Below are 57,671 nucleotides of genomic sequence, written 5' to 3' on the forward strand. Positions count from 1 at the left end.
ATAGAAGAGGTTCAAAAAGATCATCGTCCAATGGATCAAGGATTTATGTTCAAACAAACAGTTTATTAAGTTATATTAAAGGAATGATATATATGAAAGTTCTAGAACCTATTGGCGCAAGTCGTCAAACAAAGATAAAAAAACCAGAACTTCTAGCGCCTGCAGGAAATTTAGAAAAACTCAAAATTGCTGTTCATTATGGTGCGGATGCTGTGTTCCTAGGTGGACAAGAATATGGTTTAAGGTCAAATGCTGATAACTTTACGATGGAAGAAATTAAAGAAGGCGTTCAGTTTGCAGCAAAATATGGCGCAAAAATTTATGTTACAACAAATATTTTTGCTCATGATGAAAATATTCCAGGACTAGAAGAATATTTAAAAAATCTAAATGAAACGGGTGCACATGGTATTATAGTTGCTGATCCACTTATTATAGAAACGTGTAAACGTGTGGCACCTAATTTAGAAATCCATTTAAGTACACAACAATCTTTATCAAATTATCGTGCAGTTCAATATTGGAAAGAAGAAGGACTTGAGAGAGTCGTTCTAGCTCGTGAAACGAGTGCTGAAGAAATGCGCGAAATGAAAGAAAAAGTTGATATTGAAATAGAAACATTTATACATGGAGCAATGTGTATTGCATATTCTGGTAGATGTACATTAAGTAATCATATGACAGCAAGAGACTCAAATAGAGGTGGTTGTTGTCAAAGTTGTAGATGGGATTACGATTTAATATCAGTAGAAGAAGATGGAGAATTAGAGCCATATTTCGATGGTAATGAGATCACGCCTTTTGCAATGAGTCCAAAAGACTTGAAATTAATCGAATCAATACCTAAAATGATGGACATCGGTATAGATTCTCTAAAAATTGAAGGTCGTATGAAATCTATTCATTATATTGCTACTGTTGTATCTGTATATCGTAAAGTAATTGATCGCTATGCTGAGGATCCAGAAAACTTTAAAATCGATCCTAGATGGTTGATTGAATTAGATAAATGTGCGAATAGAGATACAGCACCAGCTTTCTTCGAAGGTGTACCACATTACGAAGAACAAATGTTTGGACACGAATCAAATAAAAAAACACCTTTTGATTTTTGTGGATTAGTGTTAGACTATGACGAAGTATCACAAATAGCTACCATCCAACAAAGAAATTATTTCAAGCCAGGACAAGAAATTGAATTTTTTGGACCTGAAATTGAAAACTTCACTCAAGTCATAGATAAGATATATGATGAAAATGGTGAAGAACTCGACGCAGCCAGACATCCACTTCAAGTCATTCAAATAAAAGTGGATCGTCAGATTTATCCAAATAACATGATGAGAAAGGGAATCGTTTGATGGGAAAGACTACAATTATAGGTATTGCAGGGGGTTCTGGTTCAGGTAAGACTTCTGTAACATCCGAAATTATGAAAAATTTAGATGGATATAGTGTTGCATTAATAGAACAAGATTACTATTATAAAGATCAATCGCATATGTCTTTTGAAGATAGATTGAAGACTAACTATGATCATCCATTCGCTTTCGATAATGAAAGATTAAAACAAGATTTAACTAGAATTAAAGATGGACATGCAATTGAAGTGCCTACGTATGATTATTCAAATCACACGAGAAGCGATAAGACGATTAGATTCGAACCTAAAGATGTTATTATACTTGAAGGTATATTCGCGCTTGAAAATGAAGATTTACGTAATTTAATGGATGTTAAGATTTATGTTGATACTGATGCTGACTTAAGAATTTTACGTCGTTTAACGAGAGACATTAAAGAAAGAGGACGTACGATGGAGTCAGTAATTGATCAATACTTATCAGTTGTAAGACCGATGCATATCCAATTTATTGAACCAACGAAGAAATATGCGGATATCATCATCCCTGAAGGTGGTAGTAATAAGGTAGCTATTGATATTATGACTACGAAAATTCAATCGTTAGTTAAAAATATTTAAATAATTATAAAGTAAAGGAAGATGGAAGAATGGAAACACAAAAAGAATTTCCTATGACACAGGAAGGTTTTAACAAATTAGAAAAAGAACTTGAAGAATTAAAAACAGTTAAGCGACCAGAAGTCGTTGAAAAAATAAAAGTAGCACGTAGTTTTGGTGACTTATCTGAGAACTCTGAATACGATGCAGCTAAAGATGAGCAAGGTTTCATTGAACAAGAAATTCAAAAAATTGAAAACATGATTCGTCATGCACAAATTATTGAAGATAATGGTTCAAAAAATGTTGTCCAAATCGGAAGAACTGTAACATTTACTGAAGTTCCAGGTAACGAAGAAGAAAGCTACAAAATTGTTGGTTCAGCAGAAGCAGACCCATTTGAAGGTAAAATTTCTAATGAGTCTCCAATTGCTAAAGCTTTAATTGGTAAAAAATTAAACGAAGAAGTAAATGTTCCATTACCAAATGGTAACGAAATGAAAGTTAAAATCGTAAAAATCGATTAATCGTATTATAATTTAGAAGGAAAGCTGTAGAAACGTATGAAACAAACGTTTTTACAGCTTTTTTTTATATAAATCATGGTATTATGATAAAGTATAATTGATTTAATTATCTGATTATTAAAAGCGTTAACAAAGGGGTGGTAAAATTGGATATTAAGCAAGTGAGTGAGACGCATTTTATGATTTATGAACAAAATGAAATCAGTCCAGAAATAAGGAATAAAATTTCGACGATTGCATTACATATTGAATCATTGCAACATCCAGCTGTTATAAGTGTGACATCATCATATCGATCAATCATGGTTGCATTTGATGCGAAACAATATACATACGAAACAGTCCTTCATGAACTAGACTTACATCATTTAAATCTTAATCAAGAAAATGCATCACATTCAAAAAAGTTGATAACATTACCAGTTGTATATGGTGGTGAATTTGGTCCAGATTTAAATATTGTTGCTGAACATGCACAATTATCAGAAGAAGAAGTGATTCAAATACATACTGAAGAAAATTATTTAATTTATGCAATTGGATTTTTACCTGGCTTTCCATTTTTAGGAGGACTAAATGAGAAAATACATACACCTAGAAAGGAAACGCCAAGAAGTAAAATCGTCCAAGGATCTGTTGGAATTGCAAATAATCAAACTGGACTTTATCCGAAATCATCACCAGGCGGATGGCAAATTATTGGTCGCACACCAATAGATGTTTTTAACTTAGATCGAGAGCCTATGATTTTATACGAAGCTGGAGACTATATTGCTTTTAAAGCTATTCATCAAGAAGAATTTACGCGAATTGAAGACGAGATTGTAAATGGCATATTTGATTATAGTCAGTTAGTAGGTGATTTGTAATGAAATGTATAAAACCAGGTTTGTTTACGACTGTTCAAGATATAGGTCGATCAAAATTTGAAAAAGATGGATTTTCTGAAGCGGGTGTTATGAATCAATATTTATACAGTATCGCGAATGCTTTAGTGGATAATGAAAATGCACCTGTATTAGAAGTGACATTAAATGGACCTACATTAAAATTTGAAGAACCGAATATCGTCGTATTTGTTGCATATGCTGCAGATATACAGCTTGATGATCAACCAATACCAGTAAATACAGCAATTTATGTAGAAAAAGGACAAGTGCTCAATATAAAGACTATTACATCTGGGGCAAGAGGCTATTTAGCTTTTCATAAATCTTTAAATATCGAACCGATATTAGACAGTGTATCAACACATAGTAGAAGTGGCATAGGTGGCATGAATGGAAGAACATTAAACAGAAATGATGTTTTGAAATTCAAAGATAAAACTATAAACCATGACATTATAGGTAATACGTTTAATATCAATCAATTAGAAGATGCAAACATCATTCCAATTATGGAAGGGCTACAATTTGATGAATTTACATTAGAAGCACATGACCAACTTGTTAATCAATCATATACAATATCAGAAATGTCAGATCGTATGGGTTATCGATTAAATGGGGATGAACCGCTTAAACATAAACATAACGCAGATATTATTTCTGAACCGATTGCACCAGGTAGTGTACAAGTTCCTATTAATGGTCAACCGATTATATTGCTTAATGATCGTCAGACGATAGGTGGTTATACAAAGATTGCTACAGTTAGTTTTATAGGTAGAGAAAAGCTTTCTCAATTAAAAGCAAATGATAGCATTACTTTTAAATGGATTTCGTTTGAAGATGCCACGCTTGAATATCAAACATATATTAAACAATTAGAAGCAGATATAGATGATATTAAACTGAAAAAATATAAAGATTTAAGCAATATTCGTCCTAAATCTAAAAATATAGCAAAACTTATAAAGGGGAATCAGTCATGAATATAGAAAAGATAGAAGAACTTATTAAACTCATGAAACAAAATCAAGTAAATTATATGAAATATAAAGATGAAACGGTCGAAGTCGAGTTAGATTTAAAATCAACATCAAATAACGTGACTACAACACCAGTCAATAATGTTGAAGAAAACACGCCAACTTCAAAACAAGAAGAACAGCTTAATACAATAGAAGCGGAAATCCTTGGAACATTTTATTTACAAGATGAAGAAACATTACAAAATCCACTTGTCAAAGTTGGAGATGAAGTGAAAAAAGGTCAAGTTGTCGGTTATATCGAATCAATGAAAGTACTCAATGAAGTTATAAGTGAGTATGACGGTATCGTTAATGATATACAAATTAATCATGGGGATCCTGTTGAATACGGACAAACGATTATCACATTGAAATAAGGGGGATTTATATGATTAAGCGTTTACTGATTGCAAACAGAGGCGAGATTGCGGTAAGAATCATTAGAACATGTAGAATGATGAATATCACAACAATCGCAATATATTCCAAAGCAGATAAAGATAGTTTACATGTGCAATTAGCAGATGAAGCCATTTGTATTGGACCAAGTCAATCAAGTGATAGTTATTTAGATATTGAACGCATTTTAGAAGCTTGTAAGATGAGTAAAGCAGATGCGATTCATCCTGGTTATGGATTTTTATCAGAATCCACGACTTTTAGAAAAAGAGTAGATGAAGAAAATATTATCTTTGTTGGTCCTAGTTATAACACGATGGATTTAATGGGAGATAAAATAAAAGCAAGAGAAACGATGTACAACGCGAACGTACCTATTATTCCTGGGTCTATTGGAGAAGTAAAGACAGTTAAAGAAGCAGAAGAAGTTGCTCAAAAAATAGGATATCCATTTGTGTTAAAGGCTGCTAGTGGCGGTGGTGGTAAAGGTATTCGAATCGTACAAGAACCTGACCAACTTGAACAATTCTTTAAAGAGGCTCAATCTGAAGGCGAAAAATACTTTGGAGATAAACGTGTGTATATTGAAACATTTATTGATGAAGCTAGACATGTGGAAGTTCAAATACTCGCGAGCAAACATGGTGAAGCAATTCATCTCGGTGAACGAGATTGTTCAATTCAAAGAAAGAACCAAAAGTTAATCGAAGAAGCACCTTGTGCAGCATTAGATCAAAGTACAAGAAATTCGTTACACACAGATGCTGTAAAAGCCGCTAAAGCTTGTAATTATGAAAGTGCTGGAACAATTGAATTTTTACTAACTGATGACGGCTATTATTTCTTAGAAATGAATACACGCATTCAAGTTGAACATACAGTCACAGAATTATTAACAGGTGTTGATTTAATTAAGCAACAAATATTAGTAGCTAATGGTGAGAAGTTATCTATTAATCAAGAGGATATCCATTTTGATGGGCATGTGATTGAATGTCGTATAAATGCAGAAAATCCAGAAAAACAATTCCGCCCAGCAGCAGGTGTTGTTCAAGCTTTACATTTACCTAATGGATTTAATACGAGAGTAGACAGTATGTTATATGATGGTTATCAAATTCCACCATACTATGATTCATTAGTCGCTAAAATACTTGTTAAAGGTGAAGATAGACTTGAAGCAATTGAAAAAATGAAAGGTACGTTAGAAGAAACGGTCATTGATGGTTTTCCGACAACGTTAGACTTTTTATATCGCGTGTTGAGTTATGAACCATATATTAAAAATGATATAACCATTAAGTTTCTACATGAACATAAAATCGTTTAAGGAGAGGGTATTGTGGTACAAGTTGATTTGAATTGTGATTTAGGAGAAAGCTTTGGTAACTATAAACTTGGTAATGATGAAAGTATATTACCTTTAATCACTTCTGCAAATGTCGCTTGTGGTTTTCATGCAGGAGATCAACACGTTATGAATGAAACAGTTAAATTGGCGGTTCAACATGATGTACATATAGGTGCTCATCCAGGTTTTCAAGATTTAATTGGATTTGGGCGTAGAAACATAGATGTTACACCAGAAGAAGTTTATGATTTAGTGATTTATCAATTAGGTGCATTAGCTGGATTTTGTAAAATACACGAAACAAAAATACACCATGTTAAGCCACATGGTGCGTTATATCAAATGGGTGCTAAAGATCCAGAAATTGCCGATGCAATTGTTAAAGCGGTGAAAGATTTTGATGATCAGTTATTATTCGTTGGTTTATCTAATAGTGAACTAATCGAATCATGTAAACGTCATAATTTAACATATAAGAGTGAAGTATTTGCTGATCGTGCATACGAGGATAATGGCCAATTAGTTTCTAGGAAAAAAGAAGGTGCGCTTATTAAAGATACAAACCAAGCTGTCGCACAAGTTATTAAAATGGTTAAAGAATCTAAAGTTATCACGATAAATGGAAATGAAATTCCGATTGAAGCAGATACAATATGTGTACATGGAGACGGACAACATGCTTTAGATTTTGTTCAAGAAATTATTCGACAGTTTAAAGCTGAAGGCATAGAAATTAGTGCAATGAAATAGGAGGAAAGCGTATGAAGCAAAATAAAGGGTATGAGGAGTTAAATCAACCGTTTGAAATAACAAATAAACATAGAAGAATTCTATGGGGTGCAGTATTCTTAATGGCTACTTCATCTATTGGACCAGCATTTTTAACTCAAACGGCAGTTTTTACTGAGCAATTTCTTGCAAGCTTTGCATTTGCAATACTTGCATCTATTCTGATTGATATCGGTGCACAAATTAATATTTGGCGTGTTATCACAGTTGTAGGTAAAGGTGGACAAGATATCGCGAATGATGTGTTTAAGGGGTTAGGTACATTTATCGCAATATTAATCGCTATTGGTGGGCTAGCATTTAACATCGGTAACGTTGCAGGTGCTGGGCTAGGACTTAATGCGATATTCGGTTTAGATGTAAGAATTGGTGCAGGTATTACAGGCGTATTAGCAATTTTAATATTTGTTGTTAAAAACGCACAAAAAGTCGTAGATATTATTACACAAATATTAGGTGTACTCATGATTGCCATTGTTGCTTATGTAATGGTATTAACGAAACCACCAGTTGTCGAAGCGGCACAAAAAATGATTGTACCTGATGATATTAGTAAACTCATTGTACCAATCATCACATTGGTTGGTGGAACTGTTGGTGGTTATATTACATTTGCAGGTGCTCATAGATTGTTAGAAGCAGGTATCACTGGAAAAGGTTATATACCATTTGTAAATAGAGCGGCCATTTCAGGTATTTTAACAACGGGTATAATGAGAACATTTTTATTCTTAGCAGTACTTGGTGTTGTTGTTACAGGATTCACTTTAAATCCAGACAATCCACCAGCTTCTGTATTTGAACATGTATTAGGACCTGTCGGTAAACAAGTATTCGGTGTTGTATTATTTGCAGCAGCATTATCATCAGTAATTGGCTGTGCATACACAAGTACAACATTTATTCAATCATTGCATCCATCTATTAAAAATCATAGAAACTTAGTTATTATTATTTTCATAGTTGTTTCATCTATTGTATTCTTAACAATTGGTAAGCCGGTTAAATTATTAATTATTGCTGGTGCATTGAACGGTTTAATTTTACCAGTAACTTTAGGAACAATTTTAATTGCTTCTAAGAAGAAAAGTATCGTTGGTGACTATAAACACCCAACTTGGATGATTGTAATTGGTGTTGTTGCTGTTGTTACAACATTAATAGCAGGGGTATTATCATTACAAGGCTTACAAAGTTTATGGAATAGTTAAAAACGTATTTCAAAGTATACTAATTATGTTAATATAAATATTGAATGAATATGATGGAGTGATAAAGCATGATTGGTATTATTGGAGCAATGGAAGAAGAAGTAGAAATATTAAAGTCATCTATTGAAAATAGAGAAACAATCCAAATTGCACATGTTATTTTTTATAAAGGTAATATAGAAGATAAACAAGTTGTATTAGCACAAAGTGGTATTGGTAAAGTAAATGCTGCAATTACAGCAACATTACTAATCAATGAATTTAAACCAGATTTAATCATTAATACAGGGTCAGCAGGTTCTGTTGATAGCGAATTAAATATTGGTGATATCATTATTAGTAATAAAGTTTATTATCATGATGTCAATGCAACGGCATTTGGCTATAAATTGGGACAAGTACCAAGTATGCCAGAATTTTATGAAACTGATAGTAAATTAATCGACTTAGCGAAATCATCAATAGAACAGCTTGATTTAAATGGTATTGTTGGTGAGGTTGCTACAGGTGATAGTTTCATTGGCTCAATTGATCAGCGTAAAGTGATTAAATCTAACTTTCCTACTGCAAGTGTCGTAGAGATGGAAGCTGGTGCAATTGCGCAAACTTGTTACCAATATAATGTGCCTATTATTGTTACGAGAGCTGTTTCAGATTTAGCAGATAAAGAATCTGATGTTACTTTTGAAGAATTTTTAAAAGTAGCTTGCGTCAATTCTAGTAAAATTGTAAAATTATTATTAAATAGAGTGGCATAAGGAGGCAGTTTCATGTTAATATTAATGGCTATCGCTGTCATTGCTACAGCACTTGTTGGTTATGTGATTTATGCGAATACAGAAGTTGAAAAATCTTCTGACCGTGAAATTACAGAATAATATTTAGTGTTGCGAATCATAAGTGATTTGCAACACTTTTATTTTGTATTCAACTAAAGGAATGTATATATGATTTATGTTAAAATAAAAGATAATATTGAGGTGTAATAATGGGATTATTTACAAAATATTTTTTACCAAATGAATATGTTCAATCAGTATTTAATATCGAACCTGAACATTTAAAATCTAAAAATATAAAAGCAATTATCACAGACTTAGATAATACATTAGTAGGTTGGGATGTTAAAGATCCAACTGATGAAGTGAGAAATTGGTTTGAAAATATGAAAGATAATGGTATAACAGTTACGATTGTTTCTAATAATAATCAAGAACGTGTTGCGTCATTTTCATCAACATTAAATATTGATTATATTTTTAAAGCACGTAAACCACGTGGTAAAGCTTTTAGACAAGCAGCTAAATTAATGAACGTCAATAAGTCTGAAGTAGTTGTTATTGGTGATCAAATGTTAACAGATGTGTTTGGTGGAAATAGAAACGGATTATATACAATTATGGTCGTACCTGTGAAAAAGACAGATGGTTTCGTTACGAAATTCAATCGATTAATAGAAAGAAGATTTTTAAATTACTTTAAGAGAAAAGGTTTAATTAACTGGGAGGAATAAATTTGACAGAGTTTGCTAAATGTATTGGTTGTGGTGCAACACTTCAATCTGAAAATCCAAATGAAGCTGGATACGTTCCACAATCAAGTTTGAATAAAGAAGATGTCATTTGTAAAAGATGTTTTAGACTTAAAAATTATAACGAAGTCCAAGATGTTGATTTAACAAGTGAAGATTTTCTAAACATGTTGAAATCTCTTCACAATGAAGATGGTCTTATTGTCAATGTTGTGGATGTATTTGATTTAGAAGGATCTATGATACATCGCTTAAAAGATATAGTAGGTAAGAAAAAAGTCGTACTTGTCGCGAATAAAATGGATATCTTACCTAAAGCTATTAATAAAAGAAGAGTTGAAATTTGGTTAAGAAATCGTGCGAAAGATTTTGGACTTAATCCTGACGAAGTTGTATTGATTTCTGCATATAAAAATCAAGGAATTGATGATTTACTATCAACTATCGAGAAAGTAAGAGATGGTAAAGATGTTTATGTAGTGGGTACAACAAACGTTGGTAAATCTACATTAATCAATAGATTGATTGAAAAGAGTGTCGGTGAAAAAGAAGTGATTACAACAAGTCATTTTCCTGGTACAACATTAGATATGATTGATATTCCATTAGATGATGATTCATATATGTTTGATACACCTGGTATTATTCAAAGTCATCAAATGACGCATTACGTTACAGATAAAGAATTGAAAGTTGTTATGCCTAAAAAAGAAATTAAGCCAAAAGTTTATCAATTAAACGAAGAACAAAGCTTATTCTTAGGTGGCTTAGTTAGAGTAGATTATGTAAGTGGCGGTAGACGTTCTTTAACATGTTTTGTATCAAACGACTTAAACATTCATAGAACAAAGTTATCAAACGCTGAAGATTTATGGAAACGTCAAATTGGTGAGCTTCTTAAACCACCATATGATCCATCAAACTTTAACTTCGACAACTTAAAAACAACTGAGATTACAACCGAATCTGAAAGAAAAGATGTTATGATTTCAGGATTAGGATTTGTAACTGTAGATGCAGGTGCAGAAATACATGTTACGGCGCCTAAAGAAGTCGAAGTTACATTAAGAACATCTATTTTATAAGAGGTGAATTAAATGAAGTTTGGAGTTATCGGACATCCTATTAACCATTCGCTTTCACCGATTATGCACGCAGCAAGTTTTGAAGCATTAGGTAGGGAAGATGAATATGGTGCTTTAGATATTCCACCAGAACAATTTAAACATATTAAAGAAATAATAAATGAAAAAGCTTTAGACGGCTTTAATATTACAATACCTCATAAAGAATCCATCTTGCCTTATTTAGATGAAGTATCTTCAAATGCTAAGCATATTGGTGCTGTTAACACAGTTCTAATACAAGATAATAAATGGATTGGGTATAATACAGATGGTATTGGTTTTGTTAAAGGTTTAATTGAACATTACGGTAGCATTCAAGATCGTAAAATTTTAGTACTTGGTGCTGGTGGTGCGAGTAAAGGTATTGTTTCGGAAATGCAGAAGTTTACGAATCATAAAATAACAGTGGCAAATAGAACGATGTCTAGATTTGATAATTGGCAAATTGATATTGAAACTATAAGTCTGACAGATGTTCAATCTGTTCTTCATACATTTGATATTATTATTAATACGACACCGGTTGGCATGAATACACAGCATAGTGAATTCATTATTCCTGTGGAGAAGATAAGTAAAAATAGTTTAGTTTGTGATATTATCTATATTCCTGACAAGACACCGCTACTGCAAGCATGTGAACAAGCAGGTATTGCAATATATAACGGATTGGATATGTTCGTTTATCAAGGCGCAGAAAGTTTTAAAATATGGACGGGACAAGAAGCCCATATAGAATCAATGAGAAATAAAGTACAAGAGGAACTTAAAAGGAGATCATTATGTTAACAGGTAAACAAAAGAGATATTTAAGAAAAGAAGCGCATCATTTAGATCCAATTTTCCAAATTGGAAAAGGCGGATTAAATGACAATATGATAGAACAAGTGCAAGACGTACTTGAAAAAAGAGAATTGATCAAAATTCATATCTTACAAAATAATATGGATGATCATAAAGAAGTAGCTGAATCAATTGCTGAACAAGCAGGTGCTGAACTCGTACAACTTATCGGTAATATTATTGTCTTATATAAAGAATCTAAAGAAAATAAGAGATTAGAACTACCATAATATTATGAAAAAGCTCATGATCTATGGAGGTCAATTTAATCCAATTCATATTGGACATATGTTAGTTGCGAGTGAAGCATATCAATTTGTTCAACCTGATAAATTCATTTTCTTACCAAGTTATCAATCACCACTTAAAGAACATAACGAATCTTATTTAATAGAATCAGAACGTGTAAAAATGTTAGAATTAGCTATTGAAGATTTGCAATTCGGTGAAGTTGATGAGAGAGAACTTAATAGAAAAGGTACGAGTTACACATTTGATACAATTAAAGAATTTAAACAAGAATTTCCTGATTATCAAATATATTTTGTAATCGGTTCAGATCAATACGAGAATTTGCATAAATGGAGAAACATTGCAGAATTAAAAGAATTGTTAACATTTGTAGTTGTTAATAGAGAAGTTGATAAACAAGATGTTAAAGAAGGGATGTTAGCATTACACATTCCTAGAATTGATGTAAGCTCAACAGACATTCGCAATAGATGTAAAAATCGTCAATCTATAAAGATGCTCGTTACGCCACGAATTGAAAGATATATCAAAAGGGGACGATTGTATGAAAATTAAAAAAGCAGTCAAATTGGTTGAAGAAACGTTACCATCAAAAAGATATAATCACTCTATGAGAGTAGCCGAAACAGGTAAGAAAATGGCAGAAATCTTTGATGGTGACATGAAAAAAGTTGAATTAGCAGGTATACTGCATGATTTATGTAAATATGAAGAACTTTCAGCGTTATATCAAAGTGTAACGCAATATGATCTAGGGCAAGATTTATTGAGTTATGGCTCAGAAATACTACATGGACCAGTTGCTGCTGCAAGGCTTAAAGATCAATATGATATAAATGATGAAGATATTTATTACGCAATTTATAGTCATACGACTGGTAGAGCGCAAATGAATAAGACTGAAAAAATAATTTTTATTGCTGACTATATTGAACCTAAAAGAACAACTCCAGGTGTAGACGAAATTAGAGATATTGTCTTTAAAGAACGCAACTTGGATAAAGCAGTATATGAAATATCAAAACGTACAGTGTTACACTTAATTAATAAGGATAAAACAGTACATTTAAAAACTATAGAATGCTTAAATTATTATAATATGCATTCAGAACAATAAAGGAATGGTTAAATGAATTCAAATGATTTAATGAAACAAACGTTACTCGCATGTGATGATAAACGTGCTGAAGACATTATTGCAATTGATATGAAAGGTATTAGCGATATAGCTGATTATTTTGTTGTATGTCATGGTAACAGTGACAAGCAAGTTCAAGCTATTGCAAGAAATGTTAAAGATGAAGCGGAAATAAATGAAGTATTAGTGAAAAGACTAGAAGGCTTTAATGAAGCAAGATGGGTATTAATTGATTTAGGTGACGTTGTTGTACACGTATTCCATAGAGAAGAGCGTGATTACTACGACTTAGAAAGATTATATAAAGACGCACCAATTATCACTCTAAATGAGGTAGCACAATAATGGCATACAATCGTATGAGCCATTACTATGACCTTCTAACTGAAGATCAACCATATGATAAATGGAAACACATCGTCGGTCATTATGTTACAGGTAATGATAACGATATTTTGGATATTGGTTGTGGTACAGGACGCTTAACAGAACAATTATTAGAATATGGTCGCGTAAGTGGACTTGATTTAAGTGAAGAGATGTTAGAAGTGGCAGAAAGTCGTAATCCTAATATTAATTGGTATTGCCAAGATATGAGAGATTTAGACTTACCACAAAGTTACAATGTAATTACTATCTTTTGTGACAGCTTGAATTATATAACAGACCCTGAAGAAGTTCTTCAAGTATTTAACTATGTTAATCAATTTTTAAATGATGGTGGATTGCTAATATTTGATGTGCATTCGCTATATAAGATGAATCACCAATTTAATAACCGTAACTATATTGATGAAACAGAACAATTAACTTTAGCATGGCAAGCAATTGCTGGTGAAGAACCTAATAGTGTATATCATCAAATGTCATTTTTCATTGAAAGAGAAGATGGACTTTACGAACGATTCGATGAAGAACATTATCAAGTCACATATGAAATCGACCTTTATAAACAACTTTTAGACTTTGCTGGATTTAAAGTTGAAAGTGTATTTACTGATTTCAATATCGATCAATTTGATGAAAATGGCGATAGACATTTTATAGTTGCAAGAAAGTAATTTAGAACACTTCCTACGTTTAATAATGTAGGAGGTGTTTTTTTGAAATATATTTATGAAATGAAGGAATGGCTAATAGAGAATTACCAACTTGCAATCATCATGATTGTTGTATTATTTTTCATTTGTAATAGCCTTTTCACTGGTAATGATGATAATGAAGCTATCATTCATCAACAAGATACAACAAATGAAGTTAAACAACAGTCTTCAGATGATAACGCTGTTGATAAGACAGATGAATCTAAATCTACTAAAGAAGTTAATAGAAACGTAGTAGTAGATGTAAAAGGAGCTGTTAATTATCCCAATACATATACTATGTCTTCAAAGGATCGCGTACATGATGTATTAAAGAAAGCTCAAACAAAGCATAATGCAGATTTGTCTAAAATCAATTTATCAGAACGACTTAAAGATCAAATGTATATATATGTTCCAATAAACGGCGAACATGTGCCTAGTGTTAATACAAACCAATCTACAAATGATAAAGTAGAAGTCAATATTAATACAGGTGATAAATCAGAAATCGAAAAGTTACCTGGTATCGGTCCAAGTAAAGCAGATGCCATTTTACATTATAGAGAAACAAATGGAGAATTTAAAACTGTTGATGATTTGAAGAAGGTTAAAGGATTTGGAGATAAAACAGTCGAAAGTTTAAAAGATTTTATCGTTTTAAATTAAATTGCATTTATACTTGTTAAATTTTACAATAAGAATATATGAAAGGTAGGTCGATGTGTAATGGATAGAATTGAATGGAAAGAATACTTTATGGCTCAAAGTCATCTATTATCATTAAGGTCAACGTGTGAACGGTTATCTGTCGGTGCAACAATCGTTAAAGATAATAGAGTGATTGCTGGTGGATATAATGGGTCTGTTTCAGGAGAAGAACATTGTATAGATAATGGCTGCCTTGTAGTGGACGGTCATTGTATAAGAACTATTCATGCTGAAATGAATGCGATTATACAATGTGCTAAGTTAGGTGTTTCCTCAGAAGGTGCGACTATTTATGTTACACATTTTCCTTGTCTAAATTGCACGAAATCAATTATACAAGCTGGTATTAAACAAATTTATTATGCTGACGATTATCATAATCATACATATGCAATACAACTGTTAGAACAGTCCGGTGTACACTACGAAAAAATCAATTTCCATCCAGAAGACATTATTAAATATTTAAAGTAAGGACTAATATTTAAGATGTGGTTTTATTTTGCACTTTATTTATTGTCCGGTTTAATTTTCTTTGTACATCCTTATGTAAGTATATTCATGCTCATTATCTTAGTTATAAGTTGCTATATTAAATGGCAATCATTAAAAATTTTGGTAATGAGCTTTATATTTTTTATGATAGGTTACTTAATTTATCCAAATGATCCATTACAATATTACGAATCATTTAACGTCTCAAAAAATCATAAAAATTATACTGAAGTGATTCAGTTTGGAGATAAGTTAACGATTGATGGAGACGGCTTTCAAGCTGAAGGACAAATCCATAATCAAACGTTTAAAGCATTTTATACGATTAAAAATGAAAAAGAAAAGCTTAAACTTTTAAATCAAATGCCGTATTTAAAAAATTGTCGTATTACTTACTCTTTAAATCAAACTATACCTAATACTAACGCATTAAAATTTCAATACTTTGAGTTTTTGCAAAATCATGATATTAAAGGTGTTATTAAAATAGAACAATTATTTTTTAATACTTGTACAAGTCGGTCATTAAATATGATCGAACGTATTCAACTATATCGAACGAATTTAATCCATGAGATGAAACAACTTGATATAGATGGTGTTGATGATATTATTGCGCTCACTTTAGGGGATACAACTTATTTAAGTGAAGAAAGAATAGAGCAGCTTAAAAAATTAGGTATATATCATTTATATGCTGTAAGTGGATCGCATGTCGCATTGTTAAATATATTTTTATTCAAATTATTACTTAGGATGAACATCAAATATCATCATGCCGAGAATATGATATTTATTTTATTACCTATATATGCTGTTTTAACTAGTTTAAGTCCGAGTGTTCTTAGAGCAGTAGGTGTGGTAATGGTTTATATGATTTTGAATAAAGTCATGAAAATAGACGCTTTACAAATACTATCTATCACTTTCATTGTTTATACAATTTATAATCCTCATATTATTTTCGATATTGGTTTCCAATTATCCTATATCGTCTCCACGTTTATCATTTTATGTATACCACTTATAAAATCTTTCAATACAATCCACAAAATCATTACGATCAATGTCGTATCTCAATTATCCTCATTTGTCATATTACTGATTCACTTTAATACTTTTCAATGGCTAGGATTTATAACAAACTTCATCTTTATCCCACTTTTTGAATTAATTATTTTTCCACTTGTGATGTTATTCATGTTGATGTTTGCCACTTTTGGGGAAGTTCCTAATTTATTTACGACACTAATAGAAATTTGTATGAATCAAACTTTTAAATTAATAGATGTTATGAGTCGTATTCCTATAAATGAGTTGGTCGTTAAAAATCTAACCGAATGGATATATTTAATCATTCTCATTATAGAAGTGTTAGTTTTAATGTTATTTATTAAAAGGATATATATTAAATCTTTACTCCTTTTCACAATGTTAGTCATTGCCATCACATATCACTTTAATCATAACGAGGTTGTTTTAAAATTTCTTGATATTGGTCAAGGAGATGCAATGATTGCTTATCATCATGATGTGAATCAAATTGTGATGATTGATACTGGTGGTAAAGATAAATTGAAGAAGAAACCGTGGCAAACTAGAAATAAAATATCAAATTATACAGATTCAATTATTGTGCCCGAACTTAAAGAAATGGGATTTCAAAAGATTGATTATTTAATCATTACACATCCACATGCAGTTCATATGGGAGAATTAGCTACTTTGAGTAAAAAGGTATCAATTAAACATTTAATTATCAACAAGAAGACTTGGGATAGTCGTGAATTAAAACATTTGTTAGAAGAGGTTAAAGAAACGAACACACAAATTGTAGATAGCTCAAATTTGAATGAATTAAAGATTGGAGAATCGACGTATAAATTTTTTAACCAAAATAGTCCGAATTATGAAGATAAGAATGATACGTCAATCGTTACTGAAATCACTTCGTTTGGCAGAACAATATTAACGACGGGTGATGCAACAGAAAAGGTAGAGCAAAGTATATTGAGTCAACTTAAAGGTAATTATGATATTTTAAAAGTAGCGCATCATGGTAGTTTAACAAGTACAAGTGATAGTTTTTTATTCAAAGCAAAGCCACAAATATGTGTTATAAGTTCTGGTCGACATAATAGACACGGGCTACCGAAAGAGGCCATTGTAAATAAACTTAAACAAAACAATTGTAAAGTGTTCAATACACAAGATTACGGAATGGTGCAATTTCAAATCAATAAAGACACCATGATGATGACAAATGGACTACAAGAACATAATAAAAAAGCTTACAATCGACAGTAGTCGTTTGTAAGCTTATATAAATGGATTTGATATATTAGTTTGGTAGTAAACTGAATACTTGTGCAATAATATAAATTGCAGCTAAGAATACAAAACCAATTATAAATCCAAATCCAGAGTCTTTAACATCATTGTTACGCCCTTGAGTATTTTCACCTTCAAATCTGTTCATATGACTCCCTCCTATACTTACTTTCATTATATGATATTAAACTTAAAAATGCTATACTTAATTAGAACTTTATAAGAGAGGGAGACTTATTTTGGAAGACAATATTGTATTGAATTATGGTGCAGTAAATGCACTTATTGAGAAAAAATCTGACGAAATTATAAATCAATATTTAGGTGGAGAAAGAGACGATTTCAATTATGTTAAATTTGATTTATACGAAACACCTATTTCAAGTGCGATAGAAGAATCATTAACTTTACCATTCCTCTCAGACAAAAAAGTTGTACATGTTAAGAATGCTTACCTTTTTACAGGAGAAAAAGTTAGTACTCAAATTAATCAAAATATCGATCAATTGATTCAATTTATTGAACAGTATGATGGTGATACGTTAGTCGTGTTTGACGTGTTTAATGAGAAGTTAGATGAGAGAAAGAAACTCGTTAAAACAGTTAAGAAAAATGCAAGACTTAATAAAATTGACCAAATGACTGAACAAGAAATTAAACAATGGATTAAATCTTATTTGCATGAACAATATAAAGATATTAAAGAAGATGCATTGATAGAATTTCTAGAACTGACAGGAATTCAATTTAATATAATTAAAGCGGAATTGGATAAATTAGTGTTATTTATTGGTGATGAAGCGGTTATTAATAAACAGGACGTTAAAGAAATTGTGAGTCGTTCTCTAGAACAGAATGTATTTTTGTTAACGGAATATATTCAGAAAGGTCAAAAAGAAAAGTCTATTAATTTACTGAAAGACTTAATCAATATGAAAGAAGAGCCGATTAAGCTGTTAGCGTTAATCACAAGTAATTATCGCTTGTATTATCAATGTAAGATACTTGCTGGTAAACATTATAGCGAACAACAAATTGCTAGAACGATTGGTGTACATCCATATAGGGTAAAACTGGCATTACGTATTACTAGAAAGCTATCACTCGATCGTTTATTAGCGACTATTGATATTTGTGCTGATACAGATTACCAATTGAAATCTTCATATATGGATAAAGTACTCATATTAGAACTTTTCATTTTGAAAATATAAGATATGAGGTTGGTATTTCATTCCATAAAAAAAGGGCGCGACACAGAATGTTCTGTGTCACGCTCTCACATAATTAGTTAGCTTTTGACATTAAGCTTGATTTAATTCTATCAGCTTTATTTGAATGAATTAGATTGTTTTTAGAAGCTTTATCAACTTTTTTAACAGCTAATGAAACTAATTCAGCTTTGTTTTCAGCATTGTTTTCGATTGCAGTTTTAGCAGCTTTTACAGCTGAACGCATATCATTTTTTTGTGAAATGTTAGCAGCGTCTTTCTTTTCTGTAACAGCAACGCGTTTAATAGCAGATTTAATGTTTGGCATGAGAGTCACCTCCTAAATATGTTGTCCGTGATCAAATATTTTTTGATTGCAACAAAAAATATTTTATCAAATGTAGGGCATAAGTGCAATGATTATTTACACATTCCTTATAAAGCATAACACTTTATTGATAGTTTGATAATACGTTTGCATTTATTTCATAAAGACGGTATCATATCAAAGATGCGACTTACATTTAATACATGTAAAATTAACGAGAAAGTTGGAGTTCAAATGGACAGAACTAAACGCCTAGAGCGCCAAAATAAAATTAGAAACTTTTCTATCATTGCTCATATTGACCATGGTAAATCTACGTTAGCTGATAGAATTTTGGAAAATACAAAAAGTGTAGAATCACGTGAAATGAAAGAACAATTATTAGATTCTATGGATCTTGAAAGAGAACGTGGTATAACAATCAAACTTAATGCTGTTCGATTAAATTATACTGCTAAAGATGGGGAAACATATATCTTACATTTAATTGATACACCGGGGCATGTCGATTTTACATATGAAGTTTCAAGATCACTAGCAGCATGTGAAGGTGCGATTTTAGTTGTTGATGCTGCACAAGGTATCGAAGCACAAACGTTAGCAAACGTATATTTAGCTTTAGACAACGACTTAGAATTAATACCTGTTGTCAATAAAATCGATTTACCTGCAGCTGAACCTGAGCGTGTTAAACAAGAAATTGAAGACGTAATTGGTTTAGATGCAAGTGATGCAGTACTTGCAAGTGCTAAATCTAATATTGGAATTGAAGACATATTAGAGAAAGTTGTAGAAATGGTGCCACCTCCAGAAGGTGATCCAGATAACCCATTACAAGCGCTTATTTTTGATTCTTCTTTTGATGCTTATAGAGGTGTAATTTCTTCTATACGTGTTGTTGAAGGTTCAGTTAAAGCTGGAGACAAGATTCAAATGATGTCTACAGGTAAGACATTTGAAGTTACTGAAGTGGGGATTAATACACCGAAACAACTTCCAGTTGATACTTTATCTGTCGGGGATGTAGGTTATATTGTAGCTTCAATTAAAAATGTTGGAGATTCCAACGTTGGTGATACTATCACTTTAGCTGACAGACCTGCTGAGAAGCCGTTAAAAGGATATAAAAAGATGAATCCAATGGTATTCTGTGGATTATATCCAATTGATAATAGTAAATACAATGATTTAAGAGAAGCACTTGAAAAGCTTCAACTTAATGATGCATCTTTAGAATTTGAAGCTGAAACTTCTCAAGCTTTAGGCTTTGGTTTCAGAACAGGTTTCTTAGGTTTACTACACATGGAAATTATTCAAGAAAGAATTGAAAGAGAATTTAATATTGAACTGATTGCGACTGCACCGTCAGTTATCTATGAATGTGAATTAACAGATGGCGAAAAATTACAAATTGATAATCCATCACAATTCCCAGACCCACAAAAAATCAACAGAATATATGAACCATACGTTAAAGCAACAATGATGGTTCCGAATGATTATGTTGGTGCTGTAATGGAACTATGCCAGAAAAAACGTGGTAACTTTAAGACGATGGATTATTTAGATGATATTCGTGTCAATATTATTTATGAACTTCCATTATCTGAAGTTGTATTCGATTTCTTTGATCAGTTGAAATCTAATACGAAAGGTTATGCATCGTTTGATTATGAATTAATCGGATATCAAGAAAGTAAACTTGTTAAAATGGATATTTTATTAAATGGTGATAAAGTAGATGCATTAAGCTTTATCGTCCATAAAGAGTTTGCATATGATAGAGGTAAAGCAATAGTAGATAAATTAAAAACATTAATCCCAAGACAACAATTTGAAGTACCAGTTCAAGCAGCAATTGGTAATAAAATAGTAGCTCGAACAAACATTAAATCTATGGGTAAAAATGTTTTAGCAAAATGTTACGGTGGGGATATAAGCCGTAAACGTAAGTTACTTGAAAAACAAAAAGCAGGTAAAGCTAAGATGAAATCAGTAGGTAATGTGGAAATTCCACAAGATGCATTCTTAGCCGTGCTTAAAATGGATGAAGAATAATTTTGAAACAGCTGCATAATATGTAGCTGTTTCTATTTTTAAAGGAGCGTTTATATGGCAAAAAGTGTATATATTCATATACCTTTCTGTGTGAGAATTTGTACTTATTGTGATTTTAATAAGTTCTATATTGCTAATCAGCCGGTAGATGAGTACTTAGATTGTTTGATAAAAGAGATGTCAACGAGAAAAGATAAAGAAGTTGAAACTGTCTTTGTTGGTGGAGGTACGCCTACAGCATTATCTGAAGCACAACTTGAAAGATTACTGCAAGCTATTAACGATTTATTTGTGATTACAAAAGAGTATACATTTGAAGCTAATCCAGATGAATTAACAGAAGCAAAAATAAAATTACTCAAACAATATGGTGTGAACAGATTATCATTAGGTGTTCAAACATTTGATGATGAATTGTTAAAAGTATTAGGAAGAACTCATCATAGTGACGATATTGAAAAAGCCGTTACATTATCTAGAAAACATAAAATCCCTTCTGTAAGTTTAGATCTTATGTTTCATTTACCAGGTCAAACATTAGAACAATTTGATGATTCACTTAATAAGGCACAATCACTTGATGTAGATCATATTTCAAGTTATGCACTTATACTTGAACCTAAGACGCAATTCTACAATTTATATAGAAAAGGGCGTTTGAAATTACCTAATGAAGATTTAGGTGAAGAAATGTATCAACATTTGAAAAAGAAATTAGCAGACTCTAACCTTAATCAATATGAAATCTCTAACTTCTCGAAAGAAGGGCATGAATCTCTTCATAATAAAGTATATTGGAAAAATGAAGAATATTATGGTTTCGGTGCAGGTGCTCATGGTTATATTAATGGTGTACGCTATGGAAATATAAATCCGGTTAACCAATATATTAAGAAGTTAAAGAATGGTGAAATGCCTGTATTGCAAAGTACAGAAGTCTCATTGAAAGAACAAATGGAAGAAGAAATGTTTCTTGGATTAAGAATGACTAAAGGTGTGTCCAAAACTAAATTCCAAAATAAGTTTGACCAATCAATAGAAGATGTATTTGGTCAACATGTGAAAGAACTCATTGAACAAGAATTATTACTAGATGAACAAGACTATTTACGCTTAAGTAATCGCGGACAAATAATCGGAAATGAAGTGTTTGAGAAGTTTTTATTAAGCTAAAAATATGTATTAAAAAAAGATATAAAAATTGAATGCTTTAACGTTGACTTTCTTTGACCAATTTGATAAATTATAATTAGCACTTGGGAAGATAGAGTGCTAATCGAGGTGATGACATGATTACTGAGAGGCAATTACAAATTTTGAATGTAATTGTTGAGGATTATGTTGAGTTAGGACAACCAATTGGTTCTAAGTCGATTATTGAAAGGCATCAATTGCCGATTAGTCCAGCGACAGTTAGAAATGAAATGAAACAATTAGAAGATTTGAACCTTCTTGAGAAGACACATACGTCATCAGGTCGTATTCCTTCTGAACAAGGGATTAAGTATTATGTTAATCAATTACTTGAGTCTAAATCTCAAAGTAAGAAAAGCTTAAATTGGTTTGAACCTTTTCAAGATAAAAATCAATATGATGTAAACGCAATGCTTAAATGGTTAGCATTAGAAATTTCAAATCGATCACATTATACAACTGTAGTACTCGGACCGAATAAATTTTCAAGATTTATATTTGAAATTCATTTTGTGAGAGTCAGCCCAACTCATCTCATGGGCGTCATTGTATTTACAGATGGTTATGTAGAGAAAGTTCATATTCAAATTCATGAATCTTTAAATCAATTACAAATTGAGAAATTTATGAACTACTTAAACCAGTATTTTAAGCAAAATACTTTAACTACAATGATAAAAACGTTAGAATCATTATCGTTGTCATTCATTGATCAAGAATTTATTAATAATTTTAAACAAGCGTTATTAACGCAGATCAATGATCATAATGAAGAAATGTTTCTAGGTGGTAAGATGCACCTAATTGACGCGTTAGATGTAACAAATGTATCGATGATTCAATCGATTTTAAAATATCTTGAATCTGAACGTATCGCTCAATTTTTAAATGAAACATCAAATGATTCGATAAGTGTCAAAATTGGACAGGAAATTAATAAAGATTTACATGGTATTTCGATTATTAGTACCAATTATGAAATTTCTGGTGATATAACTGGTCATTTAGCCGTTATTGGTCCAACTGCAATGCATTATAACAAAGTGATTCAACTTTTGAATCATTTTTAAATAAGGAAAGAAAATGGAGGGCATGAAATGACGGAAGAAAAGCAAAATGAACAATTCGATGAAACAAATGATCAAACTCAATCTGTCGCTACTGAAGAAGTAGAAGCAAATGAAACTGAAGAAAATGTTGAAGAGGTTGAGCAAGATAAAGTAGTCGAAATTCCGGAAGCTGAACTCGAACAACTTAAACAAAAAGCAAATGAAGAAGAAGAAAAATACTTACGTTTATATGCTGAGTTTGAAAACTATAAACGTAGAATGAAACAAGAAGCAAGCATTACTAAAGATTATCAAGCACAACGTGTACTTACAGATGTATTACCTGCGCTAGATAATATGGACCGTGCACTTAAACAAGAAGGTGAGTCTGAAGACTTCTTAACTTTCAAAAAAGGTGTAGACATGGTTTATAACGATTTACTTAAATCATTAAAAGATAATGGTTTAGAAGAAATCGAATCTTACAACAAACCATTCGATCCAAATGTACATCAAGCAGTAATGCAAGATAACAATCCTGACTTTGAATCAGGTGTTGTAACTGAAGAGTTACAAAGAGGATATAAATTGAAAGATCGTGTTTTAAGACCAGCAATGGTTAAAGTAAACGAATAATGAACTCGATGATTAATTAATTATAAATTGGAGGAATAATTCTTATGAGTAAAGTAATAGGTATAGACTTAGGTACAACAAATTCAGTAGTTTCAGTATTAGAAGGTGGAGAACCTAAAGTAATCCAAAATCCAGAAGGTAACAGAACAACACCATCAGTTGTTGCATTTAAAGATGGTGAAACACAAGTTGGTGAAGTTGCTAAACGTCAAGCAGTAACTAACCCAAATACAATTCAATCAGTTAAACGTCATATGGGTACTGATTATAAAGAAAAAGTTGAAGATAAAGAATATACACCACAAGAAATCTCAGCTATGATTTTACAAAACTTAAAATCAACTGCTGAAAGTTATTTAGGTGAAAAAGTAACTAAAGCTGTTATTACAGTTCCAGCTTATTTCAATGACTCAGAACGTCAAGCAACTAAAGATGCTGGTAGAATCGCTGGTTTAGAAGTAGAACGTATTATTAACGAACCAACTGCAGCAGCATTAGCTTACGGTTTAGATAAAACTGAAACTGATCAAAAAGTATTAGTATTTGACCTTGGTGGTGGTACTTTCGACGTATCTATCCTTGAATTAGGTGACGGTGTATTCGAAGTATTAGCAACTGCAGGTGACAATAAACTTGGTGGTGACGATTTCGATGACGTTATCATTAAATATTTAGTTGAAGAATTCAAAAAAGAAAATGGCATAGATTTATCACAAGATAAAATGGCATTACAACGTCTTAAAGATGCTGCTGAAAAAGCTAAAAAAGACTTATCAGGCGTTTCTTCAACTCAAATTTCATTACCATTCATCTCTGGTGGCGCAAATGGTCCATTACACTTAGAAACAACACTTTCAAGAGCTAAATTTGAATCATTAACAAGCGATTTAGTAGAAAGAACAATGGGTCCAACTCGCCAAGCAATGAAAGATGCAGGATTATCTAATTCTGATATCGATGAAGTTATTTTAGTTGGTGGTTCAACTCGTATCCCAGCTGTTCAAGAAGCAATCAAAAAAGAAATCGGTAAAGAACCTAACAAAGGTGTTAACCCTGATGAAGTAGTAGCAATGGGTGCTGCAATTCAAGGTGGCGTAATCACTGGTGATGTTAAAGACGTAGTATTACTTGACGTTACACCATTATCATTAGGTATCGAAACTATGGGTGGCGTATCTACAGTATTAATCGAAAGAAATACAACAATTCCAACATCTAAATCTCAAGTGTTCTCTACTGCAGCTGACAACCAACCAGCAGTTGATATTCACGTGTTACAAGGTGAACGTCAATTAGCAGCAGATAACAAAACACTTGGTAGATTCCAATTAACGGATATTCCACCAGCTCCACGTGGTGTGCCACAAATTGAAGTATCATTTGATATCGATAAAAATGGTATCGTTAATGTAACTGCTAAAGATTTAGGTACTAACAAAGAACAAAAAATTACGATTGAATCAAGTTCATCATTATCAGATGAAGAAATCGATCGTATGGTTCAAGATGCAGAGAAAAATGCTGAAGCAGACAAAAAACGTCGTGAAGAAATCGATTTAAGAAATGAAGCAGACCAAATGGTATTTACTGTTGAAAAAACTTTAACTGATCTTGGCGATAACGTTGATGAAAGCGAAAAAGCTAAAGCTGAAGAAGCTAAAGAAGAATTGAAAAAAGCGCTTGAAGGTACTGATATAGAAGATATCAGAACTAAAAAAGATGCACTTCAAGAAATCGTACAACAATTATCTGTTAAAATGTATGAACAAGCTGCACAAGCACAACAAGGCGCTGAAGGCCAATCTACTTCAAACGATGATGACGTAGTTGATGCTGAATATACAGAAGTCAACGAAGACGATAAAAAATAATACTAATCATTAAAAAGTCAAAGTCAATGTGATTGGCTTTGACTTTTTTAATTCATATACGTATTATAAATCAGTGTGTAAAGGAGAGATTACATTGGCAAAAAGAGACTATTATGAAGTACTTGGCGTATCCAAAGATGCTTCTAAAGATGAAATAAAAAAAGCTTATCGTAAATTATCAAAAAAGTACCATCCTGATATCAATCAAGAAGAAGGTGCTGACGCAAAGTTTAAAGAAATTTCAGAAGCATATGAAGTGCTAAGCGATGAAAACAAACGTGCGCAATACGACAGATTCGGTCATAGTGGTCCGCAACAAGGATTCGGTGGATCACAAGGATTTGGAGGACAAGACTTCTCTGGATTCGGTGGCTTTGAAGATATATTCGGGTCATTCTTTGGTGGAGGTGGGGCTAGAAGAGATCCTAACGCTCCAAGACAAGGTGATGACTTACAATATAGCATGACATTAACATTTGAAGAAGCTGTATTTGGTACTGAAAAAGATATTACAGTTCGTAAAGATGTAGAATGTGATACATGTCATGGTAATGGTGCTAAACCTGGCACTAAGAAGAAAACTTGTACGTACTGTAACGGACAAGGTCATGTAACAGTTGAACAAAATACTATTCTAGGTAGAATGCAAACACAAAAAGTTTGTCCTGAATGTGAAGGTTCTGGACAAGTATTTGAAGAAAAATGTTCAGATTGTCATGGTAAAGGTACTCAAAACAAAAAAGTTACAATCAAAGTGAAAGTACCTGAAGGTGTAGATAACGACCAACAAATTCGCTTAGCTGGTAAAGGTGGTCCAGGTATAAATGGTGGACCTGCAGGCGATTTATATGTTGTGTTCAGAGTTAAACCACACAGTAAATTTAGACGTGATGGAGACAATATCTTCTATGATTTAAATCTTTCATTCCCACAAGCAGCGCTTGGTGATGAAATTACTGTTCCTACATTGACTGGAAATGTATCATTAACAGTTCCAGCAGGTACACAAACTGGTAAACAATTTAGATTGAGAGAAAAAGGTGTACAAAATGTTCACGGTTACGGTAAAGGTGATTACTTCGTAACTGTAAAAGTTGTAACACCAGATAAAATGACTGAAAGACAAGAAGAACTATTACGTGAGTTTGCTGAAATAGGTGGAGAAACAATTACAGAACAACCATCTAGCTTTAAAGACAAAGCCAAAAAGTTTTTTAAAGGAGAATAGCCTGTGAATTGGATTGAGTATTCTATCATGATAAATAGCGAAGCAGAACCAGAAGTTACAGCATTGTTAAATGAATTAGGTGCAAATGGTGTCGTAATTGAAGATTCAGCAGAATTAGAGAAAGAACATACAGATGTATACGGTGAGATTTATGAATTAAATCCCGCAGATTATCCTGATCACGATATTAGGGTTAAATGTTATTTTAATGAATTAGTATTTACGGATCAATTAGAACAAGAAATTCAAGAAACAATTGCAAATGTAAATGGCATCCAGTCAGAAATTTTATCGTTTGAGAAAACGGTTATTAAAGAATCAGATTGGGAAAATGAATGGAAAAATTATTTCCATCCGTTTAAAGCTTCTGAAAGATTTGCGATTGTTCCGAGTTGGAAACAAGAAGGATATCAAAATAACGAAGGTGATCTTTGCATCAAACTGGATCCAGGTATGGCTTTTGGTACAGGTGACCACCCAACAACAAGTATGTGTTTAAGACATATAGAAGAGGTTGTACAACCTCAACATAAAGTGATAGATGTTGGTACAGGTTCAGGTATTCTAAGCATAGCTTGTCATTTACTAGGGGTAAATGACATTAAAGCGGTGGATTTAGATGATTTAGCAATTAAAGTTGCTAAAGAAAACTTTGAAATCAATGATTGTGAAAAAGATATCATCGCAGATACTGGCAATTTGCTTACTGAAGAAACAGAACAATATGACGTGATCATTGCAAATATATTAGCGCATATTATTGATTTAATGATAGAAGATAGTTATGAAAGATTAAATGATAATGGCTACTTTATTACTTCAGGCATTATTGAAGAAAAATCCGATGAAATAATTGAAAAACTACAAAATACTGGTTATACTATCGAAAAAGTACTACGTGAAGATGGTTGGGTTTCAATACGAGCTAGAAAGTAGGAGAAATGATGCAAAGATATTTCTTACAAGAAAACGCTGAGTTAAATCAGCGTTTTTTTATACATAATACAGATGATATACATCATATTAAAAACGTGATGCGCAAAAGTATCGATCAAGAAATTATATTAACTTTTGAAGATCAAAAGTCGTTAATTTCAAAAATCATTGCTTTTCATGATGATAGCATTGAGTTAGAAACGATAGAAGACATAACAAGACAAACGGAACTACCTGTTGATATAACGATTGCGAGTGGGCTTATAAAAGGCGATAAATATGAATGGTTGCTTCAAAAAGCAACTGAAATGGGTGCGCATCATTTTATTGCTGTCCAATCCGAAAGATCTATTGTTAAATTAGACGCGAAAAAAATATCTAAAAAATTAGATAGATGGCAAAAAATTGTTAAAGAAGCTAGTGAACAAAGTATGAGACTTACAATACCAAGTATAAAGTATAAGTCGAATTTTAAATCAATTTATGATAATATGAATGAATATGATTATGTAATAATAGCTTATGAAGAAGAAGCTAAAAGTGGGGGAACAAGCAAATTTCATCAAATTGGTTCTAACCTTAAACATGGACAAAAGGTTTTAATGATATTTGGACCAGAAGGTGGATTAACTGAAAATGAAGTTAATCTTTATGATGATGCTATTAAGGTGAGTTTAGGACCTAGAATATTAAGAGCTGAAACCGCTCCATTGTATGCTTTAGCTGCTTTAAGCTATCAATTAGAATTAATGAGGTGAATAAAATTGGCTACAGTAGCATTCCATACGTTAGGTTGTAAAGTAAACCATTATGAAACTGAAGCAATTTGGCAATTATTTAAGGAAAATGATTACGAAAGAGTGGATTTTGAAACGAATGCTGACGTCTTTATCATTAATACTTGTACTGTAACAAATACAGGTGACAAGAAGAGTAGACAAGTGATTAGAAGAGCAATACGTAAAAATCCAGATGCAGTTGTTTGTGTAACAGGTTGTTATGCTCAAACATCTCCTGCTGAAATTATGGCAATTCCGGGCGTTGATATTGTTGTAGGTACTCAAGATAGACATAAACTTATTTCTTATATTGAGGACTATAAACAAAGTAGACAACCTATTAATGGTGTAGGTAATATTATGAAAAACAGAAAGTATGAAGAATTAGAAGTTCCATACTTTACTGACAGAACACGTGCATCATTAAAAATTCAAGAAGGCTGTAATAATTTCTGTACTTTCTGTATCATTCCATGGGCAAGAGGGTTAATGAGATCAAGAGATCCTGAACAAGTTGTAAGCCAAGCAACAACACTTGTAAATTCAGGATATAAAGAAATTGTTTTAACAGGTATTCATACAGGTGGATATGGTGAAGATTTAAAAGATTATAACTTGGCGCAATTATTAAGAGATTTAGAACAAGTTGAAAATCTTGAAAGAATTCGTATTTCATCTATAGAAGCGAGTCAGCTTACAGATGAAGTTATTGATGTTATCGATAAATCAACTAAAGTTGTAAGACATCTTCATATACCATTACAATCAGGTTCTGATACTGTATTGAAACGTATGAGAAGAAAATATACGATGGCACATTTCTCTGAAAGATTACAAAAATTGCATAAAGCTTTACCAGGTTTAGCTGTTACAAGTGATGTAATTGTTGGATTCCCTGCTGAAACTGAAGAAGAATTCCAAGAAACATATGACTTCATTGTTAAACATCAATTTTCTGAATTACACGTGTTCCCTTATTCTATGAGAACAGGAACACCAGCAGCTAGAATGACAGATCAAATTGATGAAGAAGTTAAAAATGAACGCGTACATCGTTTAATTGAATTATCTAATCAATTAGCTAAAGATTATGCTTCTAAATTTGATCAAACTGTATTAGAAGTGATACCTGAAGAAAAAGGTTCAACTGATGGTAAACTAGTCGGATATGCAGATAATTACATGAAGATTGAATTTGAAGGCGATGAATCATTAATTGGAGAATTAGTGAAAGTGAAAGTGATCACACCAGGTTATCCTATCAATAAAGGTAAACTTGTAAAAGTTGTGGATCATGCAACAAATAAAGACGAAAGATTAGTTGCATATTAATATTCATAACAAATGATTATTGACTTAAAAAATGACTTATTTTATAATGTTTAAGTACATAGTAATATATACTATGTAAATGACATATAAAGCTTTGTTGATATTTGGAGGGAGGGAAATACAGATGTCTAAAACAGTAGTTCGTAAAAACGAATCAATCGAAGATGCATTACGTCGCTTCAAACGTACAGTTTCAAAAAGCGGTACGATTCAAGAAGTGCGTAAACGTGAGTTCTATGAAAAACCAAGCGTTAAGCGTAAGAAGAAATCAGAAGCAGCACGTAAACGTAAATTTAAATAATTAATTTTTTATTGAACTCCCTCAATGAATATTAATTAATTATAATGAACAATTTTAACGTTGAACGTCATAAAGAACACATAAACAATATCGTTTATGTGTTCTTTTATTTATTTGAAAAACATTTAAGTTTATAAATTTAGAATATTATGTATATACGTTTTAGTTCACGGCTATTTTATTGTATAATAAATATGAGGGGTGAGATTATTGACATCAGGGTATGAATACATATTTGCTTATTTTCAGAGCAACTTGAATTTAGGTATTGTTTCAAGTCAAAGTATGTCGTCTATTGGTGAGTTTATTACAACGCCATTAGTCACATTGATACTGACTTGTATTATTTTTCTAGGTGCACTATATCAATTATATTCAGAACGTATTAATTTTGCGGGAATTTTAAGCTTTATTTGTACACTTATCTTTTTCATTGGCTACGTTTTAATTGATGAAATTAGTTTGATTTCTGTTTTACTTTTTGGGATCGGTGCATTATTAGTAATAATTGAATTATTTGTTATAGGAGCAGTACTAGGTATCCTTGGTTTTATTGCCATTATTGGTAGTTTTGTATTAGTTGGAGAAAATATCTTAACTATGGGTATGATTATTGCTGTAGCATTAATTCTAACAACGATAGAGTGGGTGATATTAGTGAAAGGATTTAATCGTAAAATACCATTCTTTGATAAAGTCATTCTTAGAGACTCTACAAATAAAGAATCTGGCTATACATCTCATGATGATAGAAGTCATTTGATTGGCAAACTATGTACAACATACACTGCATTGAGGCCCTCAGGAATTATACTTGTTGATGACGAAAGAATAGATGCTGTTTCAGATGGTAGTTTTATTCAGAAGGATAAGCAAGTTAAAATTGTACAGGTTGAAGGTACAAGAGTTGTCGTAAGAGAAATTTAATTTAGACAAGGAGAGAAATGCATATGTTATCAGGTTTAATTGCTTTTGTAATTATTGCTGTCATATTAATCGTACTACTTATGATTTTATTCTCATTTGTACCAGTAGGATTATGGATTTCAGCTATTGCAGCAGGCGTAAAAGTAGGTATTGGTACTTTAGTTGGTATGCGTTTGAGACGTGTATCACCTAGACGTGTTATTAACCCATTAATTAAAGCGCACAAAGCTGGTTTAGCATTAACAACGAACCAGTTAGAATCTCATTATCTTGCAGGAGGTAATGTTGATAGAGTAGTTGATGCAATTATTGCGGCTCAAAGAGCAGAAATCAACTTAGTATTTGAAAGAGGGGCAGCGATTGACTTAGCTGGTCGTGACGTTTTAGAAGCTGTTCAAATGTCCGTTAACCCTAAAGTAATTGAAACACCATTTATCTCAGGTGTAGCGATGAATGGTATCGAAGTAAAAGCAAAAGCTAGAATTACAGTTAGAGCGAACATTGACCGATTAGTCGGTGGTGCTGGTGAAGATACAATCATCGCACGTGTTGGTGAAGGTATTGTATCTACAATTGGTTCAAGTCAACATCACACTAAAGTACTTGAGAATCCAGATAGTATTTCACAAACAGTATTAAGTAAAGGTTTAGATTCAGGTACAGCATTTGAAATTCTATCAATTGATATTGCTGATGTAGATATCGGTAAAAACATTGGTGCAGACTTGCAAACTGAACAAGCACTTGCTGATAAAAATATTGCACAAGCTAAAGCCGAAGAACGTCGTGCAATGGCCGTTGCTACTGAGCAAGAAATGAAAGCAAGAGTACAAGAAATGCGTTCTAAAGTTGTTGAATCAGAAGCAGAAGTACCACTTGCAATGGCAGAAGCACTTAAATCAGGCAATTTAGGTGTTAAAGACTACTATAATTTAAAAAATATAGAAGCTGACACTGGCATGAGAGAAGCAATCAATAAGAGTACAAAGCCACAAGATTCTAATTCACCGAACCAATAAGAGAGGTGATTTAAAATGGAAATAGGCATTATCATCTTTGTTATTTGGGTTATTTTTAGTGTCGTGAGCGGTATAATCGAAGGCGCTTCTAAAAATAAAAAGAAAAATAAGCAACCTCAAACAAGACAAAGACAAAATCCAGTAAATAGACAAGCTGAAGATAAGAAAAAATCTGCTGAGCAAGAATTAAAAGAGTTAGTTAATAAGTATGAAACTTATAAACAAAAAGCAGAAACAAGTTCAACTGAACGAATGTCTGGCCATTATAAAAACTTAGCAGATCAACTTGCCAATCATCTTAAACAATATAATATAGATGTTGAAAAACCTGTTGTTCAAACACATAAAGTAGAACAACAACCAGAGCAAACTTCTAATGAACATGAGAATGCTTATATCAATCAGAAGAAAGAACAAATTCATAAAAATAGACCTAAAAAACAACAAGAATCAATCAAACAGCTATTGGCATACAGCCAAGAAGAGAAAAAGTCTTTAATGAATGTACAGCGTGAAAGTATAGCTGATGTTGAAAAAGAAGCAGAGCAAATTATCAACAACACGCAACTTTCAGAAAGAACGAGAAGAGCAATGGTTAAACAGCTCTATTTAAACAGTAAACATAAGTTTAATGATGAAGCAATCAATGTTGATGAAAACCAAGTCGTAAATGGTATCATTTGGTCAGAAATTTTAAAAAGACCGAATGAATTAAAATAACGATTATATAAACAGAACCTAATTAATTTTAGGTTCTGTTTTTTATTCACAAAAATACCATTTAGACTTACAATAAAGGTAGGATTCAAGAGGGTGTGATGAAAATGGTATTTAAGAAAAAGCAGAGTATATTATCTATTATCATTTCGATTTTATTATTTTTTATTGCTTTAATACCGCTTTTTATTAGTAATAAGTATTTAATAGTCATTTCTTTTATTCTCGTTTTTCTTATAATTTTAAACATTCTTTTTGAAAGATACACAATAAAAGAGCATTTTTTATCCATAAGAAGAGGATTATTCAAAAATCGTTATAATATCTTTGATATCGATCAAATTAATATGACTAAATCTATAGAAGGTAACAGCATGTTAGAAATTGTTTCAAAGGGTGAATTGGTCGAAAAAGTGAGTCCAATTGAAGAACGTGAGTTTATTATTACATTAATTCGAATTAATCCTAAAATTAAATTAAATAATAGCAATAGACTACATGAATATGAAAAAGTTAGAAATCTCATTATTGCACGTGAAAAACTAAATAATATACAAAATAAAGTGCATAAGATTGCACGTTACAATAAGGTTTGGTACATTTAAAGTGTCAACAATTCAACTTATAAAGGAGATATTTAATGCCTACATTAATTCAAATCGAGAATATGGATCAAGCTCAAGCTCTGTTGGGTAATGGGGATGAGCATATAAAGTATATTGAAAATGAACTCGAGGTGGATATATTAACACGTGGACAAGAAATTGCTGTCCGTGGTAAACGTATAGAAAATGTTGAAAAAGCTGAAAAAGTATTATTGAACTTACTAAAAGTAATCGAGAGTGGTGCGAGTATAACGATTAATGATGTACAAGCAGCGGTTAAAATGGCTGACAAAGGAACAATCGATCAACTGATTAATTTATATGATGAAGAAATCACTAAAGATAGTAATGGTAAAATAATAAGAGCTAAAACAATGGGTCAAAGAGTATATATCAATAATATAAAGAACAATGACTTAGTATTCGGTATAGGTCCAGCAGGTACAGGGAAGACGTTCTTAGCTGTTGTAATGGCTGCAAGGGCATTGCGTCTAGGACAAGTGAAACGTATCGTATTAACGCGTCCTGCAGTTGAAGCGGGGGAATCATTAGGTTTCTTACCAGGTGATTTAAAAGAAAAAGTAGACCCTTATTTAAGACCTTTATATGATGGGCTTCATACAGTGTTAGGAACTGAGCAAACATCACGTTTAATTGAACGAGGCACGATTGAAATTGCACCACTTGCTTATATGAGAGGTCGAACATTAGATGATGCGTTTGTAATCCTAGATGAAGCACAAAATACAACTCACCCACAGATGAAGATGTTCTTAACAAGATTAGGTTTCGGTTCAAAAATGGTTGTAACAGGTGACCGTACACAAATCGATTTACCTAAAGGTGTGAAAAGTGGATTAATTGAAGCTGATCAACGACTAAGTGGTGTCAAAGGGATAGCAATGACTTACTTAGAACAAACAGACGTTGTGAGACACCCATTAGTAGGTAAAATAATAAACGCATACGAAGAGGAGAAATAATATGCTAACAATGGATTTTATAGATGAGCAACAAGTAATTGATGAAGATACAAAAAATCAAATTGAATCATTGCTCACTTTTGCTGCTAAAAAGGAAAATATTACTGAAGAAGCAGAACTTTCAATTTCATTTGTCGATGAAGAAGAGATTCAAGCTATCAATCGTGATTATCGCGATAAAGATAAAGTAACAGATGTTATTTCATTTTCTTTAGAAGAAGATGAGCCTGAAATAGAAGGCTTAGATATGCCTAGAGTGTTAGGTGATATTATCATCTGTCTTGAAGTTGCTAAAGAGCAAGCTGAGTCTTATAATCATAGTTTGAGTAGAGAATTAGGATTTTTAGCATTACATGGATTTTTACATTTACTAGGTTATGATCATATGACTGAAGAAGATGAAAAAGAAATGTTTTCTCGACAAGATGAAATATTAAATGAATTTGGATTAACACGTGAATAAATTTGTAAATCGCTTTAAATTTCCTTTAGCAGGTTTAGTGACCATTCTCAAAAAAGATAAAAACTTTTTATTACATCTTATATTCGCTGTACTTGTATTGATTGTTAGTTTAATATTAAATCTCAATACATTTGAATGGTTATGGATTTTATTTGCAATATTTAGTGTACTCATTGTAGAGGTTCTCAATACTTCTATAGAGTATGTAGTAGATATGTTTACGGATGAATATAACTTACTCGCTAAACATGCTAAAGATACAGCCGCTTTAGCCGTTTTATTAACATCAATAATGGCTGCAATAATCGGGATAATGATTTTTTTACCAAAAATTATATAAACATATAGGGGGAAATGGTATGGAATTCAAACAAGAGTGGTATGAAGGCGCAAGAGAAGCACAAAAGAGAGCATATACACCATATTCTAAATTTAACGTAGGTGCATATCTAGTTACGAAAGATGGTAAAGCTTATTATGGTGCTAACATTGAAAATGCAGCTTACCCATCAACAATTTGTGCTGAGAGATCTGCACTTGTTGCAGCAATGTCAGATGGGTATAGACCGGGAGACTTCAAATGTATTACAGTTACAGTAGATGCTGATAAACCATCATCTCCATGTGGCACATGCAGACAAGTGTTAAAAGAGTTATGTGATGATGACATGCCAGTATTTTTAACACATCAAACAAATGAAAGAATTGAAACTACAGTTAATGAATTATTACCTTTAGGTTTCTCAGGAAAGGATCTAGAATAAATGAATGAATTTAAATCAGGGTTTATATCTATTATAGGTAGACCTAATGTTGGTAAATCTACTTTTATGAATAAAGTTATTGGTCATAAAGTAGCGATAATGTCTGATAAAGCACAAACGACTCGAAACAAAGTGCAAGGTGTATTAACAACTGATGATGCTCAAATGATTTTTATTGATACACCAGGTATTCATAAACCTAAACATGCTTTAGGTGACTACATGATGAAAATCGCTAAAAATACTTTGAAAGAAGTAGACTTAATCATGTTTATGGTTAATGTTGATGAAAGTATCGGTAAAGGCGATGAATACATTATCGAATTGTTGAAACAAACGAAAACACCAGTATTTTTGGTGTTAAATAAAATAGATTTAATTCACCCTGATCAACTTTTAGTTGAAATTGAAAAGTACCAAAAAACAATGGATTTTGCAGAAATTATTCCAATTTCAGCATTAGAAGGGTTAAACATTGAGACACTACTAGAACAATTTAAAAAGTACCTTGAAGAAGGTCCGATGTACTATCCTAAAGACCAAATTTCTGATCACCCAGAACAATTTGTTGTTGCTGAGTTGATAAGAGAGAAAGCATTACACCTTACGAATCAAGAAATTCCGCATGCTATCGGTGTGAACGTCGATAAAATGACAAAAGCAGAAGGTGAGAAAGTCCAAGTAGAAGCAACAATTTATGTTGAAAGAGACTCACAAAAAGGTATTGTCATTGGTAAAGGCGGCAAGATGCTTAAAGAAATAGGTAAACGTGCAAGAAGAGATATTGAAATGCTACTTGGCTCAAAAGTATACTTGGATTTATGGGTTAAAGTACAAAAAGATTGGCGTAATAAACCTAATTTCATTAAACAAATTGGTTATAGAGAAGACGAGTATTAAGTAGAATGGAGGCGATGATATAATGCTTTATAAACAAGAAGGATTTGTCATTCGCTCTGTAGATTATGGTGAAAACAATAAAATCATCACAATATTAAATGAACACGGTCATAAAGTTCCATTAATGGCGCGTGGTGCTAAAAAAACAAGTCATCCACTACAAGGTGCTACTCAGCCCTTTGTACATGGCTTGTTTATTTTTTCGAAGTTTAAAGGAATGGGCACATTATCATCGGCTGATATTATAAACAGTAATAGAACGATGCAATCTGATATCTTTAAAAGTGCATATGGTGCATATTGTATAGAAGTCGTAGATAAGGCGTTAGAAGCGGAAGAACATGATGTATTCTTTTATGAATTATTGTTAGGTGTATTCCAAGCAGTAGAAAGAGGCGTTGATGCAGATACGATGAGTATGATTGTTGCGTTGAAATGTATGCCTAAATATGGTTATGAACCAACTTTTAATGCGTGCGTCGTAACAGGAGATATGGATCAACAGCAATTAAATGCTTATAGTTTCAAGTACAATGGACCACTTAGCAATCAAGCATTAATACATGATGAACATGCATATCGAATATCTAATAGAGCATTATATTTTATGAATCTTATGTATCAATTGCCGATCAAACATTTAAATAGCTTTAAAATAAACGAACAAGTCAAAAAAGAAATACAAACATTAATCGATAACATGTATGACGAATACGTCGGTGTAGTATTTAGAACCAAAAAATTACTCAACCAACTCGAAAACTTGAAAATGTAGATGTCTTATGTGAAGTGTTTCGTAATGGCTTCTTAACAACTAAACATAAAAAAAACAGAGCAAAACTTAATTTATAAGTTTTGCTCTGTTTTTTGTTTAGTATTAGAATCTAATTTTTTCAGCTAAGAAGTTTTCAACTTCATCAATTGGCATACGTACTTGTTCCATTGTGTCTCTGTCACGTACTGTAACTTGGTTGTCTTCTAATGAATCGAAGTCAAATGTGATACAGTATGGTGTACCAATTTCATCTTGTCTACGGTAACGTTTACCGATTGATTGTGACTCATCAAAGTCGATTGCAAATCTTTCACTTAATTTTTCATATACTTTAATAGCATCTGGTGAAAGTTTTTTGCTTAATGGTAAGATTGCTGCTTTATATGGTGCTAAAGCAGGGTGGAAATGCAATACTGTACGTTGATCTTTCTCACCTTCATTTTCTTCTTCGTATGCATCACATAAGAATGCTAATGTTACACGGTCAGCACCTAATGATGGTTCGATACAGTAAGGGATGAATTTTTCATTTGTTTCTTGATCGTGATATTTGAAGTCTTCACCACTGAATTCACTATGTTGTTTTAAGTCGTAATCTGTTCTTGAAGCGATACCCCAAAGTTCTCCCCAACCAAATGGGAATTTATATTCGATATCAGTTGTTGCATTTGAGTAGTGACTTAATTCATCTTCGTCATGGTCACGTAATTTTGTATTTTCTTCTTTAATACCTAAATCTTTTAACCATTTTGCAGCGAAGTCTTTCCAGTAATTTTGCCATTCAATTTCAGTACCAGGTTTACAGAAGAATTCAAGTTCCATTTGTTCGAATTCTCTTGTTCTGAAGATGAAGTTACCAGGTGTAATTTCGTTTCTGAATGATTTACCAACTTGCGCAATACCGAATGGTAATTTTTTACGCATAGAACGTTGAACGTTTTTATAGTTTACGAAAATACCTTGTGCAGTTTCAGGACGTAAGAAAATTTCGTTTGTTGAAGATTCAGTAACACCTTGGAATGTTTTGAACATTAAGTTGAATTGACGAATGTCTGTCCAGTTAGCTGTACCACTTTCAGGACAAGTGATGCCTTTATCATCAATTAATTGTTTCATTTCATCAAAGCTCATACCGTCAGCGATAAAGTTCTCATCACCTTCAACATTATGCATGTAATCTTCAATTAATTTATCTGCTCTGTAACGAATTTTAGAATCTTTGTTGTCTATCATTGGATCGTTAAAGTTTGATAAGTGACCTGAAGCTTCCCAAGTTCTCGGGTTCATTAAAATAGCTGCATCTAGTCCAACGTTGTATGGAGATTGTTGAACAAATTTTTGCCACCATGCTTTTTTGATGTTATTTTTTAGTTCAACACCAAGTGGACCATAGTCCCAAGTGTTTGCTAAACCACCATAAATTTCACTACCAGGGAATACAAACCCTCTATGTTTTGCTAATGTTACTACCTTATCCATATCTTTTGCCATAAAAATTCACTCCTCAATTAAATTAAAAAAGCCCCAAGACATCATCAAATAATGCCTTGGGACGAGTATATTACCCGCGGTTCCACCCAAATTAGTGTAGCCACTCACTTTTTATAAAATTTTGTAAGCCAAAACTTTAATGTTAAGCTTTCACCATCCTTAACTCGCTTTTATTTCAAAGTTAATTAAAATATAGCATGGTATGGGAGAGTTATCAAGTGAAAACAGATATTCAAATTGAGCAATATTTGCGTTACATGTTATAATTAATCTATCTGAATTGTGTTCGAAGGGGTGAGAGCAATCGAATTAAATCAAAGACAAGAACAAATTGTACAAATTGTTAAGAACAATGGACCCATTACAGGAGAAAAAATAGCTGAACGACTAAATTTAACAAGAGCAACTTTAAGACCAGATTTAGCAATTTTAACAATGGCAGGTTATCTTGATGCAAGACCTAGAGTAGGATATTTTTATACAGGGAAATCAAGTACACAATTGTTAAGTGATTCAATTAAAAAAATGACCGTAAAAGAATCGATGGCGATACCAGTCGTAATAGAAGAAAGTATTTCTGTATATGAAGCAATATGTAAGATGTTTTTAGAAGATGTTGGCACATTATTTGTCATAAATAAAGAAGGCAATTTAATCGGCGTTTGTTCGAGAAAAGATTTACTGAGAGCTGCAATAGGTGGTCAAAGTTTAAAAGATACGCCAGTTAGTATTAATATGAGTAGAATGCCAAACATAACAGTATGTTTAGAAGATGACTTATTGATTTATGCAGCTAAATTATTAATTGATAAACAAATAGATGCAATACCAGTTGTCAAAAAACTTAAAGGCGACAAAATGAAAGTTAAAGGCAGAATTACAAAAACAACGATCACAAGAGCATTTGTTTCGCTTATTGAAGATGAGTAGGAGGAATTAGTTAAATGGAAGAGATAAGAATAATTATAGCATCCGATTCAGTAGGAGAAACGGCAGAGCTTGTTACGAAAGCATGTACGTCTCAATATAAGACAGAAGGAAATGCTTTAGATATTGTAAGATTACCGTATATAGAGAATGAAAGTAATATTAATGAAGTCGTATCATTAGCATTAGAGCAAAAATCAATAGTTGTTTATACATTGGTTAAACCAGAAATGCGATTATACTTAAAAGAAAAATTAGAAGAAAATAATATACAAAATGTAGACATTATGGGTCCATTGATGAGCATATTAAGCAATGAACTTAATGAAGCCCCACTTAATGAGCCAGGCAATATTCATAAATTAGATGAAGACTATTTCAAGAAAATAGAAGCAATCGAATTTGCGGTTAAATATGATGATGGTAGAGATCCACGTGGTTTACCAAAAGCTGATATCATTCTTATAGGTGTATCTAGAACTTCAAAAACACCATTGTCGCAATACTTGGCACATAAACGATATAAAGTAATGAATGTCCCATTAGTGCCTGAAGTTGCACCACCAGAAGGATTATTTGAAATAGATCCTAAAAAATGTATCGCTTTAAAAATTAATCAAAAAAACCTTAATGCGATTAGAAGAGCAAGATTAATTCAATTAGGTTTAAGTGATGATGCTAATTATGCGAAAGATGACAGAATCGAAGAAGAATTAAGATACTTCGAGGAAATTGTTGAGAAAATTGGTTGTCCTGTACTAGATGTTTCTGACAAAGCAATAGAAGAAACAGCAAATGACATTATTAAAATCATTACACAACAAAACCGTTAAAGGGTGACAGGATGCGTATAGAACAAGAACTCATTAATGAAATACGAGAGAAGAATGACATATTAGATGTCGTAAGTGAATATGTGAAACTAGAAAAAAGAGGACGTAATTATATAGGATTATGTCCTTTCCATGATGAAAAGACACCTTCTTTTTCAGTATCTGAAGATAAACAAATTTGTCATTGCTTTGGTTGTAAGAAAGGCGGCAATGTTTTTCAATTCATTCAAGAAATTAAAGGAATATCATTTGTTGATGCAGTCAGAGAACTTGGTGATAAAGTAGATATTCATATTGAAAAGCAAGAAACAGCACCAACTGAAGGTATTGTGGATGATCATATCAAAATGATTGAAATGCATGAGTTGATGGCAAATAACTACCATTATATATTAAAGCATACTGAAGAAGGTGAGGCAGCATTAAACTATTTGAAATCAAGAGGATTTACTGAAGAATTGATTAATGATAGAAAAATTGGATATGCACCAAACCATTCGAAATTCACGCATGACTTTTTAGAGAAAAATGGTTATGATGCTGTACTTGCATATGAAGCAGGTTTGTTAAGCCGAAATGATGAAACGTTTGATTATTTTGACCGATTCAGAGATAGAATCATCTTTCCGTTGTTGAATTTCCAAGGTAAGACAGTTGGTTTCTCTGGTCGAACGTATACCGATCAATCGCCGAAATATTTAAACAGTCCAGAAACACCAATATTCCAGAAAAGAAAAATGTTATACAACATTGATCGCGCAAGGAAATTTATAAGACAAAATGATGAAGTCATTTTGTTAGAAGGATTTATGGATGTTATCAAATCATTTGAAGCGGATATTAAACAAGTTGTAGCAACAATGGGTACAGCATTATCTAGAGAACACGTTACGATGGTCAAAAAACTGGCATCTAATGTAACTTTACTGTATGATGGAGATTTCGCAGGGAAAGAAGCTGCCATAAATGTTGGTAAAGACTTATTAAATGAAGGCTTAAATGTCTTTGTTGTCAATTTACCAAAAACGATGGACCCTGATGATTATATTACAGAATACGGAAGTGATGCTTTCAAATCATTTGTTGAAGGGCAAAAACAATCATATGTTGCATTTAAAGCGCAACAATTATATTATGCCAACGAAAATAATGATTTAAAACATGAACAACATATTGAAGAGTTGATTCATGACATCAATCTGATTCAATCGGAATTTTTAAGAAAAAAAGTATTGCAACAAGTAGCAGATTTGTATAAAGTAGATGTTAACAGTCTAAAAAATCGACTTTCGCCTAATATTGTTCAAAATTATACCGATTATAATAATTTCGTTCCTGAAATGAAGGAAAAAAAACTTGATAAAGTCGGTAGAGCAGAGCAAGCGTTGTTAAAACATTTTATGAATCATAAACAGCTATTTTTAGAATATCATTCTAGGATTAATCAAGAAGACTTCACTTCATTGAATAATAGAGTGATTTTTTCACGTTTAAATGGGTATTATAAGAATAACGATGTTTTTAACATAAGTGATTTTTCAAGTTACATTGAAGAACATCAAATCATTGAAACGGTTATGTATCTAGATTCATTGCTCATCAATGATGAACCAGAGACAGAAGAAATCGAAGACTACATTAGGATTATCAGTCCTAACGAACACAAAGAAAATTCCATAGAATATTTGAATCAACAATTGAATAAAGCAATGCAAGCAGGCGATATCGCACTGCAAAGGCAATATTTAGAACAAATTGTACAATATAATCGGAATAGAATGTAAGAGTTAATAACCCGGGAGGCCTATTCATGTCTGATAAAGAATTAAACAAAATTAATAGCGCTAATAATGAAGAAGTGCTTACAATTGAACAAGTTAAGCACCAATTAATTGAACAAGGTAAAAAAGCAGGACATTTGAGTCACGAAGAAATTGCAGATAAATTGCAAAACTTCGAAATGGATCCAGATCAAATGGATGATTTCTTTGATTTAATTAATGAGAATGAAATCAATCTTATTAATGAAAAAGATTCAAGTGATACAAATGACAAACTAAATTTAAATGACTTAAGTGCTCCTCCAGGTGTTAAAATAAACGACCCAGTAAGAATGTACTTAAAAGAAATCGGACGCGTCAATTTATTAACTGCACAAGAAGAAATCGAATTAGCTAAACGTATCGAGCAAGGTGACGAAGTTGCGAAATCACGTCTTGCTGAAGCGAACTTAAGACTTGTTGTAAGTATCGCTAAACGTTATGTAGGTAGAGGTATGTTATTCTTAGACCTTATTCAAGAAGGTAATATGGGTCTAATCAAAGCCGTAGAAAAATTCGACTTTAACAAAGGTTTCAAATTCTCAACATATGCAACATGGTGGATTCGTCAAGCAATCACTAGAGCGATTGCTGACCAAGCACGTACAATCCGTATCCCAGTTCATATGGTTGAAACAATCAATAAATTGATTCGTGTTCAACGTCAATTACTACAAGATTTAGGCAGAGATCCATCTCCTGAAGAAATTGGTGAAGAAATGGACTTACCACCAGAAAAAGTTCGTGAAATTCTGAAAATTGCTCAAGAACCTGTATCATTAGAAACACCAATTGGTGAAGAAGATGACAGTCACTTAGGAGACTTTATTGAAGACCAAGATGCACAAAGTCCATCTGATCATGCTGCATATGAATTACTCAAAGAACAATTAGAAGATGTATTAGATACATTAACTGACAGAGAAGAAAATGTATTAAGATTAAGATTTGGTCTTGATGATGGTAGAACAAGAACTCTTGAAGAAGTTGGTAAAGTATTTGGTGTTACAAGAGAACGTATTCGTCAAATAGAAGCGAAGGCATTACGCAAGTTAAGACATCCATCTAGAAGTAAGCGTTTGAAAGATTTTATGGATTAAACATGAAAAGTTTATATTAATCCCAAAAAGCCTTTGACAATGCCTTGTTTTAATATAAAATATAATTGTATGAAGGTTTAACAAAAGGGAGGTTGTATGAATGAATCGTAATCCTGTTATCCCGTTTATTCTGATTTTACTACTCGGTGTAGGATTAATATTCTTCATGTCAGCACATGGTGCTAACAAAGAGGAAGAAAAAGAAGGCGGTGGCGGTGCTAAAACTGAAAAGTTTGATGCAGCTACATTCGCTAAGGACAATTGTACAAGTTGTCATGGACAAAATCTTGAAGGTGGAATGGGACCTAAATTAGCTGGAAGCAAAAAAGGTGCCGATGAAATGAAAAAAATCATTCGTGAAGGTAAAGGTTCAATGCCTGCACATGACGAAGCTACTATTTCAAATAAAGATTTAGACACACTTGTCAAGTACTTAAAAGATGGCGCTAAATAACACAAAAAAATCTTTTGCTATTGCAAAAGATTTTTTTAATGAAAGGGAAAAATAATGATCCAAATAAATAAACGTTTAATGAAGGTAAGTGAATATTTAAATCATCACAAATTAGCAGATATCGGTTCCGATCATGCATATTTACCTATATACGCAATTCAAAATGGATTAATTAAAGAAGCGATTGCTGGAGAAGTTGTCAAAGGACCTTTTCTTGCTGCTCAAAAGAATACTAAATTATATGGTATGAATGAACTTATTGAAGTTAAACTGGGCGACGGTTTAGAAGTAGTAGACGAGACGATTGATGCCATTACGATTTGTGGCATGGGTGGTCCATTAATTGCTCAAATTATTGAAGAAGGAAAGCATAAGTTAACAGGGCATCCGGATTTAATTTTACAAGCTAATATACATGCGTTGCCAATTAGAAAAGTATTACAAACCATTGGTTATCAAATCGTTGATGAACAACTCATAAAAGATAAAAAACATATATATGAAATCATAGTGGCTAAAAAAGGTGAGATGGACCTAAATGAATTAGAATTAAAATTTGGTCCTAAATTATTAGCCAATAAAAATGATTTATTCTATGAAAAATGGCAAAGAGAATTAGAATCACTTAATAAAATTAGTAAACAATTAGAACATCATGAGGATAAAAATAGGTATAATGAAATTAATCAACAAATACTTCAAATAAAAGAGGTGCTTTAATGATTATTCAAGAGCTATTACACGAAATTGATAAACAAGTTCCATTTTCTACGAGTGAATCTTGGGATAATGTTGGGTTATTAATTGGTTCAGAAAAAAGTGAAGTGAACGGTGTATTAACAACATTAGATTGTACGTTAGAAGTTGTAGAAGAAGCCATTCAAAACAACATCAATACGATCATTGCACATCATCCACTTATTTTTAAAGGTGTTAAAAATATTACGGATAAAAGCTATGGTCCTATTATTCGTAAATTGATACAAAACGATATCAATTTGATAGCACTTCATACAAATCTTGATGTGCATCCTAAAGGTGTTAGTTACATGATTGGACAACAAATAGGATTAAGTAATATGAAAGTATTAGAAGAACAACAAGAGTCCTATTATAAAGTACAAATATTCCTACCTGATCAAGATGTTGAAGCTATGAAAGCTGCATTTAATGACCATCATTTAGCTCAAACAGAAGAATACAGTGAAGTATTTTTCCAGTCACAAGGTAAAGGACAATTTAAACCTAGTGCAACAGCTAATCCACATCTTGGACAAGCAGATAAGACTGAAACGGTTTATGAAACGAAACTAGAATTAATGGTTGATGAGAAAGATTTAGCACTTGCTAAAGAACTCATTATTCAAACACATCCATATGAAGAACCCGTTTATGATTTCATCAAAATGTCGAGAACATCTTCTGTAGGCTTAGGAATCATCGGGGAATTAAAAGAAACGCAATCAGTAAATGAATTTGTGCAAAACTATAAACAAAAGCTCGCTATACCAGCAGTTAGATTTATTGGAGACCAATCAGCGCAAATTAAACGGGTCGCAATTGTTGGTGGTGCTGGTATTGAATATGCAAATTTAGCTAAAGCACAACAAGCTGATTTATTTATTACTGGAGACGTTAAACATCACGAAGCATTAGATGCACTAATGGACGGTATAAACGTCTTAGATGTTAATCATTATAGTGAGTATGTTATGAAAGAAGGATTAAAGTCATTATTAGAAGAATGGACAAATGGTAATATTAAAGTGTTAACATCTTCTATTAATACAGATCCTTATCAATATATGTAAAAACTGCCGAGTAAATTCGGCAGTTTTTTTAGTCCATTATTTTTACAGGTTTAGGCTTTTTAATTTTAGGTAATATTTTTTCAACAGGTACATTACTTGTTAAATTTACGTCACGCGCTTCTGTCGGGTCATAATTTTTAATATAATCAATGACTTCTTTAACGATAGGTGTTGGTGTTGAAGCACCTGCCGTTACAGCGACACTTTCGATGTCTTGTAGCCATTCTAATTTTAATTCACTCAAATCAGCGATTCGATATGCGTTTGTATGTGCGATTTCTTTAGATACTTGGGCTAATCTATTTGAATTATTACTTTTAGGATCACCAACGACAATGAGTAAATCTGCTTGATCTGCTTGTGTTGCAACAGCTTCTTGTCTAACTTGTGTTGCTAAACAAATTTCTTCATGTACTTCAATATGAGGATATTTAACTTTTAATTCATCAATAAGGTGTTTAACATCCCATTGTGACATAGTTGTTTGATTCGTTACGATAAGTTTTTGGTTCATTAATGCTTCTGGCAAGGCATCGATATCATCTAAAGTTTGAACGAGATGTACGATATCAGGTGCCACACCAACTGCGCCTTCAGGTTCTGGGTGTCCTTTTTTACCAATATAAATAACGTGATAGCCATTTGATTTAACGTCACGTATTAACTGATGTGTATTATCTACATCTGGACATGTCGCATCAATACAAACGAGTCCTTTTTCTTTTGCGCGTCTTTTGACTTCAGGTGAAACACCATGCGCAGTAAATATAACGGTACCTTCATCAATTTGTTCTAAAATCTTCAATCTGTTCGGACCATCTAACGTAATAATGCCATCAGATTCAAAAGCATCAGTCACATGTTTATTATGAACAATCATGCCAAGTATATAAATGGGTCTTGGCAGTGACTTATCTAAAGATGCATTTCTAGCGATAACCATAGCGTCTACAACACCGTAACAATAACCTCTAGGGGTAATCTTTATAATTTCCATAAATTGCCCTCCTTATTTAAGTCTATTATAACAAACACGCAAGTCTTAAAGAAACGAAATAAAAATTCAAAATAAATCTTTTAGCCTATCATAAAGTGCGCATTTACTATATAATGTATGAAGTGAAAAAGAAACGAGGAGGGTCGCTTATGTCTAAGCATCCGTTTGAACATTTTCAACTTGAAAATGAATTAGTAGAGGCCGTTAAAGATTTACATTTTAACCAGCCAACAGAAATACAGCGAAGAGTTATACCCAAAATTAAAAAAGGATCTAATATAATAGGACAATCTCAAACTGGTACAGGGAAATCACACGCATTTCTACTACCATTATTTGATAAAATTGACGTTGATATAAAAGAACCACAAGTGATTATTTTGGCACCAACAAGAGAATTAGCAAAGCAATTATATGATGCAGCTTCACATTTAACTCAATTTAAAAAAGGTGTAAAAGTTAGCCTATACATTGGTGGAACAGATAAATCAAGAGATATTGATAAATCTAAAAATACACCACATGTTGTTGTAGGTACACCGAATAGAATTGATGACATGGCTGTAGAGCGTGCTTTAGATTTACATCTAGCGAAGTCAGTAGTTGTAGATGAAGCAGATTTAATGATTGATTTAGGATTTATGCCTAAAGTAGATAGTATTGCGAGTAGATTAGATGAAAACGCACAAATTTCAGTATTTAGTGCAACGATTCCTAAAGCATTACATCCATTCTTAAATAAATATTTAAGTAATCCTGAATTTGTTGAAATTGAAACAGCATCATCTAACAAAGACAATATCGACTTTTACTTAATACCGACTAAAGGTGTTGAGAAAAAAGAAAAAGTCTTAAAAGTTATGAATGTGATTAATCCTTATTTAGCAATCATATTTGCTAATAGCCGTGATAGAGCAGATGAATTAGTTGCGTATTTATCAGAAGAAGGCTATAAAGTAGGGGTTATCCATGGTGGTTTATCACCTAGAGAAAGAACACAACAAATGAAACGTATTAAACAATTAGACTTTGAATTTGTTGTCGCAAGTGATTTAGCATCGCGTGGTATTGATATTGAAGGTGTAAGTCACGTTATCAACTATGATTTACCTAAAGAAATAGACTTCTTTACACATAGAGTTGGTCGTACAGGTCGTGGTGATTATAAAGGTATCGCAATCACTTTATATACACCTGATGAAGATGATTTAATTACACAAATTGAGAAGCATAATTACAAGTTTAAACATGTCGATATTAAAAACGATGAATTTGTAGAAATTAAAGATCGTCAAAAGCGTACGAAACGTGTTAAAAAAGAAGATAATATTGAAAAATCACTAAAACAAAAAATTAAACGAAACAATAAAAATAAAGTAAAACCTGGCTATAAGAAGAAATTCAAACGAGAATTAGATGAGTTGAAATTTAAAGAAAAGAAAGCTCATTCTAAGAGAACAAAAAGACAAAGTAGAAAAGGATAGGTGTCAAATATGTTAATTGGATCACACGTTTCAATGAGTGGTAAGAAGATGCTATTACAAGCAGCAGAAGAAGCGGCAAGTTATAATGCTTCTACATTTATGATTTATACAGGTGCTCCACAAAACACAAGACGTAAAAAGATTGAAGATTTAAATATTGAAAATGGTAAAGCAGCAATGAAAGAATATGGTTTATCTAACATTGTTGTGCATGCACCATATATCATTAATATTGCAAATACAACTAAACCAGAAGTATTTAACCTAGGTGTTGAATTCTTACAATCAGAAATTGAACGTACTGAAGCATTAGGTGCTAAAGACATCGTACTTCATCCAGGTGCGCATGTTGGTGCTGGTGAAGAAAAAGGTATTCAAAAAATTATTGAAGGTTTAAATGAAGTATTAACAAATAATAATGATGTACGTATCGCATTGGAAACAATGGCAGGTAAAGGTTCTGAATGTGGTAAAACATTCGAAGAACTTGCTCAAATCATTGATGGTGTAAACCATAATGAAAGATTATCTGTATGTTTCGATACTTGTCATACAAATGATGCTGGTTACAACGTTAAAGAAGACTTTGATGGCGTATTAAATGAGTTTGATAAAATCGTTGGTATCGACCGTATAAAAGTACTTCACGTCAACGACAGTAAGAATCCACAAGGTGCAAGAAAAGATAGACACGAAAATATTGGCTTTGGATCAATTGGTTATGATGCATTGCACTATATCGTCAATCATGATGCATTTAAAGAAGTACCTAAAATTTTAGAAACACCATATGTTGGTGATGACAAAAAGAATAAAAAACCACCATATAAATATGAAATCGAAATGATTAAAAATGGTACATTCGATCCAGATTTAAAAGAAAAAATCTTTAATCAATAACATTATTTAAGAATGCTAATTCAATTAGCATTCTTTTTTGTTCGTAAACATTACTATTTACATTCTTTCATATTCATTGTATAGTATTCTATTGACGAGGTGATGAAGATGGAAAAAGAAACACCGATTTTCGAGTTAAAAGATATCAGTTATAGTTATCCAAATAAATTGGCACTTAGCCATATTAATATACAAATTTATAAAGGAGATTTCTTGGCAATAGTTGGCCCAAATGGGTCTGGGAAATCGACTTTACTGAAATTGATATTAGGGTTATTACCTTTACAAAAAGGTGATATCTTAATAAGTGGTAAAAAAATAAATCAATATAAATCTTGGGAAAAAATTAGTTATGTATCACAAAAATCCAACGCTTTTAGCTCTGGTTTCCCAGCGACAGTAAAAGAAGTTGTCATGAGTGGTTTAACTAAAAATAAAAGTCTTTTTAAATGGTTTAATAAAGAAGATGCTGCACAAGTAGATGCCATATTAGAAAGATTAAATATAAGTGATCTTAAGAATGAAAATATTGCACAGTTATCAGGCGGTCAACAGCAAAGAACGTTTATTGCTAGAGCATTAATTTCTAAACCGAGTATTTTAATATTAGATGAACCTACTGTAGGTATTGATGCAAGACATGTTTCAGAATTTTATCAATTACTGACGCAATTAAAGCAAGAAGGGATTACAATCATTCTTGTAACGCATGATATTGGTGTTGTAGCTGATACAGCAAGTAAAGTAGCTTGCTTAAATCAACATATACATTTCCATGGTACAAGTGAGTCATTTAAATCATTAGATGAAGTCTCAATATCTAAAATCTATGGACATCCCGTACAATTTGTCGATCATCAACATGATCGTGACTGTTGTGCACATGAAGAAGTTGAAGAATTAGTACAAAGTTAACGTCGAGCAGAATAAATATATAGATTTTAAATAAGGAGATTGGATATGTCAGTTGAAACGAGAGATAGATTTATGCTCCTGAATGAAGGAGTGTTATATCGTGATTGATGCGTTTTTAAATTTTGATTTTATAAGATACTCATTTATAAGTGGTATCTTAGTAGGATTGATTGCACCTTTAATAGGGGCATTTATTGTAGTTAGAAGGCTATCGCTCATTGCGGATGCTTTAAGCCATGTGACGTTAGGTGGTATATCAATGGGACTGTTCTTAATGAGTGTTAGTCCATTGTTTGCTACTATAAATCCAATATGGTTTGGTATTATTTTTTCAATAGCAGGTGCGTTATTAATAGAACAATTAAGAACTGAATATAAACATTATCAAGAAATCGCAATACCAATCATCATGAGCGGTGGTATAGGTATTAGTGTGATATTTATTTCTTTAGCAAATGGATTTAACCAAGATTTATTTGGATATTTATTCGGTTCAATTAGTGCCGTAAACTTAAGTGATTTATTTACAATTATCGTCATTACAATAATTGTTTTAATCTTTGTTATGTTATTATACAAATCACTATTTGTATTATCTTTCGATGAAGAATACTCAAAAGTTATTGGCATGCCAAAATGGATCCAATTATTATTTATTGTCATTGTGGCACTTGTTATTTCAGCTTCAATGAGAGTTGTTGGTATTTTGTTAGTGAGTAGTTTAATGACATTGCCAGTCGCTACAAGCATGAGATTAGCTAAAGGATTTAAACAGTTAATCGCATTAAGTATTTTATTCGGTGAAATCTCAGTAGTACTAGGTTTGATATTATCCTTCTATTTAAATATTTCACCAGGAGGTATTATAGTAGGATTATTGATTATAGAATTACTTGCTAGTATTGCGTATAGTAAAGTATTGATTAAAAAAGGAGGCTATCATCTTGAAAGTAGAGGAAGCCATTCAAATATTGAAAAATGATGGACATAAGTACACAAATAAACGTCGTGATATCATCTCATTATTTGTAGATGAGGATAAATATATCACAGCGAAATATATTCAAGAAGCATTGAAAGACGATTATAATGGATTATCTTTCGATACAATTTATCGTAATTTATACTTGTTTAAAGACTTGAATATTATCGAAAGTACTGAAATAGACGGCGAAATGAAATTTAGAATTGCATGTCAAAGTCACCATCATCATCATTTTATTTGTGAATCATGTGGTACAACAAAAGTAATAGACTTTTGCCCAATGGATTCTATAAAACAACAATTACCTAATGTAGAAATAGCATCACATAAATTAGAAGTATACGGTAAATGTGAACAATGCAAAACAGTATAAGAAGTGAAGAATGGTAGCTTGAGGAGCTACCATTTTTTATTTGGAGGTATAGGTGTGGGATTGAGTACTATCGCTAACGATCAAGACTCGAAAACAAGATCGTTAGCCGGCATTTTGTACGCAAAAAATAAAAAATTATATGCGCTAACAATCAAGACTCGAAAACAAGATCGTTAGAAATTCTAACGTCCAAGAAAATGAAACAAGATCGTTAGCCGACACTTTAATTACACAATACACGAAAAAACCTGGTCCATCTCATATATGGGCCAGGTTTTAACTATATTCTATGAAGTAACGTTGATACTTCATGCCAATTTTTAATTCTATATATACCATTTTGTAAATCTTTCTGGTTATATGGTGTGTCAAACAAGAAAACAGGGATATTTAAATAGTGATTGATATCTTCTGCGTTATCTAATTTATCTTCAAAGAAAATATCGATATTCTGTTCTTTTGTCACTTCTAATTTATTATGACTACCTGTTAATGTAATTTGATCAAATGGTATATGATGTGATTGGAACCATTCTTTCGTAATATCTTCTAAATAATGATGTCTTGCACTTATATAATATAGTTCGTAGTCATCTTTTAGTTGATTCAAAATGTCTCTTGCGCCCTCTGCAACAGGGGAGTGTTGGTATATATGTGATTCATTATTTTTAAACCAACTCAACATTTCTTCTTCTTTACAGTTTAAGACATTTGCTAAATTGTATTCTGTAATATCTTCATATTTAAGTTGTTGATTAAAATCTCTTTGTAAATAGGGTACAAATGTTTTTGGACATGTAACTGTGCCGTCAATATCTATACCTAATCTTGGCTTTTGATTCATAAAAATTCACCTTTTACTTTATGCTTTTTGAGCTTCTTTATTTTGTTCCATTTCAATTGCTAATTTATCTATCTCTTTTTTTAATTCTTCAACCATTGTTTTTTCAGGTACTTTACGAACGGTTTTACCTTTCATAAACAGTAACCCTTCACCACGTGCACCAGCAATGCCGATATCAGCTTCTCTTGCTTCTCCAGGACCGTTTACTGCACAACCAAGTACAGCTACTTTTAATGGGACTTGAAGGTTTGAAATATATTCTTCTACTTCATTAGCTATCGATATTAAATCAATTTCTATTCGTCCACATGTAGGGCAAGCAATTAATGTAGCAGCATTACTCGCTAAACCAAATGCTTTAAGCAAAGATTTCGCTACTTTAACTTCTTCGACTGGATCAGCTGATAAAGAAATTCTACACGTATTACCAATCCCTAAGCTTAGTATTGCGCCTAATCCTGCAGACGATTTAACCGTTCCATTAAATAGTGTACCACTTTCAGTAATTCCTAAGTGTAGTGGGTAGTCAAAAGCTTGAGCTGCTTTCGTGTATGCTTCAATAGCTAAATTTACGTCACTTGCTTTCATTGATACGATAATGTCATGAAAACCTAAATCTTCGAGTATTTTAATATGATGTAATGCACTTTCGACCATACCATCAGCAGTAGGGTAGCCATATTTTTTAATAATATGTTTTTCTAATGATCCAGCATTAACACCAATTCGAATAGGAATACCTTTTTCTTTACATGCTTTGACAACTGCTTCAACTTTTTCACGTCTACCAATGTTTCCTGGATTGATTCGAATCTTATCTGCGCCATTTTCAATTGCAATTAAAGCTAATTTGTAATTGAAATGAATATCTACAACTAAAGGTATATTGATTTGCGCTTTAATATCTTTAATTGCATATGCGTCTTCTTCATTTGGACAAGCTACTCTAACAATTTGGCAACCAGCTTCTTCTAATCGTTTAATTTCAGCTACAGTTGCGTCAACATCATATGTTTTTGTAGTCGTCATACTTTGAATGATAACTTCATCTGAACCGCCAATCGTTAAATCCCCAACTTTAACAGGTCTCGTTTTCGTGCGATGAATGATTTCTGACATGATAAGACTCCTTTGTTTAAATTTGCTAATCTTTACACTTTAGCAAGTCTTTTTCCTTTAGGTAAATACATAGCAATCATAACAATGCTTAAAATGATTATACACCATGAAGCAATTATTAATAAAGGAATCACTGTAATCATTCCTAATAATAGGACTAAAGTCGGAAGCGTTATCACAAATGTCATCATTTTGAACCAAGTCATAAAGCGAGACTTTCTTCGTAAAATCATTCCCAATAAATGTCCAGCAAATGCTAGAATACCAATTTTGATAGATAAGCTTAAAAATTGAAAAAATAATAGAAAGACAACAATCAAACTTAAGTAAAAATATTTAGAATCATTTATTGTTTCAATAAACTTAATTAAATCATCTTGATCGGTAACAAGGGAAGATAGGGACCCATAGCTGATTTCTGTGTAGTCACTATAATTTGAAATCTCAATATGATTAGGTTTAAACACGATTAAATGATGATCTTTCATCTCGAAATCATTAGATTTAGTAAATTCGACCGTTTGGTGATGGTTTAATTTAATAGATTTATCTTGGGATAAAATCATTTTGTTCTGATCGATTTCAAAATCAGGTATCTCTGTCACTTCATCATTGACTAACGTTGATAAATTTTGAGTGATTTGTATGTATTGAATAGAATTAGGTATGATTAATATCAAACTTAATAATAATATATGAAGGAATATGTATCTTAACTTCGTAATTCTAAACATTGGATACTTACTAGGATGCTTAAATAACCTTTTAAGCTCTTTTATATACTGCATAAATTCACCTCTTCTTCACTTAATAATAATGTTTAAAAACACCTGTTGCAAGGCGATAAACGAGAATTAAAAATTTTTTGATTATTTATTAAACAAATTATTTGTTATAAAACTTTAATCTTGATAAGATAGGTATGTAAAACAAATGAGGAGGATGATTTTTTATGGCTTTTGAATTACCAAAATTACCATATGCGTATGATGCATTAGAACCACACATCGATAAAGAAACTATGGAGATTCATCATACGAAACACCATAACACTTATGTAACAAAATTAAATGATGCAGTGAAAGGTACAGATTTAGAAAGCAAATCTATTGAAGATATTGTTAAAAACTTAAACTCTGTTCCTGATGATATCCGTACTGCAGTTCAAAACAATGGTGGCGGACATTATAATCATTCGTTATTCTGGGAACTATTAACTCCAAATGCTTCTGAGCCTTCAGGAGAAGTTGTAGATACAATTAGTTCTACATTTGGTTCATTAGACAAATTCAAAGAAGAATTTGCAGCTGCAGCAGCTGGCCGTTTTGGTTCAGGATGGGCATGGTTAGTTGTAGATAATGGCGAATTAGCGATTGTTTCAACTCCAAACCAAGATAACCCAATTTCAGAAGGTAAACTTCCAATTTTAGGTTTAGATGTTTGGGAACATGCTTACTACTTAAACTACCAAAACAGACGCCCAGATTACATTAATGCATTCTGGAACGTTGTAAATTGGGATAAAGTAAACGAATTATACCAAGCTGCAAAATAATTCGACTTTAAATTTGGATGACTGATTAATAAAACAATCATCCTGATGGGGTGGAGCAATGAAATCTTTTTATTTAAACGAGATTTCAGCTCCACTCTTTTTTTATAAAAATTTACCTATATCAATAGCAATGTAAGTCATAATAATATATGATGAAATTATTATAATAGAGTTAAAAAGGTAGGTTTAGTTGTTGAAACGAGTAAAAAAGAAATCAAAAGAAGAAGCATTTCGCCTATTAATGAATAAACGCGTAAGCCTAATATTGGCAGTTGTCGTCATTTTATTCTCTGTGCTCATTATGCGGCTAGGTTATTTACAAATTGTAAAAGGCGGAGAATACAAAAGAACGATAGATAGTACAGAATCTATTACAGTTAATGAATCGGTGCCTAGAGGCCGTATATATGATAGAAACGGTAAAGTATTAGTAGACAATGAGTCTAAAAAGGCAATTACATACACAAGAGATAGAAGAACGAGCCAAGATGATATTTTAAAAATCGCTGAAAAACTATCTCACTTAATGAAGATGGATACTTCAAATATTACAGAACGTGATAAGCAAGATTTTTGGATATTGAGAAATCAAGATGAAGTTCAAAAGTTAATGAAAGATGAACAAGCTTTATTCTCTGATGGCAATATTAGTCAAGATGATTATGATAAAGCGTTATACGACAAAGTGACATCTAAATATACAGATAAATTATCCAAAAAGGATTTACAAATCCTTGCGATATTTAGAGAAATGAATTCTGGATCTCAGCTGAGTCCTGTTGTTATAAAAAATGAAGGTGTTAAAAATGATGAGTATGCAGCTGTATCTCAACATTTATCAGAACTGCCTGGCGTTAATACAACAATGGACTGGGAAAGACGTTATCCTTATGGTGACACTTTAAGAACTTTATTTGGAAATGTTTCAAGTAAAGAAGAGGGATTACCTAAAGAGTTAGTGAATGACTATCTCGCTAAAGGATATTCTAGAAATGATAGAGTTGGTAAATCTTACTTAGAATATCAATATGAAGATATTTTAAAAGGCTCTAAGAAGAAAATGAAATATGTCACTGATAAATCTGGGAAAATAACAAGTTCTGAAGTTATTTCACAAGGTTCACGTGGTAACGATTTAGTGTTAACAATCGATATAGATTTACAGAAAAAAGTTGAAGAATATATTGATAAACACATTGAATCATTAAGAAGTAAAGGCGCTACAGATATGGACAGAGTTATGGTTGTCGTCCAAGATCCTAGAAACGGTGATGTGTTAGCAATGGCCGGACGTGATATTGATAAAAATGGCAAGATTACGGATAACCATATAGGTAACTTCACAAGTCAATATACAGTAGGTTCATCTGTTAAAGGTGCTACATTACTTACTGGCTATCAAAACGGCGTATTAAATGTTGGCGATACAATGGTCGATGAACCATTAAAATTTAGTGGTGGTTTAACAAAACGATCATACTTTAACCAAAATGGCAGAAAAACAATTACAGATGCTGAAGCTTTAATGCATTCATCAAACGTATTTATGTATAAGACAGCATTGTTATTAGCTGGCTCTCCATACAGTAGTGGTATGTCACTACCATCTGATGTAGAACAAGCAGGTATCAAATTACGTAAAGGTTTAAATCAAGTTGGTTTAGGTGTTAAAACAGGTATTGATTTACCAAATGAATCAGCAGGTCAAATTGAACCAATTAAAGATAATCCAGGTAACTACATTGATTTAGCAATAGGACAATTCGATACTTATACACCTATACAGTTATCACAATATGTCGCTACAATTGCGAACGATGGTTATAGATTGAAACCACATTTAGCAAAAGAAATTAGAAACTCTACAAATGAAGATTCACTTGGACCTATCAAAAAGACATTTAAAGGTGAAGTGATGAATAAGGTTAATAATAGTGATAAAGAAATAAAACAAGTACAAAAAGGTTTCGATATGGCATTTAATAAGCCAGAAGGAACAGGTTATTCTAGTTTTAACAAAACGGTTGTAAGATCAGCTGGTAAAACAGGTACAGCAGAAGTATTCAAAGATGGTAAACCGAAAGTAAACTCAACATATATTGGATATGCACCTGCTAAAAATCCTGAATTATCATTCTCTATCACATATACAAACCAACCCGTACCAGAACCATGGTTACCAGGTGGGGATTTAGGTCGAGATATTATTAACTATTACTTTAAAGATAGAAAATAACTCAATATAAAGATTGATTCAAAATGACATCTCATTTTACTGATTAATTCAGTAGAAATGAGATGTTATTTTTTTATGTGGGAATT

The 57,671-nt window shown here is 32.1% G+C and carries 64 protein-coding genes (1 of these 64 cut by a window edge); 57 read left to right on the plus strand and 7 right to left on the minus strand.

Going from position 1 to position 57,671, the window contains the following annotated elements:
- From LQ611_RS02555 to LQ611_RS02660, 22 genes are all read left to right on the plus strand, one after another.
- On the plus strand, window positions 1-69 hold the end of the coding sequence (locus LQ611_RS02555; protein WP_048539665.1) for a peptidase U32 family protein. The gene continues 855 nt to the left of window position 1, outside the view; the window shows 69 of its 924 coding nt (coding positions 856-924); the start codon falls outside the window, past its left edge; its stop codon occupies window positions 67-69.
- 23 nt (window positions 70-92) lie between these two features.
- Entirely contained in the window at window positions 93-1,361 is a 1,269-nt protein-coding gene (locus LQ611_RS02560) for a peptidase U32 family protein (protein ID WP_037588390.1), read from the plus strand.
- Complete coding sequence (udk, locus tag LQ611_RS02565) at window positions 1,361-1,984, plus strand: uridine kinase (RefSeq protein ID WP_025904232.1); 624 nt, start codon at window positions 1,361-1,363, stop codon at window positions 1,982-1,984. Before LQ611_RS02560 ends, udk begins: the two co-directional genes overlap by 1 nt.
- A 29-nt stretch (window positions 1,985-2,013) precedes the next feature.
- Window positions 2,014-2,490 carry a transcription elongation factor GreA gene (gene greA, locus LQ611_RS02570; RefSeq protein ID WP_103360761.1) on the plus strand — a complete coding sequence of 159 codons (477 nt, stop codon included), beginning with the start codon at window positions 2,014-2,016 and terminating at the stop codon, window positions 2,488-2,490.
- A 146-nt stretch (window positions 2,491-2,636) separates the two neighbouring features.
- On the plus strand, window positions 2,637-3,359 hold the full coding sequence (gene pxpB, locus LQ611_RS02575) for a 5-oxoprolinase subunit PxpB (RefSeq protein WP_103360760.1): 723 nt from the start codon (window positions 2,637-2,639) through the stop codon (window positions 3,357-3,359).
- Window positions 3,359-4,366, plus strand: coding sequence for a 5-oxoprolinase subunit C family protein (locus LQ611_RS02580; protein ID WP_103360759.1), 1,008 nt, complete (start codon window positions 3,359-3,361; stop codon window positions 4,364-4,366). Before pxpB ends, LQ611_RS02580 begins: the two co-directional genes overlap by 1 nt.
- Window positions 4,363-4,782 (plus strand): acetyl-CoA carboxylase biotin carboxyl carrier protein, encoded by a 420-nt coding sequence (locus LQ611_RS02585; RefSeq protein ID WP_103360758.1) that lies wholly within the window; start codon window positions 4,363-4,365, stop codon window positions 4,780-4,782. The genes LQ611_RS02580 and LQ611_RS02585 overlap by 4 nt, the downstream gene beginning before the upstream one ends.
- Before the next feature lie 14 nt (window positions 4,783-4,796).
- The gene (accC, locus tag LQ611_RS02590; RefSeq protein ID WP_232339648.1) at window positions 4,797-6,134 is read left to right on the plus strand and encodes an acetyl-CoA carboxylase biotin carboxylase subunit; all 1,338 of its coding nucleotides are present in this window, start codon (window positions 4,797-4,799) and stop codon (window positions 6,132-6,134) included.
- 12 nt (window positions 6,135-6,146) lie between these two features.
- Window positions 6,147-6,905, plus strand: coding sequence for a 5-oxoprolinase subunit PxpA (gene pxpA / locus LQ611_RS02595; RefSeq protein WP_103360756.1), 759 nt, complete (start codon window positions 6,147-6,149; stop codon window positions 6,903-6,905).
- 11 nt (window positions 6,906-6,916) lie between these two features.
- Entirely contained in the window at window positions 6,917-8,155 is a 1,239-nt protein-coding gene (locus LQ611_RS02600) for an NRAMP family divalent metal transporter (protein WP_103360755.1), read from the plus strand.
- Window positions 8,156-8,223: 68 nt separating this feature from the next.
- On the plus strand, window positions 8,224-8,913 hold the full coding sequence (locus tag LQ611_RS02605) for a 5'-methylthioadenosine/adenosylhomocysteine nucleosidase (protein WP_107565849.1): 690 nt from the start codon (window positions 8,224-8,226) through the stop codon (window positions 8,911-8,913).
- Between the two features lie 230 nt (window positions 8,914-9,143).
- Window positions 9,144-9,668 carry a YqeG family HAD IIIA-type phosphatase gene (locus tag LQ611_RS02610; protein WP_025904225.1) on the plus strand — a complete coding sequence of 175 codons (525 nt, stop codon included), beginning with the start codon at window positions 9,144-9,146 and terminating at the stop codon, window positions 9,666-9,668.
- Between the two features lie 2 nt (window positions 9,669-9,670).
- Window positions 9,671-10,771 (plus strand): ribosome biogenesis GTPase YqeH, encoded by a 1,101-nt coding sequence (gene yqeH / locus LQ611_RS02615; protein ID WP_107565848.1) that lies wholly within the window; start codon window positions 9,671-9,673, stop codon window positions 10,769-10,771.
- A gap of 12 nt (window positions 10,772-10,783) precedes the next feature.
- Entirely contained in the window at window positions 10,784-11,602 is an 819-nt protein-coding gene (aroE, locus tag LQ611_RS02620) for a shikimate dehydrogenase (protein ID WP_103360668.1), read from the plus strand.
- Complete coding sequence (yhbY, locus tag LQ611_RS02625; RefSeq protein ID WP_103360667.1) at window positions 11,596-11,886, plus strand: ribosome assembly RNA-binding protein YhbY; 291 nt, start codon at window positions 11,596-11,598, stop codon at window positions 11,884-11,886. The genes aroE and yhbY overlap by 7 nt, the downstream gene beginning before the upstream one ends.
- Before the next feature lie 16 nt (window positions 11,887-11,902).
- Window positions 11,903-12,463 carry a nicotinate (nicotinamide) nucleotide adenylyltransferase gene (nadD, locus tag LQ611_RS02630; RefSeq protein ID WP_173400392.1) on the plus strand — a complete coding sequence of 187 codons (561 nt, stop codon included), beginning with the start codon at window positions 11,903-11,905 and terminating at the stop codon, window positions 12,461-12,463.
- A complete protein-coding gene (gene yqeK, locus LQ611_RS02635; RefSeq protein ID WP_025904220.1) occupies window positions 12,453-13,025 on the plus strand; it encodes a bis(5'-nucleosyl)-tetraphosphatase (symmetrical) YqeK in 573 nt (190 codons plus the stop codon). The genes nadD and yqeK overlap by 11 nt, the downstream gene beginning before the upstream one ends.
- 12 nt (window positions 13,026-13,037) lie before the next feature.
- Window positions 13,038-13,391 carry a ribosome silencing factor gene (gene rsfS / locus LQ611_RS02640; RefSeq protein ID WP_048539678.1) on the plus strand — a complete coding sequence of 118 codons (354 nt, stop codon included), beginning with the start codon at window positions 13,038-13,040 and terminating at the stop codon, window positions 13,389-13,391.
- Window positions 13,391-14,107 carry a class I SAM-dependent DNA methyltransferase gene (locus LQ611_RS02645; RefSeq protein WP_103360666.1) on the plus strand — a complete coding sequence of 239 codons (717 nt, stop codon included), beginning with the start codon at window positions 13,391-13,393 and terminating at the stop codon, window positions 14,105-14,107. The genes rsfS and LQ611_RS02645 overlap by 1 nt, the downstream gene beginning before the upstream one ends.
- Before the next feature lie 42 nt (window positions 14,108-14,149).
- Entirely contained in the window at window positions 14,150-14,797 is a 648-nt protein-coding gene (locus LQ611_RS02650; RefSeq protein ID WP_232339595.1) for a helix-hairpin-helix domain-containing protein, read from the plus strand.
- Between the two features lie 60 nt (window positions 14,798-14,857).
- Complete coding sequence (locus LQ611_RS02655) at window positions 14,858-15,313, plus strand: ComE operon protein 2 (RefSeq protein ID WP_037588364.1); 456 nt, start codon at window positions 14,858-14,860, stop codon at window positions 15,311-15,313.
- Window positions 15,314-15,478: 165 nt separating this feature from the next.
- Entirely contained in the window at window positions 15,479-17,641 is a 2,163-nt protein-coding gene (locus LQ611_RS02660; protein ID WP_239709323.1) for a DNA internalization-related competence protein ComEC/Rec2, read from the plus strand.
- Window positions 17,642-17,675: 34 nt separating this feature from the next.
- On the opposite strand, the gene LQ611_RS02665 is transcribed toward LQ611_RS02660, so the two are convergent.
- Window positions 17,676-17,813: a YqzM family protein gene (locus LQ611_RS02665; protein ID WP_075577996.1), complete on the minus strand. Its 138-nt coding sequence runs from the start codon at window positions 17,811-17,813 to the stop codon at window positions 17,676-17,678.
- A gap of 91 nt (window positions 17,814-17,904) precedes the next feature.
- Here LQ611_RS02665 and holA point away from each other — a divergent pair, with 91 nt between their 5' ends.
- Window positions 17,905-18,879: a DNA polymerase III subunit delta gene (gene holA, locus LQ611_RS02670; RefSeq protein WP_103360664.1), complete on the plus strand. Its 975-nt coding sequence runs from the start codon at window positions 17,905-17,907 to the stop codon at window positions 18,877-18,879.
- Window positions 18,880-18,952: 73 nt separating this feature from the next.
- Here holA and rpsT read toward each other — a convergent pair whose 3' ends face one another.
- Entirely contained in the window at window positions 18,953-19,204 is a 252-nt protein-coding gene (rpsT, locus tag LQ611_RS02675) for a 30S ribosomal protein S20 (protein WP_025904213.1), read from the minus strand.
- Between the two features lie 234 nt (window positions 19,205-19,438).
- On the opposite strand from rpsT, the gene lepA reads away from it, so the two are divergent.
- From lepA to recO, 20 genes are all read left to right on the plus strand, one after another.
- Entirely contained in the window at window positions 19,439-21,262 is a 1,824-nt protein-coding gene (gene lepA / locus LQ611_RS02680) for a translation elongation factor 4 (RefSeq protein WP_049318748.1), read from the plus strand.
- Window positions 21,263-21,316: 54 nt separating this feature from the next.
- On the plus strand, window positions 21,317-22,435 hold the full coding sequence (gene hemW / locus LQ611_RS02685; RefSeq protein ID WP_103360663.1) for a radical SAM family heme chaperone HemW: 1,119 nt from the start codon (window positions 21,317-21,319) through the stop codon (window positions 22,433-22,435).
- A 116-nt stretch (window positions 22,436-22,551) separates the two neighbouring features.
- Window positions 22,552-23,526, plus strand: coding sequence for a heat-inducible transcriptional repressor HrcA (gene hrcA / locus LQ611_RS02690; RefSeq protein ID WP_103360662.1), 975 nt, complete (start codon window positions 22,552-22,554; stop codon window positions 23,524-23,526).
- Window positions 23,527-23,553: 27 nt separating this feature from the next.
- Window positions 23,554-24,141, plus strand: a complete 588-nt coding sequence (gene grpE / locus LQ611_RS02695; RefSeq protein ID WP_103360661.1) for a nucleotide exchange factor GrpE — start codon at window positions 23,554-23,556, stop codon at window positions 24,139-24,141.
- A gap of 44 nt (window positions 24,142-24,185) precedes the next feature.
- Window positions 24,186-26,012 carry a molecular chaperone DnaK gene (gene dnaK / locus LQ611_RS02700; protein WP_103360660.1) on the plus strand — a complete coding sequence of 609 codons (1,827 nt, stop codon included), beginning with the start codon at window positions 24,186-24,188 and terminating at the stop codon, window positions 26,010-26,012.
- Window positions 26,013-26,106: 94 nt separating this feature from the next.
- Entirely contained in the window at window positions 26,107-27,240 is a 1,134-nt protein-coding gene (gene dnaJ, locus LQ611_RS02705) for a molecular chaperone DnaJ (protein WP_103360659.1), read from the plus strand.
- A 3-nt stretch (window positions 27,241-27,243) separates the two neighbouring features.
- Window positions 27,244-28,176: a 50S ribosomal protein L11 methyltransferase gene (gene prmA / locus LQ611_RS02710; RefSeq protein WP_103360658.1), complete on the plus strand. Its 933-nt coding sequence runs from the start codon at window positions 27,244-27,246 to the stop codon at window positions 28,174-28,176.
- An 8-nt stretch (window positions 28,177-28,184) separates the two neighbouring features.
- Entirely contained in the window at window positions 28,185-28,934 is a 750-nt protein-coding gene (locus LQ611_RS02715; protein WP_103360657.1) for a 16S rRNA (uracil(1498)-N(3))-methyltransferase, read from the plus strand.
- 6 nt (window positions 28,935-28,940) lie between these two features.
- Window positions 28,941-30,287 carry a tRNA (N(6)-L-threonylcarbamoyladenosine(37)-C(2))-methylthiotransferase MtaB gene (gene mtaB, locus LQ611_RS02720; RefSeq protein ID WP_103360656.1) on the plus strand — a complete coding sequence of 449 codons (1,347 nt, stop codon included), beginning with the start codon at window positions 28,941-28,943 and terminating at the stop codon, window positions 30,285-30,287.
- Between the two features lie 124 nt (window positions 30,288-30,411).
- Window positions 30,412-30,588 (plus strand): 30S ribosomal protein S21, encoded by a 177-nt coding sequence (gene rpsU, locus LQ611_RS02725; RefSeq protein WP_016998564.1) that lies wholly within the window; start codon window positions 30,412-30,414, stop codon window positions 30,586-30,588.
- Between the two features lie 210 nt (window positions 30,589-30,798).
- Window positions 30,799-31,515 carry an NfeD family protein gene (locus LQ611_RS02730; protein WP_103360655.1) on the plus strand — a complete coding sequence of 239 codons (717 nt, stop codon included), beginning with the start codon at window positions 30,799-30,801 and terminating at the stop codon, window positions 31,513-31,515.
- A 23-nt stretch (window positions 31,516-31,538) separates the two neighbouring features.
- Entirely contained in the window at window positions 31,539-32,534 is a 996-nt protein-coding gene (gene floA, locus LQ611_RS02735) for a flotillin-like protein FloA (protein WP_025904203.1), read from the plus strand.
- Between the two features lie 15 nt (window positions 32,535-32,549).
- Complete coding sequence (locus LQ611_RS02740) at window positions 32,550-33,254, plus strand: hypothetical protein (RefSeq protein WP_103360654.1); 705 nt, start codon at window positions 32,550-32,552, stop codon at window positions 33,252-33,254.
- A gap of 98 nt (window positions 33,255-33,352) precedes the next feature.
- Window positions 33,353-33,856 (plus strand): PH domain-containing protein, encoded by a 504-nt coding sequence (locus LQ611_RS02745; RefSeq protein ID WP_239709325.1) that lies wholly within the window; start codon window positions 33,353-33,355, stop codon window positions 33,854-33,856.
- A 35-nt stretch (window positions 33,857-33,891) separates the two neighbouring features.
- Window positions 33,892-34,839 carry a PhoH family protein gene (locus LQ611_RS02750; protein WP_037588335.1) on the plus strand — a complete coding sequence of 316 codons (948 nt, stop codon included), beginning with the start codon at window positions 33,892-33,894 and terminating at the stop codon, window positions 34,837-34,839.
- A gap of 1 nt (window position 34,840) precedes the next feature.
- Window positions 34,841-35,302, plus strand: a complete 462-nt coding sequence (gene ybeY, locus LQ611_RS02755; protein ID WP_025904199.1) for an rRNA maturation RNase YbeY — start codon at window positions 34,841-34,843, stop codon at window positions 35,300-35,302.
- The gene (locus LQ611_RS02760) at window positions 35,295-35,642 is read left to right on the plus strand and encodes a diacylglycerol kinase family protein (protein ID WP_107565597.1); all 348 of its coding nucleotides are present in this window, start codon (window positions 35,295-35,297) and stop codon (window positions 35,640-35,642) included. Before ybeY ends, LQ611_RS02760 begins: the two co-directional genes overlap by 8 nt.
- Window positions 35,643-35,661: 19 nt before the next feature.
- The gene (gene cdd, locus LQ611_RS02765; RefSeq protein ID WP_025904197.1) at window positions 35,662-36,066 is read left to right on the plus strand and encodes a cytidine deaminase; all 405 of its coding nucleotides are present in this window, start codon (window positions 35,662-35,664) and stop codon (window positions 36,064-36,066) included.
- Window positions 36,067-36,966, plus strand: a complete 900-nt coding sequence (gene era / locus LQ611_RS02770) for a GTPase Era (RefSeq protein ID WP_037588330.1) — start codon at window positions 36,067-36,069, stop codon at window positions 36,964-36,966. It abuts the gene before it with no gap.
- Window positions 36,967-36,988: 22 nt separating this feature from the next.
- A complete protein-coding gene (recO, locus tag LQ611_RS02775) occupies window positions 36,989-37,741 on the plus strand; it encodes a DNA repair protein RecO (RefSeq protein WP_103360652.1) in 753 nt (250 codons plus the stop codon).
- A 102-nt stretch (window positions 37,742-37,843) separates the two neighbouring features.
- Here recO and LQ611_RS02780 read toward each other — a convergent pair whose 3' ends face one another.
- Complete coding sequence (locus LQ611_RS02780; protein WP_025904194.1) at window positions 37,844-39,232, minus strand: glycine--tRNA ligase; 1,389 nt, start codon at window positions 39,230-39,232, stop codon at window positions 37,844-37,846.
- Window positions 39,233-39,526: 294 nt separating this feature from the next.
- Between LQ611_RS02780 and ccpN the strand changes: the two genes are divergently transcribed.
- The 7 genes from ccpN to LQ611_RS02815 all read left to right on the plus strand — a co-directional run bounded on the left by ccpN (window position 39,527) and on the right by LQ611_RS02815 (window position 46,177).
- Window positions 39,527-40,162, plus strand: a complete 636-nt coding sequence (gene ccpN / locus LQ611_RS02785; RefSeq protein ID WP_037588327.1) for a transcriptional regulator CcpN — start codon at window positions 39,527-39,529, stop codon at window positions 40,160-40,162.
- Between the two features lie 14 nt (window positions 40,163-40,176).
- Window positions 40,177-40,992, plus strand: a complete 816-nt coding sequence (locus LQ611_RS02790; RefSeq protein ID WP_025904192.1) for a pyruvate, water dikinase regulatory protein — start codon at window positions 40,177-40,179, stop codon at window positions 40,990-40,992.
- 11 nt (window positions 40,993-41,003) lie between these two features.
- A complete protein-coding gene (gene dnaG, locus LQ611_RS02795; RefSeq protein WP_037588322.1) occupies window positions 41,004-42,776 on the plus strand; it encodes a DNA primase in 1,773 nt (590 codons plus the stop codon).
- 26 nt (window positions 42,777-42,802) lie between these two features.
- Window positions 42,803-43,912 (plus strand): RNA polymerase sigma factor RpoD, encoded by a 1,110-nt coding sequence (gene rpoD, locus LQ611_RS02800; protein ID WP_025904190.1) that lies wholly within the window; start codon window positions 42,803-42,805, stop codon window positions 43,910-43,912.
- A 100-nt stretch (window positions 43,913-44,012) separates the two neighbouring features.
- Window positions 44,013-44,366 (plus strand): c-type cytochrome, encoded by a 354-nt coding sequence (locus LQ611_RS02805; RefSeq protein WP_025904189.1) that lies wholly within the window; start codon window positions 44,013-44,015, stop codon window positions 44,364-44,366.
- Window positions 44,367-44,420: 54 nt separating this feature from the next.
- Window positions 44,421-45,086, plus strand: a complete 666-nt coding sequence (locus LQ611_RS02810; protein WP_103361139.1) for a tRNA (adenine(22)-N(1))-methyltransferase — start codon at window positions 44,421-44,423, stop codon at window positions 45,084-45,086.
- The gene (locus LQ611_RS02815) at window positions 45,086-46,177 is read left to right on the plus strand and encodes a Nif3-like dinuclear metal center hexameric protein (RefSeq protein WP_103361138.1); all 1,092 of its coding nucleotides are present in this window, start codon (window positions 45,086-45,088) and stop codon (window positions 46,175-46,177) included. The genes LQ611_RS02810 and LQ611_RS02815 overlap by 1 nt, the downstream gene beginning before the upstream one ends.
- Before the next feature lie 28 nt (window positions 46,178-46,205).
- Here LQ611_RS02815 and LQ611_RS02820 read toward each other — a convergent pair whose 3' ends face one another.
- Window positions 46,206-47,174, minus strand: coding sequence for a 4-hydroxy-3-methylbut-2-enyl diphosphate reductase (locus LQ611_RS02820; RefSeq protein WP_025904186.1), 969 nt, complete (start codon window positions 47,172-47,174; stop codon window positions 46,206-46,208).
- A gap of 149 nt (window positions 47,175-47,323) precedes the next feature.
- Between LQ611_RS02820 and LQ611_RS02825 the strand changes: the two genes are divergently transcribed.
- The 5 genes from LQ611_RS02825 to LQ611_RS02845 all read left to right on the plus strand — a co-directional run bounded on the left by LQ611_RS02825 (window position 47,324) and on the right by LQ611_RS02845 (window position 51,831).
- A complete protein-coding gene (locus LQ611_RS02825; RefSeq protein WP_025904185.1) occupies window positions 47,324-48,658 on the plus strand; it encodes a DEAD/DEAH box helicase in 1,335 nt (444 codons plus the stop codon).
- Window positions 48,659-48,667: 9 nt separating this feature from the next.
- The gene (locus LQ611_RS02830; RefSeq protein WP_025904184.1) at window positions 48,668-49,558 is read left to right on the plus strand and encodes a deoxyribonuclease IV; all 891 of its coding nucleotides are present in this window, start codon (window positions 48,668-48,670) and stop codon (window positions 49,556-49,558) included.
- A gap of 108 nt (window positions 49,559-49,666) precedes the next feature.
- A complete protein-coding gene (locus LQ611_RS02835; protein ID WP_025904183.1) occupies window positions 49,667-50,473 on the plus strand; it encodes a metal ABC transporter ATP-binding protein in 807 nt (268 codons plus the stop codon).
- 100 nt (window positions 50,474-50,573) lie between these two features.
- The gene (locus LQ611_RS02840) at window positions 50,574-51,455 is read left to right on the plus strand and encodes a metal ABC transporter permease (RefSeq protein ID WP_048539705.1); all 882 of its coding nucleotides are present in this window, start codon (window positions 50,574-50,576) and stop codon (window positions 51,453-51,455) included.
- A complete protein-coding gene (locus LQ611_RS02845) occupies window positions 51,418-51,831 on the plus strand; it encodes a Fur family transcriptional regulator (RefSeq protein ID WP_025904181.1) in 414 nt (137 codons plus the stop codon). Before LQ611_RS02840 ends, LQ611_RS02845 begins: the two co-directional genes overlap by 38 nt.
- 280 nt (window positions 51,832-52,111) lie before the next feature.
- Here the strand turns inward: LQ611_RS02845 and LQ611_RS02850 are convergent, their stop codons facing one another.
- Genes LQ611_RS02850 through LQ611_RS02860 form a run of 3 tightly spaced genes read right to left on the minus strand, consistent with a single transcriptional unit; the run spans window position 52,112 to window position 54,582 of the window.
- Window positions 52,112-52,675: a 5' nucleotidase, NT5C type gene (locus LQ611_RS02850; RefSeq protein WP_103361137.1), complete on the minus strand. Its 564-nt coding sequence runs from the start codon at window positions 52,673-52,675 to the stop codon at window positions 52,112-52,114.
- Between the two features lie 18 nt (window positions 52,676-52,693).
- Window positions 52,694-53,794: a flavodoxin-dependent (E)-4-hydroxy-3-methylbut-2-enyl-diphosphate synthase gene (gene ispG, locus LQ611_RS02855; protein ID WP_107590638.1), complete on the minus strand. Its 1,101-nt coding sequence runs from the start codon at window positions 53,792-53,794 to the stop codon at window positions 52,694-52,696.
- A 32-nt stretch (window positions 53,795-53,826) separates the two neighbouring features.
- Window positions 53,827-54,582 (minus strand): DUF1189 family protein, encoded by a 756-nt coding sequence (locus LQ611_RS02860; RefSeq protein ID WP_103361135.1) that lies wholly within the window; start codon window positions 54,580-54,582, stop codon window positions 53,827-53,829.
- Window positions 54,583-54,746: 164 nt separating this feature from the next.
- Between LQ611_RS02860 and LQ611_RS02865 the strand changes: the two genes are divergently transcribed.
- Together LQ611_RS02865 and LQ611_RS02870 are read left to right on the plus strand one after the other, a co-directional pair.
- The gene (locus LQ611_RS02865) at window positions 54,747-55,349 is read left to right on the plus strand and encodes a superoxide dismutase (RefSeq protein ID WP_103361134.1); all 603 of its coding nucleotides are present in this window, start codon (window positions 54,747-54,749) and stop codon (window positions 55,347-55,349) included.
- Window positions 55,350-55,539: 190 nt separating this feature from the next.
- Window positions 55,540-57,585, plus strand: coding sequence for a peptidoglycan D,D-transpeptidase FtsI family protein (locus LQ611_RS02870; RefSeq protein WP_025904176.1), 2,046 nt, complete (start codon window positions 55,540-55,542; stop codon window positions 57,583-57,585).
- Window positions 57,586-57,671 lie beyond the last annotated feature (86 nt).

The sequence above is a fragment of the Mammaliicoccus sp. L-M44 genome, assembly GCF_022386355.1.
Classification (GTDB): Bacteria; Bacillota; Bacilli; order Staphylococcales; family Staphylococcaceae; genus Mammaliicoccus; species Mammaliicoccus sciuri_A.

What these genes read in the sequence shown, in the direction of transcription:
- LQ611_RS02560 (WP_037588390.1), top strand. Translation starts at nt 93, where the DNA reads ATGAAAGTTCTAGAACCTATTGGCGCAAGTCGTCAAACAAAGATAAAA.
- udk (WP_025904232.1), top strand. Translation starts at nt 1,361, where the DNA reads ATGGGAAAGACTACAATTATAGGTATTGCAGGGGGTTCTGGTTCAGGT.
- greA (WP_103360761.1), top strand. Translation starts at nt 2,014, where the DNA reads ATGGAAACACAAAAAGAATTTCCTATGACACAGGAAGGTTTTAACAAA.
- LQ611_RS02580 (WP_103360759.1), top strand. Translation starts at nt 3,359, where the DNA reads ATGAAATGTATAAAACCAGGTTTGTTTACGACTGTTCAAGATATAGGT.
- LQ611_RS02585 (WP_103360758.1), top strand. Translation starts at nt 4,363, where the DNA reads ATGAATATAGAAAAGATAGAAGAACTTATTAAACTCATGAAACAAAAT.
- LQ611_RS02600 (WP_103360755.1), top strand. Translation starts at nt 6,917, where the DNA reads ATGAAGCAAAATAAAGGGTATGAGGAGTTAAATCAACCGTTTGAAATA.
- LQ611_RS02605 (WP_107565849.1), top strand. Translation starts at nt 8,224, where the DNA reads ATGATTGGTATTATTGGAGCAATGGAAGAAGAAGTAGAAATATTAAAG.
- LQ611_RS02610 (WP_025904225.1), top strand. Translation starts at nt 9,144, where the DNA reads ATGGGATTATTTACAAAATATTTTTTACCAAATGAATATGTTCAATCA.
- aroE (WP_103360668.1), top strand. Translation starts at nt 10,784, where the DNA reads ATGAAGTTTGGAGTTATCGGACATCCTATTAACCATTCGCTTTCACCG.
- yhbY (WP_103360667.1), top strand. Translation starts at nt 11,596, where the DNA reads ATGTTAACAGGTAAACAAAAGAGATATTTAAGAAAAGAAGCGCATCAT.
- nadD (WP_173400392.1), top strand. Translation starts at nt 11,903, where the DNA reads ATGATCTATGGAGGTCAATTTAATCCAATTCATATTGGACATATGTTA.
- yqeK (WP_025904220.1), top strand. Translation starts at nt 12,453, where the DNA reads ATGAAAATTAAAAAAGCAGTCAAATTGGTTGAAGAAACGTTACCATCA.
- rsfS (WP_048539678.1), top strand. Translation starts at nt 13,038, where the DNA reads ATGAATTCAAATGATTTAATGAAACAAACGTTACTCGCATGTGATGAT.
- LQ611_RS02645 (WP_103360666.1), top strand. Translation starts at nt 13,391, where the DNA reads ATGGCATACAATCGTATGAGCCATTACTATGACCTTCTAACTGAAGAT.
- LQ611_RS02655 (WP_037588364.1), top strand. Translation starts at nt 14,858, where the DNA reads ATGGATAGAATTGAATGGAAAGAATACTTTATGGCTCAAAGTCATCTA.
- LQ611_RS02660 (WP_239709323.1), top strand. Translation starts at nt 15,479, where the DNA reads ATGATAGGTTACTTAATTTATCCAAATGATCCATTACAATATTACGAA.
- LQ611_RS02665 (WP_075577996.1), bottom strand. Translation starts at nt 17,813, where the DNA reads ATGAACAGATTTGAAGGTGAAAATACTCAAGGGCGTAACAATGATGTT.
- rpsT (WP_025904213.1), bottom strand. Translation starts at nt 19,204, where the DNA reads ATGCCAAACATTAAATCTGCTATTAAACGCGTTGCTGTTACAGAAAAG.
- lepA (WP_049318748.1), top strand. Translation starts at nt 19,439, where the DNA reads ATGGACAGAACTAAACGCCTAGAGCGCCAAAATAAAATTAGAAACTTT.
- hemW (WP_103360663.1), top strand. Translation starts at nt 21,317, where the DNA reads ATGGCAAAAAGTGTATATATTCATATACCTTTCTGTGTGAGAATTTGT.
- hrcA (WP_103360662.1), top strand. Translation starts at nt 22,552, where the DNA reads ATGATTACTGAGAGGCAATTACAAATTTTGAATGTAATTGTTGAGGAT.
- grpE (WP_103360661.1), top strand. Translation starts at nt 23,554, where the DNA reads ATGACGGAAGAAAAGCAAAATGAACAATTCGATGAAACAAATGATCAA.
- dnaK (WP_103360660.1), top strand. Translation starts at nt 24,186, where the DNA reads ATGAGTAAAGTAATAGGTATAGACTTAGGTACAACAAATTCAGTAGTT.
- LQ611_RS02715 (WP_103360657.1), top strand. Translation starts at nt 28,185, where the DNA reads ATGCAAAGATATTTCTTACAAGAAAACGCTGAGTTAAATCAGCGTTTT.
- rpsU (WP_016998564.1), top strand. Translation starts at nt 30,412, where the DNA reads ATGTCTAAAACAGTAGTTCGTAAAAACGAATCAATCGAAGATGCATTA.
- floA (WP_025904203.1), top strand. Translation starts at nt 31,539, where the DNA reads ATGTTATCAGGTTTAATTGCTTTTGTAATTATTGCTGTCATATTAATC.
- LQ611_RS02740 (WP_103360654.1), top strand. Translation starts at nt 32,550, where the DNA reads ATGGAAATAGGCATTATCATCTTTGTTATTTGGGTTATTTTTAGTGTC.
- LQ611_RS02745 (WP_239709325.1), top strand. Translation starts at nt 33,353, where the DNA reads ATGAAAATGGTATTTAAGAAAAAGCAGAGTATATTATCTATTATCATT.
- LQ611_RS02750 (WP_037588335.1), top strand. Translation starts at nt 33,892, where the DNA reads ATGCCTACATTAATTCAAATCGAGAATATGGATCAAGCTCAAGCTCTG.
- ybeY (WP_025904199.1), top strand. Translation starts at nt 34,841, where the DNA reads ATGCTAACAATGGATTTTATAGATGAGCAACAAGTAATTGATGAAGAT.
- cdd (WP_025904197.1), top strand. Translation starts at nt 35,662, where the DNA reads ATGGAATTCAAACAAGAGTGGTATGAAGGCGCAAGAGAAGCACAAAAG.
- era (WP_037588330.1), top strand. Translation starts at nt 36,067, where the DNA reads ATGAATGAATTTAAATCAGGGTTTATATCTATTATAGGTAGACCTAAT.
- recO (WP_103360652.1), top strand. Translation starts at nt 36,989, where the DNA reads ATGCTTTATAAACAAGAAGGATTTGTCATTCGCTCTGTAGATTATGGT.
- LQ611_RS02780 (WP_025904194.1), bottom strand. Translation starts at nt 39,232, where the DNA reads ATGGCAAAAGATATGGATAAGGTAGTAACATTAGCAAAACATAGAGGG.
- LQ611_RS02790 (WP_025904192.1), top strand. Translation starts at nt 40,177, where the DNA reads ATGGAAGAGATAAGAATAATTATAGCATCCGATTCAGTAGGAGAAACG.
- dnaG (WP_037588322.1), top strand. Translation starts at nt 41,004, where the DNA reads ATGCGTATAGAACAAGAACTCATTAATGAAATACGAGAGAAGAATGAC.
- rpoD (WP_025904190.1), top strand. Translation starts at nt 42,803, where the DNA reads ATGTCTGATAAAGAATTAAACAAAATTAATAGCGCTAATAATGAAGAA.
- LQ611_RS02805 (WP_025904189.1), top strand. Translation starts at nt 44,013, where the DNA reads ATGAATCGTAATCCTGTTATCCCGTTTATTCTGATTTTACTACTCGGT.
- LQ611_RS02810 (WP_103361139.1), top strand. Translation starts at nt 44,421, where the DNA reads ATGATCCAAATAAATAAACGTTTAATGAAGGTAAGTGAATATTTAAAT.
- LQ611_RS02815 (WP_103361138.1), top strand. Translation starts at nt 45,086, where the DNA reads ATGATTATTCAAGAGCTATTACACGAAATTGATAAACAAGTTCCATTT.
- LQ611_RS02820 (WP_025904186.1), bottom strand. Translation starts at nt 47,174, where the DNA reads ATGGAAATTATAAAGATTACCCCTAGAGGTTATTGTTACGGTGTTGTA.
- LQ611_RS02825 (WP_025904185.1), top strand. Translation starts at nt 47,324, where the DNA reads ATGTCTAAGCATCCGTTTGAACATTTTCAACTTGAAAATGAATTAGTA.
- LQ611_RS02830 (WP_025904184.1), top strand. Translation starts at nt 48,668, where the DNA reads ATGTTAATTGGATCACACGTTTCAATGAGTGGTAAGAAGATGCTATTA.
- LQ611_RS02835 (WP_025904183.1), top strand. Translation starts at nt 49,667, where the DNA reads ATGGAAAAAGAAACACCGATTTTCGAGTTAAAAGATATCAGTTATAGT.
- LQ611_RS02850 (WP_103361137.1), bottom strand. Translation starts at nt 52,675, where the DNA reads ATGAATCAAAAGCCAAGATTAGGTATAGATATTGACGGCACAGTTACA.
- ispG (WP_107590638.1), bottom strand. Translation starts at nt 53,794, where the DNA reads ATGTCAGAAATCATTCATCGCACGAAAACGAGACCTGTTAAAGTTGGG.
- LQ611_RS02860 (WP_103361135.1), bottom strand. Translation starts at nt 54,582, where the DNA reads ATGCAGTATATAAAAGAGCTTAAAAGGTTATTTAAGCATCCTAGTAAG.
- LQ611_RS02865 (WP_103361134.1), top strand. Translation starts at nt 54,747, where the DNA reads ATGGCTTTTGAATTACCAAAATTACCATATGCGTATGATGCATTAGAA.